We start from the raw sequence: 57,538 nt of genomic DNA, 5'->3' as shown, positions 1-57,538 counted from the left end.
CCGTGCTGGCCGAGCTCGTGGAGGGCGCCACGAGCCGCTCCAGGGCCGCGGAGGACGGGCTGCCCGCGCCGCCCAGCAGGGCGCCGGCCAGCGACAGCGCGGTCATCAGGACCGCGCCGGAGCGCATGGCAGGGACGCGCTTGATCGGGGAGGGCACGGAGCCAGGGTAGGTGGGTCGGCCGCATCGCGCGGCCGCTTCACCCGATCGTCACTGCCCGGCACCAGGAGGAAACCACCACGGCTCAGTGCCTGCTCCCGGTCCACGGCAACGGCAACGTCGACGTCGACGACCACGCCTTCCACGCGACGCGGGCCGACCTCTGTGGCGGGATGTCACGACGCGCCGACTCCGCAGGGCCGTGGCAGGGTGGGCGCGTGACGACGACGACCCTCGCCCTTCCTGCCGCCGCCGACGCCCTCGCCTGGGTGCAGACTCGCGCGAGCGAGGGGATGGACACCGCCCGCCGCCTCGTCGACGCCTTGCGTGCCGCGCCGCCGACCGACACCCTCGACGCGCTGCGGCAGTGGGACGAGATCAGCCTCCAGCTGTCCAACGTCGCGGCGATGGGCTCGCTGCTCAGCAACGTCCACCCCGCCGAGGACGTGCGCGACGCGGCCGAGAAGGCCGAGCAGGACGTGATGAAGCTGATCACCGAGCTGAGCCTCGACCGCGCGCTCTTCGACGTCTTCGCTCCCCTCGATCCGTCCGGGCTGGACGACCAGGCCAGCCGGCTCCTGACCAAGGTGCTCGACGACTTCCGCCGCTCGGGCGTCGACCAGGACGACGGGACCCGCGCCCGCATCACCGCCATCCAGGAGCGCATCACCGAGCTGGACCAGGAGTTCGGCAAGGTGATCCGCGACGACGTGCGCTCGATCCGGGTCGCACCGGAGCGGCTCGACGGGCTGCCGGCCGACTGGCTCGAGGCGCACCCGGCCGGTGAGGCCGGGTTGGTGACGGTCACGACCGACTACCCCGACGTCGTACCGGTCCGGATGTTCGCCCACGACGCCGGCGTGCGACGCGACATCACGATGGCCTTCCTCGACCGCGGCTGGCCGACCAACGACGCGCTGCTGAGGGAGATGTTCGCGCTGCGCCACGAGCTGGCGACGCTGGTCGGCTACGCCGACTGGGCCTCTTATGACGCCGACGTGAAGATGATCGGCACCGGCCCGGCGATCCCCGAGTTCATCGACAAGATCACCGAGGCCGCCGAGGTGCCGATGCGGCGCGACCTGGCGATCCTGATGGCGCGCTTCCGCCAGGACAACCCCGACGCCGAGCACATCACCGGCGCCGACGCGTCCTACTACGAGGAGCTGGTCCGCAAGGAGCAGCTCCAGGTCGACGCGCAGCAGGTGCGCACCTACTTCGACTTCGTCAAGGTGCGCCAGGGTCTCCTCGACGTCACCGGCCGGCTCTTCGACCTGCGCTACGAGCCGGTGCCCGGTGCGGACGTGTGGGCCGACGACGTGACGGCGTACGACGTCTTCGACGCCGGCGTGACCGGCGACAAGCCGATCGGCCGGATCTACCTCGACCTGCACCCGCGCGACGGCAAGTACAAGCACGCCGCCCAGTTCACCCTCACCGACGGCGTGCTCGGCAAGCAGCTGCCCGAGGGTGTCCTGGTCTGCAACTTCGCGCGCGGGCTGATGGAGCATGACCACGTCGTGACGCTCTTCCACGAGTTCGGCCACCTGGTGCACCACGTCCTCGGCGGTCGCGCCGAGTGGACCCGCTTCGCCGGCGTCGCCACCGAGTGGGACTTCGTCGAGGCGCCGAGCCAGATGCTCGAGGAGTGGGCCTGGGACCCAGCGGTCCTCGCGTCCTTCGCGACCGACGCCGCCGGCGAGCCGATCCCGGCCGACCTGGTCGAGCGGATGCGCACCGGCGACGACTTCGGCAAGGCCTACCTCGCGCGCCAGCAGATGTTCTACGCCTCGATGTCCTACTGGTTCCACACCGAGCGGCCCGAGGACCTCACCGCGAAGACCCGGGAGCTCCAGACGCGCTACTCGCCGTTCCCCTACATCGAGAACACCCACATGTTCGCCAGCTTCGGCCACCTCGGTGGCTACAGCTCGGCCTACTACACCTACATGTGGTCGCTGGTCATCGCCAAGGACCTCTTCAGCGCCTTCGACGCCGCTGACCTGTTCGATGTGGGGACGGCCGGGCGCTACCGCGACCTCGTGCTCGCGCCCGGCGGCAGCAAGGACGCGGCCGACCTGGTCGAGGACTTCCTCGGTCGGCCCTACACCTTCGACGCCTACGCCGCCTGGCTCGCCGGCTGATCTGCTTGCTGGTCGACGGGCCGGCGTGACCCTGCGGCTTGCCCGGCGTTGACCGGACATGACGACCGTCCCGGCGTTCCCCAACAGCTCCGCGATCCAGCCGGTCGACCTGCCACGCGCGCTCGCACCGCTGGTGCCCACCTGGCTGTGGCGGCTGACGGTCGTCGCGTCGGCTGCTGGTGGGGTGGGGCTGTCGCTGGCGTCGTACGGCGGCGACGTCCGCACGCTCCCCGTCGCCGCGAGCCTGCTCGTGGCGGTTACCTACACCGGGCTGGCCGTCACGGCCCTGGCTGCACCGCGCGTCGAGGCGACCCTCCTGCGCGGGATGCTCGCGGTGCTGATGGTCGTGGTCGCGGGTGTCCACTCCGTGCTGCTCACCGGTGACTACAGCCCGGGCTGGTCGGTGCTGGTGCACGCGGTGACGCCGGCGCTGGTGGTGGCCGACTACGTGCTGCTGGCCCGCGGGCCGATCCGGCTCTGGCACCCCATCGCCGGACTGGTGCTGCCCGCCGCCTACCTGGTGGCCTACCGGCAGTCCGACCCCGGGTTCTACGGGTTCCTCGAACCGGGTTCTCGCAACGCCGACCTGGTCGTGCCTGGTCTCGCGCTCGTCACCCTCGGCGGCGCGCTGGTCCTGGGCTGGCTCGCCTCGCTGCGCGCCGGTCGGCCCGCCGCTCGCTGATGGCTGCGGCCCGGCGATCGCCGATCGCCGGACGCCGATCGCCGAACGCCGAACGCGGCTGAGCGTGACGCTAGCCCCGACGGTGGCGAGCTGCCGACATCCGGGGGGAGGGAGGTGGACCCGGCCGCTGATGCACGCCCGGCTCGTCGAGCGCCTCCGGCTTGTGTGCGATCGGGTGTCGGCAGATCGCCGAGAAGAGCAAGGACGCCTGGCGTCCGAGCCCCGGATCGGTCTACCCGACCATCCAGCAGCTCGAGGACGAGGGTCTCGTCGAGACCGACGAGGGGCGCGGTCGTCGCGCCCTGCGGCTCACGGCCGAGGGTGCGACGTACGTCGCCGCGCACACCGACGAGCTCGCCGGGGTGTGGGCGCCGTTCGAGCGTCGCGAGAAGGCAGCCGAGGAAAGCGGTGCCGGCGACCTCAAGCCCGAGATCGGCCAGCTCATGGGAGCCGTGTGGCAGATCGTCACCTCCGGCTCCGAGCAGCAGCGCGCGGCCGCCATGGAGGTGCTCGTCGACACCCGCCGCAAGCTCTACGGGATCCTCGCCGACGGCGCCGAGACCGATGTGAGCGACGAGGACGCCGACTGAGCCAGAAGAACTGAGATTGGTTGTCCAGACCAGCGCATGCTCCTCTTCCCCTCCATTGGGGATGCGCCTACGGTCAAGGCGTCAGGCAGGACATGGGGATGTCGACACGCTGGGGGGCGTGAATCTCGGATTCGACAACGGGGGACATTCTCATGAAAAAGCAAACGCGCCTCGGCCTGTTGGCCACCGCGCTCGTCACAATGATGGCCCCGGTCATCGTCATGGGGATGTCAGCGTCCGCCCAGGCGAGCGACTCGCCTCCCTGGAACACCAAGGCGCCCTATCTGAGCATCGGCGCCACCCCGGTCACGTCAGCCAACGAAACCGATCAACTCACCTGCAACAGGGGTGAGTGGCAGGCCGGTGATGGCGACGCGGTCACGCAGTTCGAGTACCGCTACTACCGCGACAGCAGCCTGTTGCTTGGCAGTAGCCAGTACTACACGGTGACGGCGGCCGACAAGGGCCACTCCCTGACCTGCCGCGTGCGCGCGGCCACGGCCGACAGCGACTTCTCGTCGGAGCACACGACCGCTCCGGTCACCGTGGCTGGCAGCACTCCGCCGCCCTCAGGTGATGCGGGTCCGTCCCTGGCTTCCTGGAGCGCGGTCACCGTTACCAAGCCCGGCGGCTTCCTCACCGGCTACGACTCGCTGACCTGTAACACCGGGTGGTGGGACAATGCCGACGACGCGGACGTCTACTACGCCTGGACGCGCGACGGGTCGCCGATCGAAGGGGCCGACGAGGACACCTACCTGACGACGGCGCTCGACAGCCGGGCAAAGATCGCGTGCCTCGTTGCGATGGACAACGGATACGCGACCAGCGGGTTCGCCCAGAGCGCGCCGGTGATGCTGCCGAAGTACAAGGGCACCCCGGTGAACCGTACGGCTCCCACCGTCGGCGGAACCGCAAAGGTCGGCAAGGTGCTCACCTGCAACCCGGGCACCTGGTTCAACGCCAAGACCTACGCCTACCAGTGGTACTACAGCACCAACTCGGCATCGCCGGGCGTTGCCGGGACTGTCTACGCCGGCAAGACCGCCAAGACGCTGACGTTGGTCAGTGGCGACCAGAACTACTACTACTACTGCGCTGTTGCCGCTACGCGGCCTGCAGGGTGGGGGGCTGCCACCTCGTCGTACGTGACAAGCAGCAGCCGCTCCGGTCTGGTTGCGCCCTAGTCATAGCGATCCCGTTCGCTTGACCACAACCTGGTCGGTCGGCACCTTCTGGTGCCGGCCGGCCAGGTTTCGGCTTTTCCGGAGCTAGGGTCGGCTCGTGACGACACCCTCCTTCGAGCTCGGCCCCGACCACCTCGAGCTGAAGTCCTGGCTCCACGAGTTCGCCGCGGAGGTGATCCGACCGGCGGCCCACGAGTGGGACGAGCGCGAGGAATTCCCCTGGCCGGTGCTCGAGGAGGCCGCCAAGGTCGGCATCTACTCCCTCGACTTCTTCGCCACGCAGAGCTTCGACACCACCGGCCTGGGCATCCCGGTCGCGATGGAGGAGCTCTTCTGGGGTGACGCGGGCATCGGCCTGGCCATCGTCGGCACGGCGCTCGCCGCTGCCGGCGTCTCCTCCAACGGCACGCCCGAGCAGGTCGGTGAGTGGGTGCCGCAGATGTTCGGCGAGCCCGGCGACCTCAAGCTCGGGGCGTTCTGCTCCTCCGAGCCCGACGCGGGCAGCGACGTGGGTGCGATGCGCACCCGCGCCCGCTACGACGAGGCGAGCGACGAGTGGGTCATCAACGGCACGAAGACCTGGGCCACCAACGGCGGGCTGGCCGACGTGCACGTCGTCACCGCCGTGGTCGACCCCGACCTGCGCACCCGCGGCCAGGCCAGCTTCGTCGTACCTCCCAACACCTTGGGGCTCTCCCAGGGCCAGAAGTTCGCCAAGCACGGCATCCGCGCCTCCCACACCGCCGAGGTCGTCCTCGACAACGTGCGCGTGCCTGGCCGCTGCCTGCTCGGCGGCAAGGAGAAGCTCGACGCGCGCATGGCGCGGGCCCGTGAGGGCGCGAGCTCGAGCGGCAACGCCTCGATGGCGACCTTCGAGCGCACTCGTCCGGCGGTCGGCGCCCAGGCGATCGGCATCGCGCGTGCGGCCTACGAGGTGGCCCTCGACTACGCGAAGACCCGCGAGCAGTTCGGCAAGCCGATCATCGAGAACCAGGCGATCGCCTTCGCGCTGGCCGACATGGCGACGCAGATCGAGGCGGCACGGCTGATGGTGTGGCGCGCCGCGTGGATGGCCAGCCAGGGCAAGCGTTTCGACAAGGCCGAGGGCTCCATGTCCAAGCTCTTCGCCGGTGAGACCGCCGTGCGCGTCACCGAGAAGGCGATGCAGATCCTCGGCGGCAACGGCTTCACGCGTGAATACCCCGTCGAGCGGATGGCCCGCGACGCCAAGATCTACACGATCTTCGAGGGCACCTCGGAGATCCAACGCCTCGTCATCGCCCGGACGATCTCGGGCGCTCCCATCCGCTGACCCGCCGATGACCCGCCGGTTAGCGAGCGTACGGCGCCTCCTCGGACGCGATGATCGAGCGGCCGATGGCCACCGGGGAGACGGGGGGAGCCGCAGGTCGCGGACCCGGATCGCGGGCTGGTCGGGGCTGGTCGTCGTGTCCAGGACGTCACGCTCCCGCGTCGCCGCCCGCCGCCGCAGCGCTCAGCCTAGCGCCGGCGCCACGACCTCGCTGATCAGCCGCAGGCTCTCCCAGGACGGCTCGGGAGGCAGCCCGCCGCACAGCGGATGACACGTGATCAGCCGGATCTCACGGCTGCGGCAACGGCTGACGAGCACGTCGGGGGTGAGCACGACGTAGACCCCGGCCGCGCGCATCTCCGCCACGCTCGACGAGTCGTCGCGCACGAACGACGTCACCTGGCCACCACCGGAGCCGTTCGACGAGCGCCACGCCTGGTAGCCCTGCGCATCGGCCAGCAGGTGGTGGCCGAAGCGCGCCCAGAACGCGTCGGGGTCCTCGGCGCAGAACACGTTGGCCGGGCCGCGCGGGGGCATCATCGCCATGCCCGGCTCCCGCCCGAGCGCCCGGCACTCCTCGACATAGAGATCCTTCAAGGCACGGTCGGCGTCCTGCGGCTGGAAGTGCAGCCCGAGCCGCGCGGCCCGCTTCGCCGCGGCCGGTGAGCCGCCTCCGTAGAACAGCACCGGGTGCGGCTGGCTGTAGGGCGTGGGGGTCACGCGCACCGTCCGCCCGTCGTGCTCGAAGGGCTCACCGGTCCAGGCCTGCTGCAGCACGCGGACGGCGGTCTCGATGTCGCGACCACGCGTGGCCCACGGGCGCCCGAACGCGTCGTACTCCTCCCGGCGATAGCCCAGCCCGATCGTGTAGGTCACGCGTCCACCGCTGAGGTGGTCGAGCACCGCGATCTCCTCGGCGACGCGCACCGGGTCGTAGAGGTTGAGCAGCAGCGCCGACACCGCGATCGAGATCGTGCTGGTGCGCGCCGCCATCGCGGCGGCGACCGGGATCGGGCTGGGCAGGTAGCCGTCGTCGGAGCCGTGGTGCTCGGAGAGCATGAGGGCCGCGTGGCCGTGCTCCTCGGCGTACGCCGCCTGGTCGAGGGCGCGCGCGAACAGCTCGCGCCTGGTGGCGGGATCGGCGCCCGGGGCGCGGAAGTCGAAGCGGGTGACGACAGCGGTCATGTCGTGAGCCAACCAGAAAACTGGAACAGGTTCTAGGTGGCCGACGTGGCGATCGCGCGGTTGACCCAGGTGGAGGTGACGACCATGCCGACCGACTCGTAGAGCCCGAGCGCGCCCGTGCGTGAGTCGGTCGAGAGCGTCGAGCGCAGGGCGCCCCGCTCGCGGCCGGCGTCGAAGGCGTCGACGAGCAGCGCCTGGGCGAGCCCACGACCGCGCTGGTCGGCGCGGGTGGCGAGCCGGTCGACGAACGCCTCGCCCTCCTCGGTCAGCAGCACCAGCGCCAGGGCGACGACGTCGCCAGCCGGGTCGGTGACGACGCGGAGGTTCCACGGCGCGAAGCCGGGCCGCTGGGTCACGGAGGCCTGCCAGTCGGCGAAGTCCTGACGCTCGCGCTCGGACCACTCGAGGAACGCGTCCTCGTTGAGCGTCCAGACTGCCTCGTGGTCGGACCCGGTCGCCTCCCGCAGCGCGTAGCCCTGTGGCAGCGGTCGCTCGGGGATGCTGGCCCCGACCGGGAGCGAGAGCACCCAGCTGGTCCAGCGCACCCGATAGCCCAGCGCCTCCAGCAGCCGGTCGCCCGCGGACCCCTGGGGCACGGGCATGCCGATGAGGGGTGTGCCCCGCTCGCCAGCCCGCTCGCGCATCCACCGCGCCAGCGCCGTGCCGATCCCGCGGCCGCGGTGGTCGGGGTGCACCGCCGCGTCGCCCCGGTCGCCGCCGCTGACCTCGGCGTAGCCCACGAGGACGTCGCCGTCGAAGACGCCCACCGAGCCCTGCGTGACGTCGTACGACGGCCGCTGCCAGTCGGCCACGATGTCGGCCTCCTCGATGACGACCTCCCCGACGTCGTGGAGCTCCTGGGCCGCCATGACAGCGGTGACGGCGGAGGCGTCGCCCAGGGTCAGCGCGCGGTGCGTGAGGCCGGACGGCAGGTCGAGAGCTGCAGGCATGGCGCCATCGAAGCAGGAAATGCACCGCGGGGCCGCCGGTTTTCCCGGTGGCCCCGCAGGGTCGATCGTCGGCGGCTCCCTGGGGGGAGCGGGCGATCAGGCGTTCTGGATGGCCGAGATGTCGAAGTCGAGCTTGATCTTCTCCGAGACGAGGACGCCACCGGTCTCGAGGGCAGCGTTCCAGGAGAGGTCCCAGTCCTTGCGGTTGATGGTGGTCTCGCCCTCGAAGCCGACGCGCAGGTTGCCGAAGGGGTCGCGCGCGGAGCCGGTCTGGTCGAAGACGATGGTGACGGGCTTCGAGGTGCCCTTGATCACGAGGTCACCGGTGATGGACCAGTCGTCGCCGTCGCGGGAGACGTGGGTGGAGGTGAAGGTGATCTCGGGGTTCTCGTCGGCGCCGAAGAAGTCACCGGAGGTGAGGTGGCCGTCGCGGTCGGGGCTGCCGGTGCTGACGCTGGCGGTCTGGATGACCAGCGAGACGGTGGAGGAGGCCGGGGTGGTGGCATCGATGTGCGCGGTGCCGGAGAAGTCGGCGAAGTGCCCGCGGACCTTGCTCACCATCGCGTGGCGCGCGGTGAAACCGAGGCGCGAGTGGCTCGGGTCGATCGTGTAGTCGCCGGTGATGTCGGTGATCGCGGTGGTGGCGGCGTCGAAGTCGGTGGTCATGGGGGCTCCTCGGTTGTCAGGGGGTGTTGGTTGAACTGTCAACCACTGTAACCGGACCCCCGTCCGGTTTCATTCCCGTGGAGCCGAACTTTTCCCGGACCGACCTCAGCGGAAGGCCGACGCGCCCGTGACGGCCTGCCCGATGACGAGCTGGTGGACCTCCGAGGTGCCCTCGTAGGTGAGCACCGACTCGAGGTTGTTGGCGTGGCGCATCAGCGGGTAGTCGAGGGTGATGCCGGCCGCGCCCAGGACCGTGCGGCACTCCCGCGCGATGGCCAGCGCCTCGCGGGTGTTGTTGAGCTTGCCGATGCTGATCGCGGCGGGCTCGACGTGCCCGGCGTCCTTGAGCCGCCCCAGGTGCAGTGCGAGCAGCATCCCCTTGCCGAGCTCGACGGTCATGTCGGCGAGCTTGGCCTGGGTGAGCTGGTAGGCCGCGAGCTGCTTGTCGAAGATCTCCCGCTCCCGCGCGTAGGCGATCGTGGTCTCCAGGCAGTCGCGGGCGGCGCCGATCGAGCCGAAGATGATGCCGAAGCGGGCCTCCGTGAGGCACGACAGCGGACCCGCCAGCCCGCGGGCGTGGGGGAGCACGGCATCGGCCGGCAGGCGCACGTCGTCCATCGCCAGCTCGGAGGTGACCGACGCGCGCAGCGACATCTTGTGCTTGATCGTGGTCGCGCTGAAACCGGCCGTGTCGGTGGGCACGACGAAGCCGCGGACCTTGTCCTCGGTCTGGGCCCACACGACCGCGACGTCGGCGACCGAGCCGTTGGTGATCCACATCTTGTTGCCGGTCAGGACCCAGTCGCCGCCGGCGTCCTGGCGCGCCCGGGTGCGCATGCCGCCGGGGTTGGAGCCGAAGTCGGGCTCGGTCAGGCCGAAGCAGCCGATCGCCTCGCCCGTGGCCATGCGTGGCAGCCAGGCGTCCTTCTGCTCCTCCGAGCCGTGGGCGTAGATCGCCTGCATCGCCAGCGAGCTCTGCACCGAGGCGATGGAGCGCAGGCCGGAGTCGCCGGCCTCCAGCTCCATGCAGGCCAGGCCGTACGCCGTGGCGCTGGTGCCCGCGCAGCCGTAGCCCTCGAGCTTCATCCCGAGCAGGCCGAGCTTGCCGAACTCCAGGGCGAGCTCGCGCACGGGGACCTCGCCGGTCTCGTACCAGTCGGCGATCTCGGGCCGGAGCCGGTCGTCCACGAAGGAGCGGACGGTGTCGCGGATCGCGCGGTCCTCGGCGCTGATCAGCGAGTCGGTGTCGAGCAGGGCGAGGGGGGCAAGAGGAGCGCTCACCATCCCATCATGACCCAGCCGTGATCAGCCAGGGTTCAGCCAGGGGTTCAGGCGGCGTGGTGGATCTGGACGGACGTGGCGGCGGTGGCGACCGCGACGTCGCTGGCGCGAAGCCAGCAGGACTCCATCACGGTGCGACCGGTTGGGGTGCGGACCGGGATCCAGCGCATGACGAGCGGCTGGCGGGGCTGGACGGTCATCTGGGATTCGTACATGAGACACCTCGTGTTCATCTTGTGTTCACCCAGAATAACATTTCCCCACAACGCCACCTGGTGATCGGGAGAATTCGGTTCAGACGCACCACCTGGAGGCCTGAGGAGGCCTCAGATCGGGTCAGTTGCTCCACTGGCCATCCGCACCCGGACCAGCCGGGCCGCCTCGCGTGCCTCGTCGGCAAACAACCGCACCTCGTGCACCTCGCGCACCATGCCACGCCCGGTCCCGCTCCGGGCAGGCGGATGATGATTGCCCATCATCTGCCCGATTGCGGGCAGGAAGTTGCGATATACAGCAGATTGGACGCACGATCCTCCTCGTGACGACCGATCCGGACCTCGTGGCCCACGTGGCGGCGAGCACCGGTCTCACGCCCGCCGAAGCCGCGCGGGTGGTCGAGGACGTGCTGGCGTTCCACGCCGAGCCGGTCGAGGACTACGTGCGACGTCGGCACACCGAGCTCAAGACCTATGGAGCGAGGAACCCCGAGATCTTCACCCGCATCGCCGAGGAGCTGGCCGACCGCGTGGTCGCCGCTCCCCGACTCACCGAGCGGCAGCTGCGCCGCGTCATCTACGGATAGAAGGAGCCAGCACATGTGCGGCATCGTCGGCTACATCGGCACCCAGCAGGCAGCACCCCTGCTGCTGGAGGGCCTGGCCCGGCTGGAGCACCGCGGCTACGACTCGGCGGGCCTGGCGGTCCTCGGCTCCGGGCTGCGGGTGGCCAAGAAGGCGGGACGCGTCCGTGACCTCGGCGCCGACCTGCCCAAGCGCTTCACCGGCAAGGCCGGCATCGGGCACACCCGGTGGGCGACCCACGGCGCGGCCAACGACCTCAACGCCCACCCCCACGTCGACGCCAAGGGCGACGTGGCGGTCGTGCACAACGGCATCATCGACAACGCCGCGACCGTGCGCCAGCAGCTCACCGACGACGGCGTCGACCTGGCGAGCGACACCGACTCCGAGGTACTGGCCCACCTGATCGCGCGCTCCTCCGCCGACACCCTGGAGGAGCGGGTCGCCGAGGCGCTCGCCGCGATCGAGGGGACCTACGGCATCGCGGTGCTGCACGCCGACTTCCCCGACCGCATCGTGGTGGCCCGCAACGGCAGCCCGCTGATCATCGGCGTGGGCGACAAGGAGATGCACGTCGCCTCGGACCTGGGGGCCCTGGTCCGCTACACGACCACCGTCGCCCACCTCGACGACGGCGAGATGGCGACCCTGACCGCGACCGGCTTCACGACCTACCGCCACGACCTCACCCGCATCGCCCGCGAGGCCGAGCACGTCGACGTCGACCCCGCGGCGTACGACGCAGGCGAGCACGACTCGTTCATGCGCAAGGAGATGCTCGAGCAGCCCTCCGCGGCCGAGCGGGTGCTGCGCGGTCGCCTCGACGAGCGCTTCGGCACCGGGCACCTGGGCGGCCTCGACATGGACGCCCGGGAGACCCGCGCGATCAAGCGGGTCAAGATCCTCGGTTGCGGGTCCGCCTACTACGTGGGCCAGATGGGCGCCTCGCTCGTCGAGGAGCTCGCGCGCATCCCCGCGGACGCGGAGGCGGCCAGCGAGTTCCGCTACCGCAACCCGGTCATCGAGCCCGACACGCTCTACGTGGCGGTGAGCCAGTCGGGGGAGACCATCGACACCCTGCTGGCCGTGCAGGAGATCCGCCGCAAGGGCGGGCGGGTCATCGGCCTGGTCAACGTCGTGGGCAGCGCGATCGCGCGTGAGTGCGATGGCGGCATCTACCTCCACGCCGGGCCCGAGGTCGCGGTCGCGAGCACCAAGGCGCTGACCAACATGTTCCTCGGCTTCGCGCTGCTCGCGCTCCAGCTCGGTCGCGTGCGCGACCTCTCGATCGCCGACGGGAAGCGGCTCATCGCCGGGCTGTCCCGCCTGCCCGAGCAGATCCAGGAGATCCTCGACGGTGAGGAGGCCCTCGCCGCGCTGGCCACCGACCTCGCTGGTGCCGAGTCGCTCTTCTTCGTCGGCCGCGTCCGCGGCTTCCCGGTGGCCCGGGAGGGCGCCCAGAAGTTCAAGGAGATCAGCTACCGCCACGCCGAGGCCTACCAGACCTCAGAGCTCAAGCACGGGCCGCTGGCGCTGATCTCGCCCGAGGTCCCGACCATCGCGATCGTGCCGGCCGACGAGCTGACCGACCGCAACGTGGCCGCCCTGCACGAGATCGCCGCGCGCGGGGGCCCGCTGGTGGTCCTCACCCACGCCGACGTCGACCTGGGCGAGGTGCCCTGTCGGCGGATCGACGTGCCGCGAAGCGAGCGCGAGCTGGACCCGATCCTGCTCACGATCCCGCTCCAGCTCCTGGCCTTCCACGCCGCCCAGGTCCTCGGCCACGACATCGACAAGCCCCGCAACCTCGCCAAGAGCGTCACGGTGGAGTGATCCCCCGGTGGGTGGGTAGGACTCGCCGCATGAGTCGCTCCGTCCGAGGGCTCGAGGCCGCCGAGGACGGCGTACGGCCGAAGTGACCAACGCCTCCGCGCCAAGGAAATGGGTGCGGAGTCACACAACCACTACCGTCGTACCGTGAGCACCGAAGAGACCGAAGCCGTCCACACGCCTACCTTTGCTGAGCTCGGCCTCGGCGAATCGGTCCTGAAGGCACTCAAGGACGTCGGATACGAGAGCCCCTCGGCCATCCAGGCCGCCACCATCCCGCCGCTGCTGGCAGGCAAGGACATGGTCGGACTGGCCCAGACGGGCACCGGCAAGACGGCCGCGTTCGCGCTGCCGATCCTCGACCGGCTCGACGTCAAGCAGAAGAAGCCGCAGGCCCTCGTGCTCGCCCCGACCCGTGAGCTCGCACTCCAGGTCTGCGAGGCGTTCGAGAAGTACGCCGCCCACACCCGCGGCGTCCACGTCCTGCCGGTCTACGGCGGCCAGGCCTACGGCGTCCAGCTCAGCGCTCTGCGTCGCGGCGTGCACATCGTCGTCGGCACCCCCGGCCGGATCATGGACCACCTCGAGAAGGGCACGCTCGACCTGAGCGAGCTGCGCTTCCTGGTGCTCGACGAGGCCGACGAGATGCTCAACATGGGCTTCGCCGACGACGTCGAGACGATCCTCGCCGACACCCCCGACACCAAGCAGGTCGCGCTGTTCTCCGCGACCATGCCGCCGCAGATCCGCCGTCTGTCGAAGAAGTACCTCAACGAACCGGTCGAGATCACGGTCAAGAACAAGACCACCACGTCGGCCAACACCACGCAGCGCTACCTCGTCTGCAGCTACCCGCAGAAGGTCGACGCCCTCACCCGCATCCTCGAGGTCGAGAACTTCGAGGGCATGATCGTCTTCGTCCGCACGAAGAACGAGACCGAGACGCTGGCCGAGAAGCTCCGGGCCCGTGGCTTCTCCGCCACCGCCATCAACGGCGACATCGCCCAGGTGCAGCGCGAGCGCACGGTCAACCAGCTCAAGTCCGGCAAGCTCGACATCCTCGTCGCGACCGACGTCGCCGCACGCGGGCTCGACGTCGACCGGATCAGCCACGTCGTCAACTACGACATCCCCACCGACACCGAGTCCTACGTCCACCGCATCGGTCGCACCGGTCGCGCGGGGCGCAAGGGCGACGCCATCTCGTTCGTGACGCCACGCGAGCAGTACCTCCTCAAGCACATCGAGCGGGCCACGCGCCAGCCGCTCACCAAGATGTCGCTGCCGACCGCGGAGGACGTCAACGTCACGCGCCTCGCGCGCTTCGACGACCAGATCACCACGGCGCTGAGCTCGGAGTCGGTCCCGTTCTTCCGTGACGTCGTCACGCACTACATGCGCGAGCACGACGTGCCCGAGGTGGACGTCGCCGCTGCGCTGGCGATCGTGCTGCAGGGGGACACCCCGCTGTTGCTCGACCCCGCCGTCGAGCGTCGCGCCGCCCAGAAGGAGCGCGAGAAGAGCACCCGCCCGGACCGCCCCGAGCGTGGCGACCGGCCCCAGCGGGGAGAGCGCCCCGAGCGGCGCCCCCGCGGCAACCCGGACGTGCCGATGGCGACCTACCGGATCAACGTCGGCAAGCGCCACAAGATCGAGCCCCGCCAGATCGTGGGCGCCATCGCCAACGAGGGCGGCCTGAGCCGTGGCGACTTCGGCCACATCCAGATCCGGCCCGACTTCTCGCTCGTCGAGCTGCCGGCCGACCTGCCCACCGAGGTCTGGAAGAAGCTCGAGTCCACCCGGATCAGCGGCAAGCTCATCGAGCTCAGCGAGGACGGCGGCCCGACGCGTTCGACGCGCCCCGCCGCTGCCGACGCCGGCGGTGGCGCCGGTGACGGCGACAGTGACGCTGATGGCGACCGCCCGTTCAAGAAGCCGCGGCACAAGAAGGCCTGATCTCCGGCCTGCCGGTCGCGGCCCGGTCGTCACTCGGCGCCGTTCACGCCGGCGCCGGGTGCCCGATCACCAGCAGGTCGCCGCCGCAGGAGCACGATGACGTCGTACTCGTGCTGCTTCATCTGTGCATCTCCTCGTCGTCAGACTTGTCTCTGGGATGAGGAGGTGGCTTCATGTTGACATGAAGTCAAGCCGCGACGTCGATCTCTCCGTCGGGGAGCTGGCGGCCCGCTTCCAGATGGCCACGCACGTGCTTCGCCACTGGGAGGACGTGGGGCTCCTGACACCGCGTCGGGACGGCTCCGGTCGGCGCCGCTACGGGCGGGGCGACGTTTTCCGGGTGGCGACCATCGTGCGCAGCAAGGCCGCCGGGATGACCCTGGAGCAGATCCAGGTGCTGCTCGACGCGGAGGCCCACGATCGGCACCAGGTGCTGACGGCCCACGTCGAGGAGCTCGACCGGCGCATGGCCGAGATGGAGCGCTCGCGGGAGATGACCCTGCACGCCTTGGCGTGTCGGGCCCACGACGTCGCGGCGTGCCCACACTTCCGCTCGTTCGTCGACGACCTGGTCGACGGCACGGTCGAGGGGTTTCCCGTCTATGCGACGTCGCATCCACCGCGCAGGATGTGACTGCGCCACAGCGGTGACGCCCGTCACGCTCCCGGAGGTCTCACGTGTCCCCACGTCCCGTCACCCGCCTGCTCGCCGTGTTGTCCGCGCTCGCCGCGGCCGCAACCGTCGGCGTCGTCGTCGGCCCGGCCCCGGCCGCCCGCGCTGCGGGTCCGTCGTACGTCGCCCTCGGTGACTCCTACTCCTCGGGGACGGGCACCCGCTCGTACGCCGACGACGGGACCTCCTGCCAGCGCTCGGCCTACGCGTTCCCGAGCCTGGTCGCGGCACAGAAGGGCTATGCGCTCAGCCTGAGCGCGTGTGCTGGCGCGACGACCGCGACGGTGACCAACAGCCAGCTGGGTGCCCTGAGCGGGACGACGCGCTTCGTCACGATCTCGGTGGGGGGCAACGACGCCGGCTTCGCTGACGTGCTGACCGAGTGCGCGACGCCGTGGTGGGCAGGCAACTGCGACGCCGCGGTCGACACGGCCCAGGCGTTCGTCAGGAACACGTTGCCCGGGCGCCTCGCGACGCTCTACGCAGCGATCCGCAGTCGGGCGAGCGTCGCGAAGGTCGTCGTGGTCGGCTATCCGCGGGTCTTCATGGGCGAGGACTGCAACGCCGGCACGTGGTTCGCCCCCGCCGAGCAGACGCGGCTCAATCAGACCGCCGACCAGCTCAACGCCGCGCTCGCCGCGGCCGCCCAGGCCCGTGGCTTCTCCTTCGCCAACCCCACCGGTCGGTTCGTCGGCCACGCCGTGTGCGACAGCCCCGAGTGGCTCAACGGGCTGTCCAGCCCGGTCGGCGAGAGCTACCACCCCAACCGGGTCGGCCACGCCTCCGGCTACGTGCCGCTCGTCAGCGCGCTGCTGGGCTGAAGCCGACCTCCGCAACGGCGTCGGCGACCGACGTCAACGACCGGCGTCGGCGCCGGCTGATAGAAGGGACCCATGCGCTCCCGACTGGCTTGCCTGACCGTGCTCGTGCTGCTCACGGCCGGCTGCACCTCCTCCGGTGACCCCGACGACGGCGACGGAGGTGGCCCCGCACCCGACGAGGCCGCGGTCGCCCTGGCCTCGGCGCTGGTCTCGGGCGAGCTCGCGGACGTGCCCTTCTTCGAGCAGACGTCGCAGCAGGTGAGTGCCGACTACACCGAGGTCGTCGAGGGCATGGGCGACCTCCAGCCCACCGTCGAGGCCGGTGAGGTCGACATCGTGAGCGAGGGTGGCGGCGACCGGGCCGTGGCCACGCTCACCTGGTCGTGGCCGGTCCTCGAGGGGACCGAGTGGACCTACGACAGCGAGGCCGGCCTCGCGCTGGTCGGTCAGGAGTGGCAGGTCCTGTGGGCGCGCACCGTGGTGGAGCCCTCCATCGCGGGCGCGACGACGCTCGACCTCACCCCGATCCGGGCCGCCCGAGGCGACATCACCGGCGCCCGCGGCCTCGCGCTGGTGACGCCGCGCCCCGTCCTGCGACTCGGCATCGACCGCTCGATGGTGCCGGCGGCCCGGGCCGGGCAGTCCGCCCAGCGGCTGGCGCGCCTGATCGGCATCGACGTGGCGGCGTTCGTGGAGCGGGTGGAGGCCGCGGGGGAGCTCGCCTTCGTCGAGGCGATCGTCTACCGCGCCGACGAGGTGCCGGCCGACGTCGGTCAGCTCTTCGACCAGATCAGGGGGGCACGGGCGATCGGTGACGAGGTCCCGCTCGCCCCGACGCGCGAGTTCGCAGCACCGATCCTGGGCACCGTCGGCGAGGTCACCGCCGAGATGGTCGAGCAGGACCCCGAGCGCTTCCAGCCGGGCGACCAGGCCGGGTTGTCCGGGCTCCAGGCCCGCTACGACGAGCAGCTGCAGGGGACGCCCGGCGCGGTCGTCAACGCCGTGTCCTCCGACGGCGTGGAGCGCGAGGTGTTCCGGGTCGACGGCGAGGTCGGCACCCCCCTCGAGCTGACCCTCGACCTCGACCTCCAGGTGGAGGCCGAGCGCCTGCTGGCCGACGTCGGGCCGTCCAGCGCGGTCGTGGCGATCCGGCCCAGCTCCGGAGCGATCGTGGCGGCCGCCAACGGGCCCGGCACCGAGGGGCTCAACATCGCGACCTTCGGACAGTTCGCCCCCGGCTCGACGTTCAAGAGCGTCAGCACCCTGGCGCTGCTGCGCGCCGGTCTGACGCCCGACACGGTGGTGCCCTGCACGCCGACGATCACCGTCGACGGCAAGTCCTTCAAGAACTACTCCGACTACCCGTCGAGCGCGCTGGGTCGGGTGACTTTCCGCACGGCGCTGGCCAACTCGTGCAACACCGCCCTCATCTCCCAACGCGGCAAGCTGGGCGAGCTCGACCTGTTCGACGCGGCCGCAGCGCTGGGGATGGGCATCGACCACGACCTCGGCTTCCCGGCCTACCTCGGCCAGGTCGAGCCCGCGGCTTCCGAGACCGAGAAGGGCGCCAACCTCATCGGCCAGGGCCGCGTCCTCGCCTCACCGATGAGCATGGCCACCGTCATCGCCTCGGTCCAGCGGGGTGACCTGGTCATCCCAAGCCTGCTGCCGTCCGTGGAGGTGACCCCGCCCGACGTCGAGCCGATCACCGGCACGCAGGCCGGCCAGCTGCGCAGCATGCTGCGCAGCGTCGTGACCAGCGGCAGCGGTGCCGGTCTCCTCGACGTGCCCGGACCCGAGGTGATCGCCAAGACCGGCACGGCGGAGTTCGAACGAGGCGGGCGTCTCGAGACCCACGCCTGGATGATCGCCGCCCAGGGTGATCTGGCGGTCGCCGTCTTCGTCGAGGTCGGGGCCTCGGGCTCGCGGACGGCCGGTCCGATCCTGGAAGCCTTCCTGCGCGCCGCCCGCTGAACCCCTGATTTCACGGTCTCGTGACCTCTCCGCCCTGTTCCCGCCGGCCCCGGCCCCCGTATCCTGGCGGTGGTGTCTCGGGTCCACGGCCGTCTCGCCCTGCTCACGGAGATACTCGGTCTCCTCGAGCGGGGTGATTCCGTTGCCCTCCATGGCCCTTCAGGGGTCGGCAAGAGCGCGCTGCTCGACCTGATCGAGGACCGCTTCCGCGGCGAGCGTGGCGCGGTCTCGCTGCGAGCCGGCGGCGCCGTCGACGAGCACGCCCTGCCCTTCGCCGCGCTGCGCGACCTGATGGCCCAGCTGCCCCCCGAGCTGGTCGAGACCCTCCCCGACCGCGTGCGGGGGTGCGTCGCGGCGGGGCTGGTCGGACTCGATGTCACCGACGAGCTGCGCTCCGACCTCGCGGCGGGCCTCCACGCGGTCCTCGACACCTGGTCGCACGACCACCCGGTGCTGCTGCTCCTCGACGACGTCCAGTGGCTCGACGCCGAGTCCTCGCGGGTCGTTGGCTACGCCCGACGGCGTCTGCGGGGCCGGGTGAGCGTGGCCGTCACGACGGGCGTCGGCGACAACGCCGAGATCGACGTCTCCGGCCTCTGCCACGTCGAGGTCGCACCGCTGGGCGCCGATGACATGGTCGACCTGCTGTGCGCCCACGGGCTGCGCGCCGAGGTGGCGCACAAGATCTACGTCGAGTCGGGCGGCATCCCGGCCCTGGCCCTGGCGCTCGCGGGTGCCCTCGGCACGACACCGACATTGCTCGGGCGCCCCACACCCCTGCCGACCAGCCTCGAGCGGGTGCTGCGTGAGCGCTTCCTCGCTCAGCCCGCCGACGTGCGCGACACACTCCGGGTGGCGGCCCTCCTGCACCGACCGACCTTGCGACACCTCGAGCGGGCCGGTCGCCTCGAGGGCGGGGAGCACCTGCGCCGCGCGCAGCTGGCCGGGCTGGTGACCCGGGCCGACGACACGGTCCGCTTCGCCCCGACGATGCTCCGGGGCGTGGTCGTCGAGACGATCCCGGCGGCGGAGCGCACCGCCCTGCACCTCGACCTCGCGCGGGTCGCGGTCACGCCGGGCGAGCAGCTGCGGCACCGGGCGCTGGCCGACCCCCGCCCCGACGCCGACCTCGCCCGGGCGCTGGGCGCGGCGGCCCTCGAGGCGGCCATGGGCGGCGCCCGCGAGCTGGCGGCCGAGCTCTACCTGCTGGCGGCCGACCGGGCACCGTGCGCTCTCGCGGGGGAGCGCACCGAGTGGTTGGTCAGTGCGGTCGAGACCGCGGCCCCCGGCAACCACGTCGACCTGCTCCACCGGGGGCTCACCGAGGTCCTTGAGCGCCCCGGCAGCCGGGCCCAGGCCGTGCGGGTGCGGCTCGCGATCCCCGAGCTCGCGGGCAGCGGGCCGGCCGTCCTCGACGAGGTGCTGACCGCCGCTCTGGCCGACGCTCGAGACGACGACCGGTTGGTCGCGATGGTGCTGCTCCAGCGAGCCCGGATGGCGCTGATGGAGTCCCGTCCGGCCGAGTCCGCCCGCGCGGCCGAGCGGGCGGTCGCGCTGCTCGAGGCCTCCGGCGACACCGACGACCTGGCCGTCGGGCTCACGCTGCTCGCGGTCTCGCGGCGCTGGCTGGGCCTGCCGCACGCCCGCCACCTCGCCCGCGCGGTCGCCCTCGGTGTGCCCACACCGACCGGCTACGTCCACACCTCGCCCGACTACATGGCGGCGCGCTTCGCGTTCTACGACGACCGGCTCGACGAGGCCTGGGACGGCTTCCAGGCACTGCTCGCCCAGGTCGAGCGCGCGCCGGGCATGGACCAGGTCCACGTCCTTCGCTGCCTGGTGGAAGTCGGCGCGCGCGCCGGACGCTGCCGCCAGACCACGGCGTACGCCGAGAGGGCGGTGCGCGTGGGCGAGGAGCTCGGGTTGAGCGCCCACACCGGCTGGTTCATCGCCGCCCAGGCCGAGATCGTCGGGGGAGACCTCATCCGGGCGCGCACCCTGGCCGCGCGTGGCGCGGACGCCGCCGACGAGGGCCGCGACAACCGCTACCTCCAGCGGCACCTGGTGCTGCTCGGGCAGGCGCTGCTCCGCTCCGGGGACGCCGGCGGTGCCCGTGACGCGTTCACCCGGATCCGCGACCTCGAGCAGGAGCACGGCATCACCGACCCGACCATCAACCGCTGGCAGGCCGACCTGGTGAGTGCCCTGGTGCTGCTGGGCCGGCTGGACGATGCCGAGGAGACGCTGGGGGCCGCGCGACGTGTCCTCGATGCCCGCCCCGGCACCGACGGGGTGGCTGCGACGCTCGACCGGGCCGAGACCGAGCTCCTCATCGCCAGGGGCGACCTGCCCGGGGCGGAGGTCGTGCTCGACCGGTCGGCCAAGGTGTGCGCAGACCTCGGCATGCGCGTCGACGTCGGGCGCAGCCTGGTCACCCGCGCCCACCTGGAGCGTCGGCGCCGGCGCGTGGCCGCCGCTCGCTCCGCGCTCGAGCGTGCCGACGCGGTCTTCAGCGCCCTGCACGCCCGGTCCTGGGTCGCGCAGGTGCGTGCCGAGACCACCCCCGACCGCGCCGCCGTGCCCCAGAACCTCCTCGACCAGCTCACGCCGTCCGAGGCCCGCGTGGCGCGCGAGGTCGCGGCCGGCGCCAGCAACCGCGAGATCGCCGAGCGGACCTATGTCAGCGTCAAGACCGTCGAGGCGGCGCTCACGCGCGTCTACCGCAAGCTCGGCGTGCGATCGCGCACGCAGCTGGCCACCCTGCTCGGCCCGGTCGCCGGCTGAGCGAAATGAAGAGAACCCCTCGCCGCATGGGGTCGGCAAGGGGTTCTCGGCGTCTACTTCTAGGTGCTCCCTCCGAAGTCGACAAGAATGATATTACGCCCTGACCCAAGGCGCGTCACCCGTTTCGCCGAGTTACAGGAGATGGCAGGCTGGTGGGCATGACTGGACTGGACCTGTTGCCCCCCGACCGTCGTCGGCTGCTCATCGCCGGGAGTTGGCAGGAGGCTGCCGGAGGAGAGCGCTTCGATGTCGTCGACCCGGCCGACGGATCGGTGCTGACCACGGTCGCGGATGCCTCGGCGGGTGACGCGATGGATGCCCTCGACGCCGCGGTCGCGGCCCAGGCCGACTGGGCCCGCACGCCGCCGCGTGAGCGCAGCGAGATCCTGCGGCGTGCCTTCGAGCGGCTGACCGCGCAGGCCGGCGACTTCGCCGAGCTGATGAGCCTCGAGATGGGCAAGACCGTTGCGGAGGCCAAGGGCGAGCTGACCTACGGTGCGGAGTTCTTCCGGTGGTACGCCGAGGAGGCGGTCCGCATCCACGGCCGTTGGATGCAGGCGCCGGCCGGAGGCAGCCGGCTGCTGACGATCAAGAAGCCGGTCGGTCCGTGCTTCTTCGTCACCCCGTGGAACTTCCCGCTGGCGATGGGCACCCGCAAGATCGCCCCGGCGATCGCCGCGGGCTGCACGATGGTGATCAAGCCGGCCGCCCAGACGCCCCTGACGATGCTGGCCCTCGCGGGGCTCCTCGCCGACGTCGGTCTCCCCGACGGGGTCCTCAACATCGTCACGACCACCTCTGCCGGTGAGATCGGCGAGGCCGTCATGTCCGACGACCGCCTGCGCAAGGTCAGCTTCACCGGCTCCACCGGCGTCGGCAAGGTGCTGGTGCGCCAGTCGGCCGACCAGCTGCTGCGCGTGAGCATGGAGCTCGGCGGCAACGCACCGTTCGTGGTCTTCGAGGACGCCGACGTCGATGCGGCCGTCGACGGCGCGATGATCGCCAAGATGCGCAACATGGGCGAGGCCTGCACCTCGGCCAACCGGTTCCTCGTGCACAGCAGCGTCGCGACCGAGTTCGCCGACAAGCTCGGCAAGCGGATGGGGGCGCTCACCGTCGGGCGCGGCCAGGACGAGGGGGTCGACGTCGGCCCCCTCATCGACGAGAAGGCGGTCGAGTCGGTCTCCCAGCTCGTCACCGACGCGATCCATGACGGCGCCACGGTCGTCACCGGCGGCACGGTGCCCGAGGGCCCGGGCTACTTCTACCCGCCGACCGTGCTGGTCGACGTGGCGGCCGAGTCGGCGATCAACGTCGAGGAGATCTTCGGTCCGGTCGCGGCGATCACGACGTTCGAGACCGAGGAGGAGGCGATCCGCCGGGCCAACGACACCGACTACGGCCTGGCGTCCTACGTCTACACCCGCGACCTGACCCGCACCATCCGCGTCGCGGAGTCGCTCGACTTCGGCATGGTCGGCATCAACACGGGACTGATCTCCAACCCGGCGGCGCCCTTCGGCGGGATGAAGGCCAGTGGTTTCGGGCGCGAGGGTGGCTTCGAGGGCATCGAGGAGTACCTCGAGACGACGTACGTCGCCCTGCCCGCCGGCTGAGCCGGCAGCGACCTCAGGACGGGTCGCCGGCCAACGCCCGGCCGGCGACCGTGCTGAGCCACACGTCCCAGCCCCGGTGCAGCGGGTCGCGACCGCGGACCGTGGGCCGCGCCGAGCTCCACCAGCCGACCACGTCGCCATCGGAGTCGTCGGAGCCGTCGGAGTCGGGGGAGATGAGCCGGACGACGAGGTCGCGGCCGGGCACGTCGAGGGCGTCCACGGCCGCCTCCACGAGCGGCCGCACCGGTCGGGCGAAGGCGCGCAGCGTGAAGCCTTCGGGGTCGACGGCGTCGGTCAGGGCCACGGGCAGGTCGAGCAGGACCTGGGTGTCGTGGGTCTCGAGCCGCCAGCCGGGAGCGCCGAGGGGCAGGGTGGGGGAGGCGACCGTGCGTTGCACCCGCTGGACGAGCCGCACGTCGCGAGGACCGATCCGTCCGTCGTCGACGTACGTCGATCCACCGTCGGCGAAGCGCCAGGTCGTGGCCGCGGTGCCGTAGCCGATCCGGGCCGACTCGACCACGTCGTGGAGCAGGCCGCCGGGGGTCGTCACCACGATCGTCTCCGCGCCGGGCTGGTGGGTGTGGTCGACGGTGCCGACGAGGGCGCTCTGCAGGCGCCGCCACCCGGTGACGACCGCGTCGGCCCGGGGGCCCCGGGCGACATCGCCGTCGACGACGAGGGTCGTCCGGTCAGCTCCCCGGCCGCCCTCCTCGCGCAGCGTGAGTCGGTAATCGGCGTAGTCCTCGGCTTCGGCTGCCCGGGCGACCGAGGCGACGACCGTGAGGACCTCGGCGACCGACAACCCCTCCTCGAGGTCGACCGACACCGCGCCGGCCAGGGCGGCCGACGGCGCGGAGACTCGCGAGGCGGCGACGCCGTGAATCCGGCCGATCCGGGTCTGGACGCTCTGGGCCTGGTCGATGCCGCGGCTGCACGAGACGAGCGCCGGCGCGAGGGCGGTCGCCAGGGCGAGCGCGAGCACGCACCGACTCGCGCGACCGCCCCCCGGCATCACCATCCTCCAAGTGTGGCACGCGTCGGGCTCACGGGCCTTGACTTCAAGCAACCTTGAGGTGGTCCACTCGAGGTGGCCCCGGCATCCGGTCCGGGGCCGATGAAATCGGTCGAGACTGTCGGTCTCTTCCGTCAGACTCGACGTCGAGGAGCGTGAGATGACCGACCAGGTCTGCGAGATCGGACAGACCCAGCCCGAGCCCGAGCAGCCCGAGCAGCCCCAGCGGCGGCTGCCGCGCGCCCTGACGCCGTTTCGTCACGCGGCCTACCGACGCCTCGCGGTCGCGCTGGTCCTGCAGATGTTCGCGGGCGGGGTGTGGATCGTCGCGCTCGTCTGGGAGGTCATCCGGATCGGTGGCGGGCCCGGGGAGCTCTCGCTGGTCACCACCGCCGGAGCAGTCGGGGTGCTGTTCCCGGCGCTGCTGGCCGGTGTCGTGGCCGACCGGGTGCCGCAGAAGACGATCCTGCTCTTCGTCGGCGCACTGGAGGCCGCAGGCATGACGGCCGTGGCCGTGCTCTCCTTCGCCGACCACACCGAGCTGTGGCACCTGGGGGTCGTGACGTTCGTCCTCGGGATGGCGATGGCGTTCTACTACCCGGCCTATTCCGCGTGGCTGCCCGCACTGGTGCCCAAGTCGGACCTGATGGCGGTCAACGGCTTCGAGGGCATGGTCCGACCGACCCTCGCGCAGGCGGTCGGGCCCGGGGTCGCCGGCGCGATCGTCGGCGTCGCCAGCTCCAGCGCGGCCGTCACCGTCGCCGCGGTCGGCACCGCCCTCGGCCTGCTGGCGCTGACCGCTGTGCCCAAGACCGCCGTACGCCGCGCCCCGGTCGCGGACGGCGAGGTGGGCGAGGGAGGTGCGCCGGCGCCGGGTCCGACGTCGGCGCTGGCCGACATGCGCGAGGGCTTCCTCTACATGGTGCGGACCCCGTGGCTGCTGGCGACGCTGCTGTTCGCCTCGATCATGATCCTGGCCATCATGGGGCCGCTCGAGGTGCTGATGCCGTTCCTGATCAAGGACCGGCTGGGCGGTGGCCCCGGCGACCACGCGCTCGTGCTCGCGGCCTTCGGCATCGGCGGGGCGCTCGGCTCGCTGGCGATGGCGTCGTTCCCGATGCCGCGCCGCTACCTCACGGTCATGAACGTCATGTGGGGCGTCGGGTGCCTGCCCTTCCTGGTCATGGGCATCGCGACCGCTGTGTGGCAGGTCGTCGCGGCCGCCTTCATCCTCGGCGCGATGTTCTCCGCGCCGATGGTCATCTGGGGGACGCTGCTCCAGCGCCGGGTGCCGGCGCACATGCTCGGTCGGGTCGCCTCGCTCGACTTCTTCGTCTCGATCAGCCTGATGCCGGTGTCGATGGCCCTGGCCGGCCCGGTGTCCGAGCTGATCGGGATCCGCTCCACGTTCCTCATCGCCGCGGTGGTCCCGGGCATCGCGGCGGTCGTGGCGACCGTCTGGGCCAAGCTGCCGGCCGACGAGATCGCGCACCCGCTGCGCGACTGACACGGGTGGAGCGAGCGGTCAGGCCGGGATGCCGAAGATCGGCGTCAGGCCGGAGCGCGAGGAGATGCCGAGCTTGCGGTAGGTGCGCGAGAGGTGCCACTCCACGGCCTTGATCGAGACCAGCAGCTCCTCGGCGATCTGCCGGTTCGTCAGCCCCGTGGCGGCCAGGCCGGCCACGCGGCGCTCGGTGACGGTCAGCAGCGCCAACGCCTCGGAGGTGACGCGCAACGGTGCCTCGCCCAGCCGGTCCAGCATCCGTCGTACGCGACCCTGGAGCGGCCACAGCTCCTGCTGCCCGGCGTAGATCTCGGTGCGGCGCAGCAGCTGGACGGCCTCCGCGACCGCCTCGGGGGTGGGTGTGAGCATCAGCAGACCCGCGAGGTCGGCGTCGATCTGGGCGGCCAGCCGCTCGGCGTGGACGGGCTCGAGGAGGGCGCGCGCCTCGCGGAGGAGGTCGACCCGTTGGGCGCCGGCCTGGGTGGCGGCGAGGACGCGCAGGGCATGGGCGACGACGTACGGCGACCCGTCGCGCACCGCGGCGGCGTGGTGCTCGGTCGCGCGGACCGACGCCTCTCGTGCCCGGTTGGCGCGCACGAGCACGAGGGCCTTGCCGGCCCGCCACGGCGGCTGGATCGACTCGGCCGACCCGGGCCCGTCCTGGATCGCGCGGCCGGCGGCGAGGTAGTGGGTGGCGGCGAGCTCGGGGTCGCCGAGGGCGGCCGCGATCTCTCCCTGGGCGTAGTGGGCCAGGGCGACGGACAGGACGCTCTGGTCCGGCTCCGCGCGCAGGGCGCTGAGCTCGTCGCCGAGGTCCATCGCCTCGCTCATGTCCCCCCGCGCGAGGCGGCACTCGACGAGCAGCGCGAGCATCCGGACCTCGTCGGTCCGATCGAGCTGGGCGCGGGCGTCGGGGTCGGCGGCGAGGCGGTCGAGGGCACCGAGACCGAGGGTGATGGCGCCTTCGAGCACCTGTGTCTCTGCGGCTGCCAGGCGGGTGGCCGGCGCGTTGACGGGCGCCGGGGACGCGGCGGGGGACGGCATGCGGGCAAGGCTAGGAAGCGATCTGGGGCCCCGCACCGGGTTTGACATTTTCTTGTCCGGGTGGACCAGTCATTCGCCGCCCGAGGTGCCCCAGGAGTAGTGCGGAGGCGCTACACGAAAGGTCGGGAAGCGTCGGGGCCGCGAAGCGCGTGCCCCGGTCGGAGGGGGTCACCAGGGTCCGCGCGACCGGCAGCAGTCGGTCGGCGAGCGCGTCGGGCACGGGGTGGTCGAGGCCCACCGACCACGCCACGTCCCAGCCGTGGACGGTGATCTCCAGCGCCGCGGTGAGCGCGAGCACGGAGGTGTCCAGGGCTCGGCCGCCGACCGTGACCGACGGGGGCACCTCGTGGCTCCAGGCGCCCACGAGGGCGCACGCCTTCTGCTGCAGCGTCCGCACCCGCCCGGCGGCAGGCGTCGTGGTCGTCAACCGCACCGTGCCCGTGGCTCCCTCGCCGAACGCGTCGAGCGCGTCCTCCATGTGGGCGAGCAACCGGGCCAGGTCCCACCTCTCGCAGGGCGTCCGGGCGCTGAGCCGGTCGTCGGTGACGGCCGCCAGGGCGACTCGTGTGTAGGCCAGGGACCTGTCCAGCAGCTCGACGGCTCCGTCATGTCCAGGGAGCCGGGCGAGCCGCCCGGTCATGACCCGGTCATGTCGGGGTCGGGACCGCGGACGTCGGCACGAAGTCGGCCGGCAGGTGCGTGGGCAGGCCGAACGTCTCGAAGAGCGACACGTCGAAGAACGCACCGACGCGGCGGACCTGGTCACCGACCAGCTCGAGGACCTGGAGGTGGAACGGCACGAAGGTGCCGTCGGGGGTGCGCATGTAGAGCCCGAACGCGGGCTGGCCGTTGGCGACCGTCTGGATCATCGGCATGTCGTAGGAGCCACCGGGGCACTTGCCGCCGATGAGCTGGGCGATCTGCTCGCGACCGAGGTACCACCCGACGAACGGCGGCATCTCCCACACTGCCTCGGCGGTGAGCATGCTGACGATCGTGTCGACGTCCTTGCGCCAGAACGCGTCGACGTAACGCTCCAGCAACGACAGCTGCGCCGCCGACAGGTCGGGCTCGACGGTGTCCTCGGTGAGGCCGCGTTCGGTCATCTGCGCGTGGGCGCGCTGGAGGGCGGAGTTGACGGCGGCAGGTGTGGTGTCGAGGGCCTCGGCGACCTCGGCCGCGCTCCAGCGCAGCACGTCGCGCAGGATCAGCACCGCGCGCTGGCGGGCCGGCAGGTGCTGCAGCGCCGCGACGAAGGCGAGGCGGATCGAGTCGCGTTCGGCGACGACCACGGCCGCGTCGGGGATCGGCTCGAGCCAGGCGATCTCGTGGTTCTCCTCGAGTGCGTCGCCGGCCAGCGAGTCGCTGGTGCCGAGCCCGGTCGGCAGCGGGCGGCGTGGGCGGCCCTCGAGGTTGGTCAGGCACACGTTGGTCGCGATCCGGTAGAGCCAGGTGCGCACCGACGAGCGCCCCTGGAACGCTGCGCTGGCCTTCCAGGCCCGCAGGAACGTCTCCTGGACGAGGTCCTCGGCCTCGTGGACCGACCCGCTCATCCGGTAGCAGTGCGCCAGCAGCTCACGCTGGTAGCGCTCGGTCAACCCGTCGAAGTCAGCCAGCTCGGCCTGCTTCCCCTCGACGTCCATCTGGCCGGTCGTGCCGCCCATCGCTCCGGTCCTCACTGCTGTGCCGCCCATGCCCGCTCCCTCGTGACCGCTCATTCGCGCCAGTCTGCCTTTACACACAGACCGGCGTCGACCTCGAGATTCATCGGTCAGCTGCGGCGACCAGGCGCAGGGCCCGCTCGGCCGCGGGCACGGCGAGGACGCGGTCCTCGGGCACCAGGCCGACCCGCGTGCGTCGGTCCAGCAGGTCGGCGACGTCGGCGGCGCCCTCGTGGGTCACCCCGAAGAGCAGCTCGGCGAGCGTGACCGGGATGCGCTCGGAGACGGGCGCGAGCAGCTCGTCGTCGTCGAGCCCGCTGACCTCGCGGGCGGAGGCGAGGACCAGGTCGGCGTCGGTGCCGTAGCGGCGTACCAGCCGGGCCGGCGCCTCGAGCGCGGCGAGCACCGGCCGCGGGGCCGCGCCGAGCAGGGGTAGCGTCCTCGTGCGGCAGGCCCGGGCGACCAGGCCGGACCCGGCGACCGCGGCGTCGACGGCGTCCTCGGCCATCTGCCGGTAGGTCGTGAGCTTGCCGCCGACGATCGTGACGACACCGGTGGAGCTGGTGAGCACGGCGTGCCGGCGCGACAGGTCGGCGGTGCTCCCGGCCCCGTCCTGGGAGGAGGTGTCGAGCAGCGGACGCAGCCCGGCATAGGCCCCGACCACGTCGGAGCGGTGGAGCGGCCGGGCGAAGGCGGCGGAGACGACGTCGAGCAGGAAGCCGATCTCCGGCTCGGAGGGCTCGGGCACGTCAGGGATGTCGCCCTCGACGGGCACATCGGTGAGACCGACGTAGATCGTGCCGTCGGCCTGGGGGAGCACCAGCACGAAGCGGTTGCGTTCCCCGGGGATCGGCGCGAACACCGACACGGTCAGCCCCGGCAGCGACTCCTGCCGCAGCACCAGGTGGGTGCCGCGGCTCGGTCGCAGCGTCACCTCCTCGACCAGGTCGCCGGCCCAGACCCCGGTCGCGTTGACCACGGCCCTGGCGGTGATCGTGGAGACGGCGCCGGTGAGCTCGTCGCGCAGCTCCACGGACGTCCCGGTCGCCGAGAGCACGCGGGCGTGCGTGCGGACGTGGGCGCCGTACGACGTGGCGGTGCGGGCGATGGTCGTCACCAGCCGGGCGTCGTCCTCGAGCTGGCCGTCCCAGGAGAGCAACCCGCCGCGCAGGCCGGCCGAGCGCAGCGCCGGGGCCATCGCCAGCACCTCGGTGGCCGAGAGCCGACGGGGGGAGGGCAGCGTCTCGGCGTCGGTGCGCGCGGCTCGACGCAGCAGGTCGCCGGCGACGAGCCCGGCGCGGGTGAGCGCGGCCTGGGCCCGGGTCATCGAGGAGCCGAGCGGCACCAGCATCGGCATGGCGCGGGTGAGGTGGGGCGCGGTGACCTCCATCAGGATCCCGCGCTCCACGGCGCTCTCGTGGGCGACGCCGATCTGGCCGTTGGCGAGGTAGCGCAGGCCGCCGTGCACCAGCTTGGACGACCAGCGCGACGTGCCGAAGGCGAGGTCGTGGGCGTCGACGGCGAGCACGCTCAGGCCACGGGTGACCGCGTCGAGCGCGACCCCCGCGCCGGTGACGCCGAGCCCGATGACGACCAGGTCGACCTGGGTGGGCGCGTCGACGAGGCCCGGGGTGATGACGGGCCTGGTCGGGACGAGGAGGCTCACGGGCGCAGGACCCGGGTGAGGAGGAGCGAGAGCTCGGCGTCGATCTCGTCGGCGGTGACGTCGTCGTCGACCATCGTGTGGGCCGAGAGCACGAAGCCGTGGGCGGCGAGCAGGAGGCCCCGGGCGATCGCGACCGGGTTGCCCGGCCGGACCTCGCCGGCGGCCTGCGAGGTGGCGATCGCGTCACAGGTGATCGAGAGGATCAGGTCCTGCGAGCGGCCGCGGCGGGAGAAGACGTAGGGGAGGATCAGCTCGGGGTCGAGCTCGATGATCCGCAGGAAGAGCTCGTTGTCACGCAGCACGCGCACCGTGCCGACGATGCCCTCGACCATCCGCTCGACGGCCGGCTGGGCCGGGTCCTCCGCGGCGACGGCCGACTGGACGACACCGGTCCACTCGCGCGTCATCAGGTCGCCGAGCAGCTGGGGCATGTCGGACCAGGTGCGGTAGATCGTCATCCGCGACACTCCCGCGCGGCGCGCGACCTCGGTGAGCGTCGTACGCCGCCAGCCCACGTCGAGGATGCAGGCCCGGGCCGCGTCGAGGTAGCCGTCGCGCGGCTGGTCGCCGCCCGTCGGGGGGTTGTTACGAAGTGACGTCATGTGTCACACTGTAACACATGACCCGATTCGTGCAGTCCGAGATGCACCCCCACCGCTGGGGCAGCCCCGACGCCGCGACCGCCCTCCCGGAGGCCGCCCGAGGCCTCATCGAGATGGCCTTCGGCATCGACGAGCGGCCCGCCACGCCCGCCGCCGCGCCGCCGGTCGGCGCCCTCGCGAGCGACCTGCTCGACGCGCTGCGTTCGGTCGTCGGCCCCGAGCACGTGCTCGTCGACGACGAGACCCGTCGCCTGCGCACCCGCGGCAAGTCGACACCCGACCTGCTGCGCGCCCGCAGCGGTGACCTCAGCGACGCCCCCGACGCCGTCTGCCGCCCTGCGACGCACGAGGAGGTCGCCGCCGTGCTCGCACTCGCCGTCGAGCACCACCTCGCGGTCGTCCCCTTCGGAGGCGGTACGTCGGTCACGGGTGGGCTGGTCGCCCGTCGTGAGGGCTATGCCGGGCTGGTGTCGCTCGACCTGGTGCGGATGAAGCGGCTCCTCGCCGTCGACCACGTCTCGATGACCGCCACGCTCGAGCCCGGGCTTCGCGGACCCGAGGCGGAGTCGTTGCTGGCCGAGGAGGGGCTCACGCTCGGCCACTATCCCCAGTCCTTCGAGTACGCCACGATCGGCGGCTTCGCCGCGACCCGCTCCAGCGGCCAGTCCAGCGCCGGCTACGGCCGCTTCGACGCGATGGTGGTGGGCCTGCGGGTCGCCACCCCCCGCGGCGAGCTCGCGCTCGGCAGCTCCCCCGCCAACGCCGCCGGTCCCGACCTGCGTCAGGTGGTCCTCGGCTCCGAGGGCGCCTTCGGTGTCATCACCGCGGTCACCGTGCGCGTGCGCCCGCTGCCGGTCGAGAAGGTCTACGAGGCCTGGAGCTGGCCGTCGTTCGAGGCCGGTGCCGACGCGATGCGCGCCCTCGCGCAGGGCCTGCTGCTCCCGACCGTGCTGCGGCTCTCGGACGAGCACGAGACCGCGATCAACCTTGCCAGGCCCGACGAGATCGGCGGCGACGTCGATGGTGGCGTCGATGGCGACGCGGCCGGCGGTTGCGTGATGATCACCGGCTACGAGGGCGAGCCCGCGGCCAACGCCGCCAAGCGTGCGGCCGTCACCGCCGTGCTCGACGCCCTGGGCGGCACCTGCCTCGGCGAGACGCCCGGCCAGGCGTGGGCCCACGGTCGGTTCAACGCTCCCTACCTGCGCGACTCGCTGCTCGACGTCGGCGTGCTCGTCGAGACGATGGAGACCGCGACCTTCTGGTCCAACCGCGACCGGCTCTACACCGCGGTGAAGCAGGCTCTCGAGACCGAGCTGGGTGAGGGCACGCTGGTGCTCTGCCACATCTCCCACGTCTACGAGACCGGCTGCTCGCTCTACTTCACCGTCGCCACCAAGGAGGCTGCCGACCCGCTGCGGCAGTGGCTCGCCGCCAAGGCCGCCGCTAGCGACGCGATGATGGCCGTCGGTGCGACGATCACCCACCACCACGCCGTCGGCAGCGACCACCGGCCCTGGCTGACCCAGGAGATAGGTGAGCTGGGCGGCTCGATCCTGCGGGCGATCAAGGCCGACCTCGACCCGACCGGCATCCTCAACCCGGGGGTGCTCATCCCGTGAACGCCCTCCACCTGCGCAACTTCACGCTCCTGGTCAACCCCGCGTCCGGTGGCGGCGCCGCACCCGACGCGGTCGTCCCGGTCGCCCAGCAGCTGCGCGAGGCCGGCTGCCGCGTCGACGTCACCTACTCTCCTGGGCCCAAGGCGATGGACGCGCTCGTCGGTGCCGCGGTCGACCGCGGCGACGTCGTCGTGTCGGTCGGTGGCGACGGCATGCTGTCCTCGCTCGCCGGCGCCGTGTCCCTGCGCGGTGGCACCCTCGGCCTGCTCCCGGCCGGCCGCGGCAACGACTTCGCCCGGATGCTCGGCGTGCCCGACGACCCGCGCGACCAGGCACGGCTGCTCCTCGAGGGCGTCGTACGACGGGTGGACCTGCTCTCCCTCACCCTCGGCGACGCAGGTCCCCGCCGGGTGGCCGGCTCGGTCTACTCCGGCGTCGACGCGCGCGCCGGAGAGATCGTCGACACCGCGCACTGGCTGCCCAAGCAGCTCCAGTACCCCTACGCCGCGCTGCGCGCCCTCGCGACCTACACCCCGGCCCGCTACCGCGTCTCGGTCGACGGCGAGGTGCGCCACTACGACGCCGCCAACGTGGTCGTGGCCAACTCCTCGTTCTACGGCAAGGGGATGAAGATCGCTCCTCACGCCACCCTCGACGACGGCCTGCTCGACATCATCGTCATCGAGGCCGCCGGCAAGCTCGACCTGATGCGGTCGCTGCCGAAGGTCTACGACGGCCGCCACGTCGAGCTCGACCAGGTCACGGTCCTCACCGGCCGCCGCGTCGAGATCTCGGCCGATGCCCGGGTGCCCGTCCCGGTCGGCGGCGACGGCGAGCCGCTCGGCGTGCTGCCCGCTCTGTCCGCTGCTCCTGCTGTCGTCGAGATCCTGCCCGGCGCGCTGGCGGTCATCGCCTGAGCCCCATGTAACACGCAGTTACCCCATCTACCCGCCCGCTGCAACGGGCGGGTAGATGGGGTAACTGCGTGTCACAACATCGCCCGCGCCCACCGCGACCGCCGACCTCTACAGCCGCAGGTCGAACGTGAAGGCCGAGCACTCGTGGTCGAGGCGGGCCAGGATGACGCGGGCGGCGGTCTGGAGCTCGGGCAGGCCGGGCGCCTGCGCCCACGACTCGCCCCAGATGACGATCGCCTCGAAGAGGTCGCGGCCGAGGCCCAGCCGCGCGTAGAGGTAGTCGTAGTCCGCCGGAAGCGCACCTTCGGCATCGTGCAGCGCGAAGGACCCGGCGCCGGACCCGGTCAGGCGAAGCTCGGTGCCGACGATCTCGCGCTCGTCGCCGGCGTCAGGACCGCCTGCCTCGAGGGCACGGGTCGAGCCCGACTCGCCGGTGCGCGAGTCGCGCAGGCCGGCGAAGGTCCAGACCAGCAGCTCGGTCGGGAGCGCGGCGGTGACCGAGACGCCGACCGCGTCGCGGATCAGGAAGGCGTCGCCCTGCGAGAGCGGCTCTGCCATCGACGAGCGGGTCAGCGCGCCGGTGGCGACGAAGACGTGCACGCCGTCGGCGTCGGGCAGGTCGAGGGTCACGCCGGCGTCGAGCCGGGCCACGAGGAACGTCGCGCTCGCAGAGTCGATCCGGACCGGGGCGTCGACCTCGCCGGAGGCGACCACGACCAGCTCGTTGGGGACCAGCGGCACCGCCCCCACGTCGTACGACGGGTCCCCGCCGGAGTGGTCGGGCGTCAGCCAGACCTGGACGAAGCGGGTCGGGCCGTCGGCGTGGGAGTGCTCGGCGTGGTCGACGCCCGCCCCGGCCGAGAGACGCGCGACCGTGCCGGTCCCGACGCGCACCGGCTCCGCGCTGGAGGGTTCGCGGTGCTCGAGCGCCCCCGACACCATCCAGCTCACGATCTCGAGGTCGGCGTGGCGGTGGGTGTCGAAGCCCTGCGACGAGCCGAGCAGGTGGTCGTCGTGGCAGACCATCGGGCCGAAGCCGAGGTGGTCGGGGTCGTAGTGCTGGCCGAACGCGAAGGCGTGGTGGGTGATCCGTCCCGGAGCCTTGTCGACGAAGCGTGCGGAAGCCCTGCGGATCTCGACGGTCACGGACATGATTGTGCCGTGCCCGACCAGCCGCCCGCATTCCCCCAGCTCCCGCCGGGGTTCCGCTTCGGCACCAGCACGGCCGCTTACCAGATCGAGGGCGCCGCGACCGAGGACGGCAAGGGCCCCAGCATCTGGGACACCTTCGCCCACACGCCGGGTCGCATCAACGACGGCTCGACCGGTGACGTGGCGTGCGACCATTACCACCGCTACGAGGGTGATGTCGCGCTGATGCAGCAGCTCGGCGCCGGTGGCTACCGCTTCTCGATCTCGTGGCCGCGCATCCAGCCGACCGGGTCCGGCCCGGCCAACCTCAAGGGTCTCGACTTCTACGACCGGCTCGTCGACTCGCTGCTCGCGCACGGCGTGCAGCCGATGGCGACGCTCTATCACTGGGACCTGCCCCAGGCGCTCGAGGACGACGGCGGCTGGCTCAACCGCGCGACGATCGACCGGTTCGCCGACTACGCGGCGATCGTCGGGGAGCGGCTCGCTGACCGGGTGGAGCACTGGATCCCCGTCAACGAGCCGAACGTGGCCTCGATGATGGGCTACAGCATCGGGATGCACGCCCCCGGCCGAGCGCTGATGTTCGACGGCCTCCCGGTCGCTCACCACCTGCTCGTGGCCCACGGCCGCGCGGTCCAGGTCCTGCGCGCGGCGGGCGCGACGAGCGTCGGCTGCGCCAACAACCACGCCCCGATGTGGCCCGCGAGCGACCTGCCCGAGGACGTCGGCGCGACCAAGCTCTTCGACGCGCTGTGGAACGGCATGTTCCTGGAGCCGATGCTGCTCGGCCGCTATCCCGTCGACCTGGCCCCGCTGCTGGTCGATGAGATCCACGACGGCGACATGGCCACGATCCGCCAGCCCCTCGACTTCTACGGCGTCAACTACTACAACCCGATGCGGATCGCCGCTGCCGACGAGGAGGCCGAGATGCCCTTCGAGATGCGCGAGCTCGTGGGCTACCCCACGACCGACTTCGGCTGGCCCGTCGTGCCCGACGCGCTGCGCGAGTGGCTGATCACGTTCCGAGCCCGCTTCCGCGCCGCCCTTCCGCCGATCATGATCACCGAGTCGGGCTGTGCCTACGACATTGGCCCCGACGAGCACGGCGTCGTCGACGACCAGCCCCGCATCGACTACCTCGACGCCCACCTGCGCGCCGTCGCGACGGCCATCGAGCGCGGCGTTGATGTGCGCGGCTACTACACGTGGTCGCTCCTGGACAACTTCGAGTGGACCGAGGGCTACACCCAGCGCTTCGGCCTCGTGCACGTCGACTACGAGACGCAGGCGCGCACCCCCAAGCGCAGCTTCGAGTGGTACGCCGACATGATCCGGGCCCAGCCGCCGGGTTGACGTTGCTGGCATCGAGTGACGCAAAGAGCATGTCCCTGGGCCCTCAGGACATGCATTCCGCGTCACTCGACGCACCCGGCCAGCCTCAGGACGAGTGCTTCACCGCGAACGTCTCGCGCACGACCGCCTCGTCGAAGTCCTCGCCGAGCCAGTCGAAGAGGCCGCGCAGCACGGTCGGGTCGGAGACGTAGTCGTCGTAGTGGATCCGGTACGCCGCGTCGCCGAGGTCGTCCGCGATCGCCAGGAGGCGGGACTCGATGTCGGCGAGGGCCGCGGCGGTCTGCTCCGGGTCGCCCTTGGCCCACCACTTGCTGCGTGCCACGTCGGCGTGGTCGCGGGTGTTGACCACGAACCGCGCCCCGGGGAAGACCTCGCGCAACCACGCGACGTACTCCGCGACGTCGGGGTGGTACCACCGGATCTCCTTGAAGCCGGTCACCCGCGTGTCGGGGCGCGGGCGCAGGACGGTGTCGAGCGCGAGCCGGCGGATCCCGTCGAGCGACTGCTGCGGCGGGAAGTCGCCGATCCCGAAGAACGAGCTCGTCGTCTGCCGCAGCTCGCCCCTGGACGCACGGTGCTTCTCGGCCAGGAGCGTGGTGTGGAAGAGGAAGAGGTGGTGCAGCGCGTCGCGGTTCTCGCCGCGGATGACGTAGCCCGGGATGGTGTTGAGCAACCCGGTCACCAGCGTCGAGCCGGAGCGGCCGTAGGTGACGACGAAGAGGTAGCCCAGCTCCTGGCGGTCACGACCGCGCAGGCGGCGCACCTGCCGGCGCAGCGCCTCGACCTCGCGATCCGTTCCGGCATCGTCCACGCCGTGATCCTAGGGCGAGGCCGAGCCGTAGCATGTCGCCCATGTCGAGCCCCGCCGAGTCGTTGCCCGCCAAACGCCGGGTGGTCTTCGTCGTCGGCTCCGGCCGCAGCGGCACCAGCACGATGAGTGGCACCCTGCAGACCCTCGGCATGCACGTGCCTCAGCCGGAGGTCAGCGCCGACGAGACCAACCCCAAGGGCTTCGGCGAGCCGCAGTGGGTCGTCGACTTCCACGACGAGCTGCTCAAGCGCTGCAACGTGCAGGTCTCCGACTCGCGCCCGCAGGCGTGGTTCGAGGCCGGCAAGCTCAGCAATCTCGAGCCCTTGCGCGGCCGGCTGCGTGACTGGCTGGAGACGCAGTTCGTCGAGGGCGGTCCTGAGCTGGTCGTCAAGGACCCGCGGCTCGCCTGGTTCATGGGGCTGTGGCGCTCGGCGGCCATGCGCTGCGATGCGACGCCGGCCTACGTCACGATGCTGCGCCCGGTGACCGAGGTCGTGGGCAGCAAGCAGAAGTACTACGCCTCGAAGTTCGGCGAGGTCGACCGCACCGCCGCCTGGGTCAACATGATGCTCCACACCGAGCGTGCGACCCGCGGCTCGGCACGCGCCTTCGTGCGCTACCACGACCTGCTCACCGACTGGACCGTCCCGGTCTTCGACATCGGCCAGAAGTTCGACCTCGACGCGGTCAAGTCGGCCAGCGCCAACGACATCCGCTCGGTCCACGCCTTCATCGACCCCAACCTGCGCCGCGTCCAGCTCACCTGGGACGACGTCGACGTGCCGCCGCGGTTGCGCGAGATCGCCGAGGAGTCGTGGCAGGGCCTCAACACCCTCGCCGAGCCCGACGGCGACACCGCCGACGTGCACGCCACGCTCGACCAGCTCCGCGCCGCCTACGCCGACCTCTACGACGAGGCCGAGGCGATCGCCCGGTCGACCGCGCTCGCCGCCCACCGCGACGGCCTTGCCCAGCAACCGATGCCGCTCCAGGTCATCCGCCGCGGGGTCGACCGCCTGCCCCACGGCGTGCGCGCGATGGTGCCGGCGAGCGCCCGTCGCGGGCTGCGCAGGGCCCTCGGCCGCGAGCGATGAGCGCTCCGGACGCGGCGTTCCGCCCGCCAGACATCGCCTGCCTCGAGGGCGAGGACGACTACGACGTCCGCTGGGCCTGGCAGGACCGCAAGCTGCCCTCCGGCCTCACCTGTGTCTTCCGCGTCAAGAACGAGGCACGCAACCTGCCGTGGGTGCTGCCGCCGATGCTCCAGGCCGTGCAGCACGTGGTGCTGGTCGACAACCAGTCGGACGACGGCACCCCCGAGGTCGCTGCCCGCGTCGCCGCGGACGTCGGGGCGGCTGACCGCCTCACCGTCACGTCGTACCCCTGGAAGGTGAGCCGCGCCGGGGCCGAGCACCTGGCGACCCCACCCGACTCGGTGCACTCCCTGACGCACTTCTACAACTGGTCGTTCTCGCACGTGCGCACCTGCTACTCGATGAAGTGGGACGGCGACATGGTCCTCACTCCCGAGGGTGTGGGGATGCTGGCGGACCTGTCCTGGCAGCTCGAGGACTCCAACGCGGTCGTCGCGATCCCGCGGCACCCGCTGTCGATCGTGAGCGATTCGGTGGCCTGGATCGACCTGGGCTTCCGGTTCCTGGAGCCGTGGGTCTATCCGATGGGTCCGGAGTTCACGTTCGTGAAGGCCTTCGAGTGGGAGGTCCGCGAGTTCCCCACCAGCTCCGAGCGGATCGTCGCGCCCGAGGGGATGTGCGTGGAGCTGAAGTGGCTCGACTCCGACGAGTTCTCCCACTGGAGCAGCCACGACGACTTCGGTGCCTCGAGGGCGCCGCGCAAGCTGCGCGAGCTCGAGGTCTACCGCGCGCTGATGGAGGGTCGCGGCGACGAGGTCCACGGACTCCAGCGCATCGAGGCCCCGCCGGGCGTGCACATCGTCGACCACGTGACCCGCACGTGGCTGCCGCAGCAGCCGCGACCACTTGTGCGCCGGCCCGGCCGGATCGACGTCTGAGCGCGATGCCCGACCCCGCCGACCCCGCCGACCCCGCCGACCCCGCCGACCCCGCCGACCCCGCCGATCTCGGCCCCGCGGTGCAGAAGTTCCTGGAGCAGTCGGAGTCGTCGCTGCTCCTGCCCGCTCCCGCCGGCGAGCTCGTCGAGCCGGGGCGCCGCGACCGGGTGCTGGTCTCCTGCTCGGACCGGGGGGCGCTGCGCGCGTTCGTCGCCCCGGCTGGCGTGCGCTCCGCGGTCGTCGGTCTCCACCTCGCCGGCGGTCCTGCTCCGGTGAGCCTGGTGCCCAAGCCCGCCTGGCCTGCACTGCAAGGCATCCACGCCCGCCCGGCCGGTGACGGCTGGCTCACCGTGCTCCGCTTCGAGCGCCCGGTCGAGGTCACCGAGATCGTCGCCGAAGCCGGTCGTCAGGCCGTCTGGGGCGACACCGTCGGCAACCGCGGCCTGTGGGTCGGCGGCGTCGACGCCGTCTCCGAGAAGGTGCCCGCCGACGTCCTCCCCGGCGCCATGGCGGCCATGGTGGTCTCCGAGGTCACCGGCCGTACGCCGGCCGCCCTGGGCTCTCCGGTCGGTCCACTGTCGCTCGGGCCGCTCGACGAGCGGGTGCTCAACCCGATCGGCTTCGTCGCCGCGACCTCGGCCGACGTCGTGGCGCTCTCGTCGCTCGACCTGCAGGGCGGACCGACCGAGGTCCTGGTCGCGTCGTTGCGCGCGGCTGCGGGGGTGCGCGTCGATGCTGATGACGCGCGCCTGCTGGCCGGCCTCGCGATGGCGGGCGTGCCGCTCGTCCCGGATTCCTCCGGTGGAGTTTCCCCAGCCCTGGTTGACCTCCTGGGCTCCGCCGTGGTCGACGCGATCACCGCGCCGGTCGACCTGTCCGACCCCCTGGCGCGCGAGGAGCACAGCGTGGTGCTCCGCCGAGCCGCGCTCGACACGTTCTCCACCCGCGCGTGGCGGACGGCCGTGGCGGCGTCGGTGGGAGTCCGGGTGGCGGCCCGGCCGACCGTGTCCGTCGTGCTGGCGACCAAGCGCGCGGACATGCTCGACTTCGCGCTGCGCCAGGTCGCCAAGCAGCGCGGGGTGGGCCCGCTCGAGCTGGTGCTCGCCCCCCACGGCTTCGACGTCGACGCGGTCTGGGTGCGGGACCAGCTGCCCGCGAGCGTCGCGCTGCAGGTCCGGCCCCAGCCTGAGGCGACCACCTTCGGGGACGTGCTGGCCGCAGCTGCGGGGGCGGTCTCGGGAGACGTCGTGCTCAAGATGGACGACGACGACTGGTATTCACCCGACGTCGTCGCCGACCTGCTCCGCGCCCGTGACTACAGCGGCGCCGAGATGGTCGGGATGCCGGCGGAGATGCACTACCTGGCCCCGAAGGACCTGACCGTCAAGCGCGGTCACCCGAGCGAGCTCTACGCCCGCTTCATCGCCGGCGGCACGATGCTCGTCGACCGTGGGCTGCTGCGTGAGGTCGGCAGCTTCCGCTCGGTGCGCAAGTACGTCGACGCGCAGCTGATCGCGGCCGTCACCGCCGCGGGTGCCGCGATCTACCGCACCCACGGGCTGGGCTACGTGCTGCGCCGCAACGCGAGCGGGCACACGTGGGAGGTCGACCTGGACTACCTCCTCGACCCGGTGCGTGTCGAGCACAGGTGGGAGGGCTTCCGCCCCTCGCGGCTGCTCGAGCACGACCCCGCCGACCGTCCCTGACCCTCTCGCAGGCACTTCCAGCACGTCAGCACCTCCTGGGCCGCCGCCGCATGGGGGCGCCTGGCATCGTGGCGGGCATGACCGACTCCCCAGCCAATCCGTCCCCCGTCGTCGTGGTCACCGGCGCCAACGGCCTCGTCGGCGCCCGGGTGTGCGCGGCGCTCGTCGAGCGCGGCGCCCTCGTGCGCGCCGTCGTACGACGACCCGGCACCGCGCCGACGCTCCCCGGCGTCCAGGAGCGGGTCGGTGACTTCCCGGACCCGGACTTCGCCGCCGACGTCGTGGTCGGTGCCAGCGCTGTCGTGACGACCGTGCACCCGATGGGCAGCCCGCTCGAGCACCAGCGCGAGATCGGCGTCGAGGGCACCCCGGTCATCGCCCGGGCAGCGGCCGCGGCCGGGGTCGGCCGCTTCGTCCACGTCTCGACCGCCGCCGTCTACGACCGGTCGCCGGACGTCGGTGACGTCGACGAGTCCTCCTCGCTCGTGGGCGACGAGGCCGGCGACTACCCCGTCACCAAGCGTGACACGGACGCTGCCCTCGCCGAGGTCGACGGCATCACCCGCGTCCTGGTGCGCCCACCGGCGATCCTCGGCCCGGGCGCGAGCTCGCTGTGGAACACGCTGCGCCCGGCCGCCGTCCGCGACGACGAGCGCGCCCGCCACACGTTGCCGCACCAGACCTTCTCCTGGGTGCACGTCGACGACCTCGCGGCCCTCATCGCCGACGTCGCGACGGGCCGCATCGCGACCTCGACGGACCCGGGCGCCGGACCGGTCGCCGGCGGCTGCACCCCGGTCAACGCGGCGGCAGGCCCCGCCACGAACCGCGACTACCACGGCGCCGTCACAGCCGCGGTCGGCGTGGAGCCGGTCTGGGACGACGGCCCGGCGTGGACCGGGAAGATCGGGTCGGCGCGGGCGCACGCCTGGGGCTGGAGGCCCCAGGTCGACCTCGAGCAGGCGCTGGCAGAGCTCGATGCCGGCCTGCGCGGCCCGGAATGACAGCCGGCGTCAAACCGTTGAGCCGTCAACCACTACCGCGAGAGGCACTCTCATGCACGTAGGCGTCGACAGCTTCGTCTCGACCGTCACCGACCCGACCACCGGCCACGTGATCGGCGCCGCGGAGCGGATGGAGCACCTGCTCGAGGAGATCTCCCTCGCCGACCAGGTCGGGCTCTACTCCTTCGGCATCGGCGAGCACCACCGCTGCGAGTACTACGACTCCGCGCCTCCGGTCATCCTCGCCGCGGCCGCCGCCCGCACCGAGCGGATCCGGCTCGGCAGCGCGGTGACGGTGCTCAGCGCGGCCGACCCGGTGCGCGTCTTCCAACAGTTCGCGACCCTCGACCTCATCTCGAAGGGCCGCATCGACCTCGTCGTGGGCCGCGGTTCCTTCACCGAGGCGTTCCCGCTCTTCGGGCTGGACCTCGCCGACTACGACTCGCTGTTCAGCGAGAAGCTCGAGCTGCTGCTGCAGATCCGCGACAACACCGAGGTCACCTGGTCCGGGCGGCACCGCCCGCCGATGGTGCGCCAGAACGTCTACCCGCGCCCGCTCCAGGACCCGCTGCCGATCTGGGTCGGCGTCGGTGGCACGCCCCAGTCCTTCGTCCGCGCGGGGCTCCTCGGCCTGCCGCTGATGATCGCGATCATCGGCGGGGAGCCGCGCCAGTTCGCCCCGATGGTCGACCTCTACCGCCGCGCCGGTGCCGAGGCCGGCCATGCCCCCGAGAAGCTCCAGGTCGGCCTGCACGTCTTCGGCTTCGTCGGGGAGTCCACGAAGGCCGCGGCCGACACGATCTACCCGGGCTGGGAGGAGATGTTCACCAAGGTCTCCCGCGAGCGCGGCTTCCCGCCGCCGACCCGGGCCCGCTTCGACGCGACCGCGGGGGAGAACGGGGCGTTCTTCATGGGAGACCCGCAGACGGTGGCCGACAAGATCCGCCGGGTCTCCGAGCAGCTCGGCGGCGTCGACCGGCTCTCGCTCCAGATGACCAACCCGCGCCTCGCGCACGCCGACCTGCTGCGCGGCATCGAGCTCCTCGGCACCGAGGTCGCGCCCCTGGTGGCGTCGGTCTGAGGAGTCAGAGGCGGGCGCGAGCCTGCTGCGCGGCGAGCAGGGCACACACGACGGCGAGGCCGGCCAGGAGCGCCGCCACGTCGACGTACGCCGAGAAGAACGCGAGCAGCAGCGGCATCGCGAAGCCGAGGTAGGCGAAGCCGTAGTAGGCCGCCGACACCGTGCCGAGGCGCCCCTCGGCAGCGACGCCCGGGAGCCGCGAGAGCCCGCTCGCCAGTGCCAGCCCGCCACCGGCTCCGAGCAGGCACGCGGCGGGCACCGCGAGCAGCAGCAGCGGAGGTACGGCGGCCGCGGTCGCCGTCGCGGCGTAGCCCACGGCGCCACAGGTCGCGGCCACCGGCGCGGTCCGGGCGCCGAGGCGGCCCTGCAACGGCGCGGCCAGGGCGCCCATGCCCAAGGTCATCCCGGCGAGCAGCCCGGTGAGCGCCACGGGTGCGACCGGGAAGCCGATCAGCACCGGGATGCCACCCACCGCGCTGGCGGGGAAGGCGTAGACGCAGACCGCCAACGGTGCGACGACGAGGAGCGCCGTGCGCGCCGTGCCCGGACGCAGCGGCCCTCGGCCGGTGTCCGGGTGCCGCGCCCGCGGCGACGTCAACGTCTCCGGGACCGACCAGGCGACGGCCACCGTGACCAGCAGGAACGTCGCGTGCAGCAGGTAGGGCAGCACCAGGGGGAGGGGTCCCCACTCGCCGATCAGGCCCGCCATCACCGGCCCGATCGCGAAACCGCCGGTCATCGTCACCGCCGCGGTCCGGGCGCCCGACGTGCGGCCCGCCCGGTGCGCCGACTCGACCAGCCAGGCGCTGCCGATGCTGAAGACGGCGCCGGCCCCAGCGCCCTGGAGGAAGCGCACCAGGAACAGCAGTGGCTCACTCGCGGTCGCGGTCACGAAGAGCAACGAGGCGGCTGCGGACACGAGGGCGGTCGGGATCACGACCAGCCTGCGGCCCCAGCGGTCGGCGGCGGGGCCGGCGAGGCTGAGCGCCGGCACCAGCCCCAGCGCGTAGACCCCGAAGAGCGCCGTCAGCGAGGTGGACGACATGTCCAGCTCGTCGCGGTAGATCAGCAGCAGCGGTGTCGGGATGTTGGTCCCGGCGGCGACCCCGAGGAGCAGGATCCCGAGACGACGATCCGGGGGCAGCAGCACCCGGGGCAGCCTAGGGTGCGACGAGCTCGGGTGTGATCAGGGCGTCGAGCTCGGTGAGCAGGTCGGCGAGCAGCAGCTCGACGTCCGGGACCAGGTCGGCGTCGACGCACAGCCCGATCGTGACCGTGCCCGCATAGCTGAACATCGCGACGCCCAGGGCGAGGTCGCCCGAGGTCGGGCCCCAGCCGATGGTGCCGACCAGCCGGGTGCCGACCAGCGTCACCGGGCGGCGGGGTCCGGGGACGTTGGTCATGACGCCGGTGCCCTTGGAGGCGAACACGTCGATCGCGAGGTCCTCCACGAACTGAGGTGCCAGACCGACGAGCTCGAGGATGCCGAACGCGACCAGCCCCTGGGCCGAGTCCTTCACCCGCCGGGTCCGCCGGGCCATCTCCCGCAACCGCTCGTGCCGGTGCGCGGTGGTCAGGGGCAGCGGGATGTAGACCAGGCCGAACTTGTTGCCGAGCTCGGCGGGCAACGGCTGGTCCAGCGGCCGGAGGTTGAACGGGACGATCGCGCGCACGTCGTGGACCGGGCTGCGTCGTCGGACCAGGTGGGCGCGCAGTGCTCCGGACACCGCGGAGAGGAGGACGTCGTTGACCGTGGTGCCGGTCAGGTGGGCGGCACCACGCAGGCTGTCGAGCGGCACCGGTGGTGACCACGTGACGCTCTTGCGCACACCGGCAACCCCCCGCAGAGCGGTCTGCCGGTCGGCCGGCATGACGGTGAGCTGGGCCAGGGCCTCCGTGTCGGCGACCGCGGTGCGCGCGAGGTCCAGGATCCGCCCGGGCCGGGCGACCAGGGCCGCGAGTCGCCGCGGGTGCACGAGCGCCTCGAACAGCTCGTGTGCGACCACGCCGGCGAGCGGGCCGCGGGAGCCGTCAGCGGCGGCCTCGGGCTCGGTCACCGCGACCGGCTCGACCTCGGGGTCGTCGGTCAGCGACATCAGCATCCGGGCCAGCGCGATCCCGTCGGCGATGGCGTAGTGCATCCGGAAGACCGCGGCGCACCCGGAGCCGTAGTTCTCGACCAGGTAGAGGTCCCACAGTGGGCGGGCGTGGTCCAGCGGCACACTGACCAGGCCGCTGGTGAACTCCTGGAGCTGCTCGCGTCCGGCCGGTTCGGCCAGGTGGACCGGGTGGAGGTGCTCCTCGAGGTCGAACCCCTCGACGTCCTCCCAGCAGTAGTGGCCGTGCTCCTCGACGACACGCTGCCGGAAGCGCGGGAAACGATCGACCATCCGGTGCTGGATCAGCGCTCGCAACGCCGTCCAGTCCAGTGCCTCGTCGAACCACATCACCGAGGTGACGACCATCAGGTTGGTGGGACGGTCCATCCGGAGCCAGGCGGCATCGGCGGGTGCCATCGGGAAGCGCTTCACCGGGACTCCTTGCGTGGGCGACGAGAGCTCGCGACCGCGAGCAGGTCGGCGAAACCGGACTGGAGCCCGTCGACCAGGACATCGGCGTCGGGTGTGGAGTCCCGGTCCGTGGTGACGCCGAAGAAGAGGTGCTCGCCGTACGACGTGACCGCGACCCCGATCCTCAGCCGGTCCGCGATCGGCACGTAGGGGTAGGTGGCGATCATCCGTCGCCCGGCGAGGTAGAGCGTCGTGCGCGGACCGGGGACGTTCGTGACGACGGTGGTCAGGTTGCGGTGCGGCACCCGGAACGCGAGGTGCAGGAACCCCGCCACTGCCGGCGGGGGCAGTGCGTCGGCGACCGACAGCGCCCACTGACCCGCCTGGGCCTCGTGCGACTCCTTGAGCGCCAGGGTCCGGGTGGCGACCTCGTAGAACCGGTCACGCGGGTCCTCGAGCTCGACCGGCAGCGTGAGCAACAGGGCAGAGACCTCGTTGTCGAGCGTGCCCGAGGAGTCTCGGCGCACCGAGACCGGCACGAGGCAGCGAACGCTGTTCGGATCCGCACCCAGCCCGCGGGCCTGCTCGAGGTCACGGAATCCCTTCGTGACGGCCGCCAGGACGACATCGTTGACGGTGCCGCCGAGACGTTCGCGGACCAGGAGGGCGTCGGCGAGGCTGATCCGGGTCCAGCGGAACTCGCGGTCCCGGCCGAGGGGGCCCACGAGGGAGGACGGCGTGGTGGGCACCACCGCGCGGGCGAAGCCGAGCACGCCCTGTCCGATGGTGCTGGCGGAGCGGGCGGCCGCGACCGGGTGGCGCAGCGTGGCGCCGACAGCCCGAGGCAGGCCCCGCAGCTCCCGGGAGCGCAGCAGCGCCTGCTCCCACACCGCGTCGGCGACCAGGCGTCCTGGTGTCGGCGGTCGGGCCGGTGCCCAGTCCTCGTCCTCGCCACTGCCCTGGTCCGGGTCCTGTTCTAGGTGCTGGTCGGGCGCCCGGTCGAGGATCGTGGCCAACAGGTCCGTGCCGGCGATCCCGTCGGCCATCGTGTGGTGCACCTTGGTCAACAGCGCCCAACGGTCCTCCGCCAGCCCCTCGAGGACGACGTCCTGCCACAACGGACGGTCGCGGGGGAGCGCCTCGGAGAGCACGGCTCCCGCAACCTCCCGCAGCTCCGCCTCGCCTCCCGGGGCGGGCACGCGCATGCGGCTGAGGTGGCGCTCGATGTGGAAGTCGGGATCGTCGGCCCACACGGGCCGACCCGCTGCCAACGGGACCGTCCGCAGCCGCTGGCGCAGCCGAGGGACGGCCGGCAGCTTGCGCTCGATCGCCGCCACGACCTCAGCCTGGGTCGGCGCCGGTCCTTCGAAGATGCCGAGGCTCGCGATGTGCAGGGACGAGTGCGAGTCCTCCACGTGCAGAAATGCCGAGTCCAGTGCGCTGGTGCGGTCCATGCCTCATGGAACCGCCGGGCACGGCGTCGCGTCAGGAGCCCAAGGTCCCGTGGGCGTCGCCGTTGGTCCCGCCAATCACCGGCCCGCGCGGAGGCCGGGACCTACGGTGGGTCCATGTACCTGGAGAACCTCGTCATCGACGCCGTCGAGCCCCAACGGCTCGGCCGGTTCTGGGAGGCGGTGGTCGGCGGCGAGACCCTGACCGACGCACCGGGCATCTACGAGACGCGGCTGAGCATCAAGGGTGGGCCCGTGCTCGACCTGTGCTTCCAGCCCGTCCCCGGGCCACCGTCCGAGCCGCCTCGGCTGCACCCCGACCTGCTCGGCGGACCGCGCCAGGCCGAGGTGGTCGAGCGGTTGCTGGGGCTGGGCGCACGCCACCTCGACATCGGTCAGCGCGACGTGCCCCGGGTGGTGCTCGCCGACCCCGAGGGCAATGCGCTGTGCGTGATGGAGGAGCGGGCGTCGTACGACGGCACGGGACCGATCGCCGCACTCCCGCTCGACTCGGCCGACCCGGACCGGGACGCGGAGTTCTGGTCCTGGCTGACCGGGTGGACCGATGTGGCCGGCGCCGCACCCCGCTCGCTGCGCCACCCGTCGCTGGTGGGTCCGCTCCTCGAGCTGTGCGCTGAGCAGGCACCCAAGGGCGCCGCCAAGAACCGCCTGCACCTCGACGTCCGGCTGGAGTCCGGTGACGACCCCGACCAGGTCGCGGCCACCATCGCGGAGCGCGGGGGCCGCGAGCTCCCGGCGCAGTGGGGCGAGCTGCCCTGGCGGTCCTTCGCGGACCCGTCCGGCAACGAGTTCTGCGTTCTCCCGGCTCCGGCTCCGGCTCCTGCGGGCTAGCTGGACGCCGGGTCGGCCAGCACGTCGCGCCATGAGTGGGTCGGGGTCCAGCCGAGCAGGTCGCGCGCCTTGTCGATGGCATAGAACGTCTCGTCGCGCCCCATCTCGCGACGCACCTCGACCCCGTCGTAGAACCGGTCCAGGATCTCGGGGGTCGTCGCCGCGACGGACAGGTCGGCGTTGGCGACGTTGAAGACCTCATAGCCCAGCCCGTCGGTCTCCAGGCAGCGCTGCACCATCGTCCCCAGGTCGCGCACGTCGATGTAGGCGAAGACGTTGCGCCGCCGCAGCGCCGGGTCGGCGAGGTAGGCCGGGAACTGCTCGGCGTACTCGTGCGGCTCGATGACATTGTTGATCCGCAGGCCGTAGACGTCTGCGCCGGTGCGCGCGTGGAACGACCTCGCGGTCACTTCGTTGGCAACCTTGGACATCGCATAGGAGTCCTCGGGGACGGTCGGGTGCTCCTCGTCGACCGGGACGTAGAGCGGGCGCCGCTCGCCCTGCGCGAAGCAGATGCCGTAGGTCGTCTCCGACGAGGCGAACACGACCTTGCGCACGCCCAGCCGGGTCGCCGCCTCGAGCACGTTGTAGGTGCTGAGGACGTTGGTCGCATAGGTCGCGGCGTCGGACCTGATCAGGATCGCGGGCACGGCGGCGAAGTGCACGACCGCGTCGTACGACGGCTTCTCGGGCAGGTCGAGCTCGGCCGCGGTCGCGAGCCCGGCGAGCGCCGAGTAGGTCTCACCGGCGTCGGTGAGGTCGACGCGGAGGTCGGCGACGTCCGGGTGGCCCAGCGGGGCGAGGTCGGCGTTGGTGACGTGGTGGCCCTGCGAGGCGAGGTAGGGCGCCACGTGCTGACCGGCCTTGCCGCTGCCGCCGGTGAAGAAGATGCGCATGACTGGACCGTACCCAGGTGCTGAGCCTGGCGTGTTGGCCAGAGGTCTCGGGCGCCCCGGGTGGCCAAACGACTGACCACCCGGCGAAGGACCAGTCATCCGCCGGGCGGAACCATCCCGGCTGGAGCGCGACAGCCCGAAGGTAACGCTGACCTCGGCTGGCCTCTCCACCCGGACCACGACGACGTCATACGGAGTGAGGACCCGTCTCCACCATCCGCATGACGTTGCGCCCGATGACGCAGTGCGACCGACCGGCCTAGCGCCGCCCGAGCCCCCGCGCGGTCCACCCGGCGGCCCGCCACGCGTCGAGGTCGAGCAGGTTGCGCCCGTCGAGCACCTGCTTGCGCCTCACGACGTCCCCGACGGCTGCGATGTCGACCGTGCGGAACTCGGGCCACTCGGTGAGGTGCAGGAGCAGGTCGGCGTCCTGAGCGGCCTCGACGGCCGAGCCTGCATAGGAGAGCGTCGGGAACATGGCGCGCGCTGTCTCGTTGGCCCGCGGGTCGTAGACGGTCACGTGCGCGCCGCGCAGGTGCAGCTTGCCGGCGATGGAGAGGGCGGGGGAGTCGCGCACGTCGTCGCTGTCGGGCTTGAAGGCCGCGCCCCACACGCCGATCCGGGCGCGGGTGACGCTGCCGCCGAGCAGGGAGGTCGCGATCTGTGCGACGCGGGAGCGTTGACGCTGGTTGATGTCGTCGACCTGGCGCAGGAACGTCATCGCGTCCTCGACCCCGAGCTCGCCGGCGCGGTGGACGAAGGCGCGGATGTCCTTGGGCAGGCAGCCGCCGCCGAAGCCGATGCCGGCGTTGAGGAAGCGGCGCCCGATCCGCGCGTCGTGGCCGATCGCGTCGGCGAGGTCGACCACGTCGGCCCCGGCCGCCTCACACACCTCGGAGACGGCGTTGATGAAGGAGATCTTGGTGGCGAGGAAGGCGTTGGCCGACACCTTCACCAGCTCGGCCGTGGCGTAGTCGGTCACGATCAGCGGCGTCCCGGTCGCGAGGATGGGTGCGTAGAAGTCGCGCATCGCCTGCTCGGAGCGCTCCGAGGCCACGCCGAGCACGATCCGGTCCGGCTCGAGGGTGTCCTTGACGGCGAAGCCTTCGCGGAGGAACTCCGGGTTCCACACCAGCTCGGCCTCGGCCCCGACGGGGGCGAGGTCAGCGAGAGCGGCAGCCATGCGGCGGGCGGTGCCGACGGGCACGGTCGACTTCCCGATGATCGTGGCTGGGCGGGTCAGGTGGGGTGCGAGCCCGGTGACCGCGGCCTCGACGAAAGAGACGTCGGCGCCCATCGAGGAGGGCAGCTGCGGCGTGCCGACGCAGAGGAAGTGCAGGTCGGCGAAGGCCGCAGCCTCCTCCATCGAGTCGGTGAACCTCAGCCGTCCCGCGGCGACGTGCTTGGCCAGCAGGTCCTCGAGGCCAGGCTCCCAGAACGGCACGCGGCCGGCGGTCAGGAGGTCGCGCTTGCGCTGGTCGACCTCGACGCCGAGCACGTCGTGGCCGAGCTCGGCCATGCAGGCGGCGTGCGTCGCGCCGAGGTAGCCACAACCGATGACGGTGATCTTCACGCGCTCACCCTAGGAGTTGCTGGTGGTGCCGGGCGTCAGGGCGGTGGCCAGGCGGTGAACGATCTCGGTCAGGCGCTCGGGCGAGGTCGCGATGTTGAGCCGGACGTGCCCGGTCAGCCCGGGCTGGTAGTCGTGCCCGGCGGCCAGCTGCACCCGGCCCCGCTCCAGCGCCACGGCGGCCGGATCGTCGTGGCCGTAGGCGCGCAGGTCGATCCAGGCGAGGTACGTCGCCTCGAGGGGCCGCATCCGGGCCTCGGGCAGGTGCTGCGCCAGCAGGCGCGCGAGCAGGTCTCGCTGCGAGCTGAGTCGCACGCGCAGGGCGTCGAGCCAGGCGTCGCCGTCGGTGTAGGCCGCGACCGCGGCGATCACACCGAGAGGTGACCACGAGTCGTTGCGGACCATCGGCACGTCGGTCAGGCGCCGGTGCGTCGCGGTGTCGGCGCTCACGATCTGCGCGCACCGCAGCCCTGCGGTGTTGAACGCCTTGGATGCGGCGACGACCGCGACCGCGTGGTCGGCCGTGCCCTCGATCGAGAGGTAGGGGACGTGCTCCGCCCCGGCCAGCACCAGCGGGGCGTGGATCTCGTCGGAGATCACCCGGGCGCCGTGGCGGACCACCACGTCACGGATGCCCTCGAGCTCGGTTCGGGTGAACACGCGTCCCCACGGGTTGTGCGGCTGGGTGAGCAGCAGCGTGCGGGCCCCGTCGGCGAAGGCCTGGTCGAGGCTGTCGAGGTCGATCTCCGCGCGCGGAGCGTCGGGGTCGAGGAGAAGATCGACCCGTTCGCGGCCGGTGACCTGGGCGACGTCGAGCTGGGGGCTGTAGGCCGGCCCGGGCATCACCATCGGCCCCGGCTCGGAGAGCACGTCGAGCGCCACGCGCACGCCCGCAGTCACGTCCACCACCGGCACCACCTGCTCCGGGTCGACCCGGTGGCCGAACTGCCTGCTCGCCCACCCGGCGTACGCCTCACCGAGGACGCCGCCCTCGGTCTCGAAGCGGGGATAGCCCGTGATGCCCGCCTCGATCGCGTCGTGCAGCGCCGCCGCCACCGGTGGCGCCAGCGCGTAGTCCATCTCGGCCACCCAAGCCGGGATCACGTCGGGGTCGGTCGTGCCCCACTTGAGCACCAGGCCACGGCGGGCTTCGTCGTCGGTGAGATCGCGGATCATGCGGCCGACGCTAGCCGTCAGAGCCCCGCGGCTACGCGGGTGCCCTGCTCGATCGCGCGCTTGGCGTCCAGCTCGACGGCGACGTCGGCGCCGCCGATCAGGTGCACGGAGGCGCCCGCGAGCACGAGGTCGTCGTAGAGCGACCGCACCGACTCCTGACCGGCGCACAGCACCACGTGGTCGACGTCCAGCACCTGGGAGACCCCGTCGACGGTGACGTGCAGGCCGGCGTCGTCGACCAGGTCGTAGGAGGCCCCGCTCACCTGCACCACGCCCGACTGCTTCAGCACGGCGCGGTGCGCCCAGCCGGAGGTCTTGCCCAGGCCGACGCCGATCGGCGTGGTCTTCCGCTGGATCAGCGTCACCTCGCGCAGCGGCGTGCGCGGCTTCTTCTCGGTCAGCCCGCCGGCGTGCAGCGACGGGTCGCCGACACCCCAGTGCGACATCCAGTCGTCCAGGTCCTCGGCGGGGTCGTGGGTCAGCCACACGCTGACGTCGACCCCGATCCCACCGGCACCGATGACAGCGACGCGACGCCCGGGGACGACCGCGCCGGAGAGCACCTCGGCGTAGGACACGACCTTCGGGTGCTCGACCCCGGGGAAGTCCGGCACGCGCGGCGTCACGCCGGTCGCCACCACCACCTCGTCGTACGACGACAGGGCGGCCGCCGACGCCGCCTCGCCGAGGCGGACGGTCACGCCGAGGACCTCGAGCCGGCGTGCGTAGTAGCGCAGCGTGTCGGCGAAGTCCTCCTTGCCGGGCACGGCCATGGCCAGGCGGAACTGCCCGCCGAGCGTCGCGGACTTCTCGAAGAGCGTCACCGCGAAGCCGCGCTCGGCCGCGGACACCGCCGCCGACAGACCGGCCGGGCCGGCACCCACGACCGCGATCGTGGCCGCGCGCTTGGTCGGCCCGAGCACCAGCGTGGTCTCGCGGCAGGCGCGCGGGTTAACCAGGCAGCTGGCCTTGCGGTTCGCGAACACGTGGTCCAGGCAGGCCTGGTTGCAGCCGATGCAGGTGTTGATCTCGTCGGCGCGCCCCTCGGCGGCCTTGGTCACGAAGAACGCGTCGGCCAGCAGCGGGCGCGCCATCGAGACCAGGTCGGCCTCTCCCGCGGCGAGGATCGACTCGGCCAGCTCGGGGGTGTTGATGCGGTTGGACGCGCAGACCGGCACCGAGACCTCGGCCTTGAGGCGGGCGGTGGCGGAGCGCCAGGCGCCGCGCGGGACCTGGGTGATGATCGTGGGGACGCGGGCCTCGTGCCAGCCGATGCCGGTGTTGAGCACGGTGACCCCGGCCTCCTCAAGCCCGTGCGCGAGCTCGACGACCTCGTCCCAGGTCTGGCCGCCCTCGACCAGGTCGAGCAGCGAGATGCGATACATGATCGGGAAGTCGGCACCGACCAGCTCGCGCGAGCGCCGCACGATCTCCAGCGGGAAGCGCATCCGCTTCTCGGCGCTGCCGCCCCAGGCGTCGCTGCGCTGGTTGGTGCGCTCGGCGAGGAACTGGTTGATCAGGTAGCCCTCGGACCCCATGATCTCGACCGCGTCGTAGCCCGCCTTCACCGCCAGCGCCACGGACCTCGCGAAGTCGGTCGCCGTGCGGTCCACGGCCCTAGTCGACAGCGCGCTCGGCTTGAAGGGTGTGATCGGGCTCTTGGTCGCCGACGCCGAGACGCTGAACGGGTGGTAGCCGTAGCGTCCTGCGTGCAGCACCTGCAGCGCGATCGCACCGCCCTCGTCGTGCACCGCGCCGGTCACGTCGCGGTGCCGCATCGCCTGGAGACGCGTGGTCATCTCGGAGGCGAAGGGCTTGAGCCAACCACGCTTGTTGGGCGCGTAGCCGCCGGTGACGATCAGGCCGACGCCGCCGCGGGCCCGCTCGGCGAAGTAGGCCGCCAGGGCCGGCAGGTCGCGCCGGCTGTCCTCGAGCCCGGTGTGCATGGAGCCCATGACGACCCGGTTGCGCAGCTCCAGGGTCCCGAGCGTGATCGGGCTGAGCAGGTGCGGATAGTCGGTCATGCGTGTGCCTCCAGGTATTCGGTGAGCCACTCGATCCAGAACTCCTCGACGCGGATGCCGCCGCGCAGCACGAGGTACTGGTCGAGCTCGAGGCCTGCCAGGTCGACGGGCCCGTCGGTGTAGTCGCGTTTCATCAGCTGCCGGTAGTGATCCAGCCGGACGTGGTGGTCGGCGAGGTTCGCGCGCACGACGTCCAGCACCGCCGCGCGGTCGCCGAAGGAGGCGCCCCGCAGCTTCACCGCCAGCTCGCTGCGCATGGTGTGCGTGTCCGTCGGCTCGGCGAGCCACGCGGCCAGCACGTCGGCTCCGGCCGGTGTCACGTCGTAGACCTTCTTGGCGGGCTTGCCGGTCTGCGCCACCTCGCTCACCGACACCCAGCCCTCGGTCTCCATCCGGCCCAGCACCTTGTAGATCTGCTGGTGGGTCGCCGGCCAGAAGTAGCCGATCGACCGCGAGAATCGCTTGGCCAGCTCCAGACCGCTGCCGGGCTGCTCGCGCAACGCGACGAGGAGGGCGTGGTCGAGGGCCATGGAGTGATCGTGGCAGGCCTATGCAACTAGTTGCAAGCCCTCGCTGGCCCTACGATTCCTGCATGCGCCTGCGTCGGACCGTCATTGCAACCCTGCCCCTCCTGGCCTTCGCCGCCGTCGCGTGCGCGCCGGTCGACGACGAGGAGACGGTCGCCGACCCGGCGCCGAGCAGCGAGTCCGACCGGGCGGGCACCGAGACCGAGGACGTCGACGCCTGCGCGACCGAGTCGCTGCCGACGCTCGAGGCGGGCACCCTGACGATCGGCACGGACTCGCCTGCCTACGAGCCCTGGTTCACCGACAACGACCCGACCAACGGCAAGGGCTACGAGTCGGCGGTCGCCTATGCCGTCGCCGAGCAGCTGGGCTTCGCAGCAGACCAGGTCACCTGGGTGACGGTCCCGTTCAACACCTCCTACGCGCCGGGTCCGAAGAAGTTCGACTTCGACGTCAACCAGATCTCGATCACCCCGGCCCGGGCCGAGGTCGTCGACTTCTCCGAGGGCTACTACTCCGCGGCCCAGGCCGTCATCGCCCTCAAGGGCTCACCGGTCTCCGAGGTCACGAGCATCGCCGACCTCGCCGACTACAACCTCGGCGCCCAGACCGGCACCACGTCGCTGACCGCGATCCGCGAGGTCATCAACCCGGCCAACGACCCGGCCGTCTTCGAGGACACCAACGCTGCCAAGCAGGCGCTGCTCAACGGTCAGGTCGACGGCATCCTCGCCGACCTCCCCACCGCGTTCTACATCTCGGCGGTGGAGATCCCCGACAGTGCGATCATCGGCCAGTTCCAGGTCGAGGACGGCGACGAGGAGGAGTTCGGGATGCTCTTCGAGAAGGGCAGCCCCCTCGTCGACTGTGTCGACGGCGCACTGGAGGCACTCGACGAGGACGGCACGCTCGACGCGCTCGAGCAGCAGTGGCTCTCCGACGTCGTGAGCGTCCCCGAGCTCCAGTGACCCTCCCGGGGAATCGCTCGTGAGCACGGTCTGGGCCCCGAGCGAACGCGAGCAGGAGCGGCGTCGGATCCGGAGGCGCCAGCGCGCCCGCTCGGTGCTGATCGCCACCCTGGTGACCGTCGGCGTGTTCGTCGGCCTCGGTGTCGCCGTCACGGGCTCGCCGGGCTGGCCCAGCGTCCAGGAGCTCTTCTTCAACGGCTTCCACGCCCGCGAGTCCTTCGACGCGGTCCTCGAGGGCTTCTGGATCAACGTCAAGCTCTTCCTGATCTGCCAGCCGGTGATCCTGGTGCTCGCGCTCGGCGTCGCCCTGGCCCGGACGGCGCGCTCCGCCTGGCTGGTGCCCGTCCGGCTGCTCGCCGCGCTCTACACCGACGTCTTCCGCGGCATCCCCACGATCCTGCTGGTGATCCTGCTGGCCTTCGGCGTGCCGGCCCTGCGGCTGGAGGGGCTGCCGACCGACCGCCTGTTCTGGGCCGGCGTCGCCCTGGTCCTCTCCTACGGCGCCTACGTCGCCGAGGTCTTCCGCTCGGGCATCGACTCGATCCATCCTTCGCAGATCGCCAGTGCCGAGGCGCTGGCGCTGAGTCGCGCGCAGACGATGCGCCACGTCGTCGTGCCGCAGGCCGTGCGCCGCGTCGTACCTCCCCTGCTCAACGACTTCGTCTCCCTGCAGAAGGACACCGCGCTCGTGGCGGCTGCCGGTGTCTTCGACGCCGTCTTCGCCGCGCGCGACTACGGCAACTTCAACTTCAACTACACCCCGCTCGTCGTCGTGGCCGGCTTCTTCGTCGTGATGACCGTGCCGCTGGCGCGCCTCACCGACTGGCTGCAGCGCCGCTACGCCGAGCGCGAGAGGGCCGGTGCCCGATGAGTGCCCTGCTGGAGGTGCGCGGCGTCCGCAAGTCGTACGGCGACCGCGTGGTCCTCGACGACGTCTCGCTCGACGTCGCGGCTCACGACGTCATCTGCCTGATCGGCTCGTCCGGCTCGGGCAAGTCGACCCTGCTGCGCTGCATCGACCTGCTCGAGGACATCGACGACGGCGTGATCCGCTTCGACGGCAGCGAGATCTCCGACCCGCGGGTCGACCCGCGTGAGGTGCGCCGCCAGATCGGGATGGTCTTCCAGGCCTACAACCTCTTCCCGCACCTGAGCGTGCTCGACAACTGCACGCTCTCCCCGCGCCGGGTCCACGGGCTCTCCAAGCGTGAGGCCGAGGACCGCGCCCGCGACCTGCTGGCGACGTTCGGCCTGTCCGACCACGTCGACAAGCACCCCGACCGGCTTTCCGGTGGCCAGCAGCAGCGCGTCGCCCTGGTCCGCGCGCTGTGCACACGTCCCGCCCTGCTGCTCCTCGACGAGATCACCGCGGCACTCGACCCCGAGCTGATCGGCGAGGTGCTCACGATCGTGCGGCAGCTGGCCGAGCGCGGCACGACGATGGTCCTCGCGACCCACGAGATGAGCTTCGCCCGCGAGGTCGCCACGTCGGTCTGCTTCCTGTCCGAGGGCCGGATCCTCGAGCAGGGGCCACCCGCCGAGATCTTCAGCAACCCCCGCGAGGAGCGCACCCGCCAGTTCCTGCGCCGGGTGCTGCCGAGCTGACGCTCGAGCCAGGTCGCGGACGAGCCGGTGACGTTGACAGTGGTTCTGTCATCATCGGCGCCATGAGCATTGAGCTGGGCAAGGGAACCGGGCCGCTGAGCGGCGTGAAGGTCGTCGAGATCGCCGGGATCGGCCCCGGGCCGCACGCGTGCATGATCCTCGCGGACCTCGGCGCCGACGTGATCCGCATCGAGCGGCCAGGAGGGCAGATGCTCGCCGGCGGCGCCACCATGCTGCTCAACCGCGGCCGCCCGAGCGTTGCGCTCAACCTCAAGGACCCGGAGGCGGTCGCCACCGTCCTGGCGCTGGTGAAGGACGCCGACGTCGTCGTGGAGGGCATGCGCCCGGGCGTCACCGAGCGCCTCGGCCTCGGCCCCGACGACTGCCTGGCGGTCAACGAGCGCATCGTCTACGGACGGATGACGGGCTGGGGGCAGACCGGTCCGCTGGCCACCGCGGCCGGCCACGACATGAACTACATCGCCATCACCGGTGCCCTGTTCGGGCTCGGGCAGGACCCGGCACGCCCGCACTTCCCGACCAACCTCGTGGGCGACTTCGGCGGCGGGTCGACGTACCTCGTCATCGGCATCCTGGCCGCGCTCCTGGAGTCGAAGCTCTCGGGCAAGGGCCAGGTCATCGACGCGGCCATCGTCGACGGCACCGCCCACCTCAACGCGATGACCTCGGCCTTCCTCGCCAGTGGCGGCTACACCGAGGAGCGCGGGGCCAACCTGCTCGACGGTGGTGTCCCGTTCTACGACATCTACGAGACCTCGGATGCCAAGCACCTGTCTGTGGGCGCGCTCGAGCCGCAGTTCTTCGACGCGCTGGTCACCATCCTCGGGATCAAGGACACCTGCCCCGGCCAGCACGAGCCCGACCGGTACGACGAGATGCGGGCCGTCCTCACCGAGACCTTCGCGTCCCGGACGCAGGCGGAGTGGGTGGAGACCTTCGAGGGCACCGACGCGTGCGTCGCGGGGATCATCCCGATCAGCGAGGCCGCCGAGCACCCGCACCTCAAGGCACGCGGCACCTTCGTCGAGAAGGACGGGATGGTCCAGCCGGTCCCCGCGCCCCGCTTCTCCCGCACCGAGCCGACGCTCACCCTGCCGCCGTCGCGCGAGGCCGGCGAGCACACCCGCGACGCGCTCACCGCCTGGGGCATCGGCGACGTCGACGGGCTGATCGAGCGAGGAGTCGCGGTCCAGGTCTGAGGTCGGCTGGCTCCACGGTCTAGCCGTTGAGCTCCTTGCGCAGGGCGATGACCTCGGCGAGCGCCTGCTCGGCGGTCTGCGTCGCGATCGTCAGCGCGCGAAGCAGCGTCGCGACGTCGACCTTCTGACGCACGGCCGGGCTCCGGCCCGCCTCGTCGAGGTCGAGACCGAGGTCGCCGATCAGGCGCAGCTGCTCCTGGAGCTCGGCCAGGCTCTGGTGGCCGGTCCGCGACGCGATCCGGGTGTCCCGGTCTGCCTGGGCCGCCGGCGTCCTGCTGACCTTGAAGAGACCCATGGCGGGCTCCGTCCTGGGATGGTCGTTCCCCCGAGGGTCGGGTGTCCGCAGCCTAGGTGCTGCCGCGCGCGCCTACGCTCGTCGGATGTCCGTCGACAGGTCGATCATCCGCGTCAAGGCCATGCTGCTCGCACCGAACCCCGCCCGCACAGCCCATGCTGTGAGCCTCAACCCGCCGACTGCGGAGAACCCGGACGGCTACCACCGGCTCATCGGTGGTGGCGTCGACCTCGGCGAGACCGCGCGTGCCGCAGTGCTGCGCGAAGTGGATGAAGAGCTCGGTGCTGTGGTCCGGGACCTGAGGTTCGTGGCGGCGGTGGAGAGCATCTTCCGGATCGACGGCGTGCTCGGACATGAGGTGGTGTTCCTCTACTCCGGTCGGCTGGACCCTCAACCCGCCTCGTCGGACGCGACTCTCACGGAGAGCGACGGGAGCATCGTGCCGGTGGTGTGGCGTCCGATCGACGACGCTGAGGAGTCCTTGCCGTTGTATCCCGCAGCCGCGGTTCCGTGGGTGCAACGGCTCGCCGACGAGCACCTCAGGGGTCGGTGAGGTCTCTTGTGCCGGTGGGGGTGACGAGCATCGTTTGGCCGTGGGGTTCGTGCCAGAGGAAGGTGCCGGGGGTGAGTTGTTGGTAGGTCCAGCCGGCGTGGGTCTTGAGC

At 71.8% G+C, this 57,538-nt stretch carries 51 protein-coding genes (1 of these 51 cut by a window edge); 28 read left to right on the top strand and 23 right to left on the bottom strand.

Annotated features, from left to right (window positions below; translation table 11 throughout):
• Positions 1-157, bottom strand: the 5' portion of a protein-coding gene (locus BM204_RS08935) for a glycoside hydrolase family 6 protein (protein WP_091112237.1). It extends 926 nt beyond the left edge of the window; only the first 157 of its 1,083 coding nucleotides appear in the window; it begins with the start codon at positions 155-157; the stop codon falls past the left edge of the window.
• 218 nt (positions 158-375) lie between these two features.
• Here BM204_RS08935 and BM204_RS08930 point away from each other — a divergent pair, with 218 nt between their 5' ends.
• From BM204_RS08930 to BM204_RS08910, 5 genes are all read left to right on the top strand, one after another.
• Positions 376-2,301: a M3 family metallopeptidase gene (locus tag BM204_RS08930; RefSeq protein WP_246166517.1), complete on the top strand. Its 1,926-nt coding sequence runs from the start codon at positions 376-378 to the stop codon at positions 2,299-2,301.
• 58 nt (positions 2,302-2,359) lie between these two features.
• Positions 2,360-2,983 carry a hypothetical protein gene (locus BM204_RS08925; RefSeq protein ID WP_091112233.1) on the top strand — a complete coding sequence of 208 codons (624 nt, stop codon included), beginning with the start codon at positions 2,360-2,362 and terminating at the stop codon, positions 2,981-2,983.
• A 161-nt stretch (positions 2,984-3,144) separates the two neighbouring features.
• A complete protein-coding gene (locus BM204_RS08920) occupies positions 3,145-3,573 on the top strand; it encodes a PadR family transcriptional regulator (RefSeq protein ID WP_091112231.1) in 429 nt (142 codons plus the stop codon).
• 152 nt (positions 3,574-3,725) lie between these two features.
• Positions 3,726-4,760 (top strand): hypothetical protein, encoded by a 1,035-nt coding sequence (locus BM204_RS08915; RefSeq protein WP_143099698.1) that lies wholly within the window; start codon positions 3,726-3,728, stop codon positions 4,758-4,760.
• Between the two features lie 97 nt (positions 4,761-4,857).
• Complete coding sequence (locus BM204_RS08910; RefSeq protein ID WP_091112227.1) at positions 4,858-6,072, top strand: acyl-CoA dehydrogenase family protein; 1,215 nt, start codon at positions 4,858-4,860, stop codon at positions 6,070-6,072.
• Between the two features lie 183 nt (positions 6,073-6,255).
• Here the strand turns inward: BM204_RS08910 and BM204_RS08905 are convergent, their stop codons facing one another.
• The 5 genes from BM204_RS08905 to BM204_RS22615 all read right to left on the bottom strand — a co-directional run bounded on the left by BM204_RS08905 (position 6,256) and on the right by BM204_RS22615 (position 10,354).
• Entirely contained in the window at positions 6,256-7,257 is a 1,002-nt protein-coding gene (locus BM204_RS08905; RefSeq protein WP_091112225.1) for an LLM class flavin-dependent oxidoreductase, read from the bottom strand.
• Positions 7,258-7,289: 32 nt separating this feature from the next.
• Positions 7,290-8,207 (bottom strand): GNAT family N-acetyltransferase, encoded by a 918-nt coding sequence (locus tag BM204_RS08900; protein ID WP_091112223.1) that lies wholly within the window; start codon positions 8,205-8,207, stop codon positions 7,290-7,292.
• A 96-nt stretch (positions 8,208-8,303) separates the two neighbouring features.
• A complete protein-coding gene (locus tag BM204_RS08895; protein WP_091112221.1) occupies positions 8,304-8,873 on the bottom strand; it encodes a YceI family protein in 570 nt (189 codons plus the stop codon).
• Between the two features lie 105 nt (positions 8,874-8,978).
• The gene (locus BM204_RS08890) at positions 8,979-10,154 is read right to left on the bottom strand and encodes an acyl-CoA dehydrogenase family protein (RefSeq protein WP_371863266.1); all 1,176 of its coding nucleotides are present in this window, start codon (positions 10,152-10,154) and stop codon (positions 8,979-8,981) included.
• 47 nt (positions 10,155-10,201) lie between these two features.
• Positions 10,202-10,354, bottom strand: a complete 153-nt coding sequence (locus BM204_RS22615; protein WP_170259280.1) for a hypothetical protein — start codon at positions 10,352-10,354, stop codon at positions 10,202-10,204.
• A 338-nt stretch (positions 10,355-10,692) separates the two neighbouring features.
• Between BM204_RS22615 and BM204_RS08885 the strand changes: the two genes are divergently transcribed.
• The 8 genes from BM204_RS08885 to BM204_RS08850 all read left to right on the top strand — a co-directional run bounded on the left by BM204_RS08885 (position 10,693) and on the right by BM204_RS08850 (position 22,608).
• Positions 10,693-10,956, top strand: a complete 264-nt coding sequence (locus BM204_RS08885; protein ID WP_091112215.1) for an HU family DNA-binding protein — start codon at positions 10,693-10,695, stop codon at positions 10,954-10,956.
• A gap of 13 nt (positions 10,957-10,969) precedes the next feature.
• Entirely contained in the window at positions 10,970-12,787 is a 1,818-nt protein-coding gene (glmS, locus tag BM204_RS08880; RefSeq protein ID WP_091112214.1) for a glutamine--fructose-6-phosphate transaminase (isomerizing), read from the top strand.
• Between the two features lie 144 nt (positions 12,788-12,931).
• A complete protein-coding gene (locus BM204_RS08875; RefSeq protein ID WP_246166515.1) occupies positions 12,932-14,740 on the top strand; it encodes a DEAD/DEAH box helicase in 1,809 nt (602 codons plus the stop codon).
• Positions 14,741-14,921: 181 nt separating this feature from the next.
• The gene (locus tag BM204_RS08870) at positions 14,922-15,374 is read left to right on the top strand and encodes a MerR family transcriptional regulator (RefSeq protein ID WP_091112635.1); all 453 of its coding nucleotides are present in this window, start codon (positions 14,922-14,924) and stop codon (positions 15,372-15,374) included.
• A 44-nt stretch (positions 15,375-15,418) separates the two neighbouring features.
• Positions 15,419-16,234, top strand: a complete 816-nt coding sequence (locus BM204_RS08865; protein WP_091112210.1) for an SGNH/GDSL hydrolase family protein — start codon at positions 15,419-15,421, stop codon at positions 16,232-16,234.
• Positions 16,235-16,306: 72 nt separating this feature from the next.
• Positions 16,307-18,208: a penicillin-binding transpeptidase domain-containing protein gene (locus BM204_RS08860; protein WP_091112207.1), complete on the top strand. Its 1,902-nt coding sequence runs from the start codon at positions 16,307-16,309 to the stop codon at positions 18,206-18,208.
• A 72-nt stretch (positions 18,209-18,280) separates the two neighbouring features.
• Positions 18,281-20,992: a helix-turn-helix transcriptional regulator gene (locus BM204_RS08855; RefSeq protein WP_143099697.1), complete on the top strand. Its 2,712-nt coding sequence runs from the start codon at positions 18,281-18,283 to the stop codon at positions 20,990-20,992.
• 158 nt (positions 20,993-21,150) lie between these two features.
• Complete coding sequence (locus BM204_RS08850; protein ID WP_091112632.1) at positions 21,151-22,608, top strand: NAD-dependent succinate-semialdehyde dehydrogenase; 1,458 nt, start codon at positions 21,151-21,153, stop codon at positions 22,606-22,608.
• A 13-nt stretch (positions 22,609-22,621) separates the two neighbouring features.
• Here the strand turns inward: BM204_RS08850 and BM204_RS08845 are convergent, their stop codons facing one another.
• Positions 22,622-23,626 (bottom strand): hypothetical protein, encoded by a 1,005-nt coding sequence (locus BM204_RS08845; RefSeq protein WP_143099696.1) that lies wholly within the window; start codon positions 23,624-23,626, stop codon positions 22,622-22,624.
• Between the two features lie 154 nt (positions 23,627-23,780).
• Here BM204_RS08845 and BM204_RS08840 point away from each other — a divergent pair, with 154 nt between their 5' ends.
• Positions 23,781-25,127, top strand: coding sequence for an MFS transporter (locus BM204_RS08840; RefSeq protein WP_091112200.1), 1,347 nt, complete (start codon positions 23,781-23,783; stop codon positions 25,125-25,127).
• Between the two features lie 18 nt (positions 25,128-25,145).
• Here BM204_RS08840 and BM204_RS08835 read toward each other — a convergent pair whose 3' ends face one another.
• Genes BM204_RS08835 through BM204_RS08815 form a run of 5 tightly spaced genes read right to left on the bottom strand, consistent with a single transcriptional unit; the run spans position 25,146 to position 30,097 of the window.
• Entirely contained in the window at positions 25,146-26,168 is a 1,023-nt protein-coding gene (locus BM204_RS08835) for a LuxR family transcriptional regulator (RefSeq protein ID WP_091112199.1), read from the bottom strand.
• 10 nt (positions 26,169-26,178) lie between these two features.
• Entirely contained in the window at positions 26,179-26,808 is a 630-nt protein-coding gene (locus BM204_RS08830; protein WP_091112194.1) for a maleylpyruvate isomerase family mycothiol-dependent enzyme, read from the bottom strand.
• 7 nt (positions 26,809-26,815) lie between these two features.
• A complete protein-coding gene (locus BM204_RS08825) occupies positions 26,816-27,886 on the bottom strand; it encodes a sigma-70 family RNA polymerase sigma factor (RefSeq protein WP_246166513.1) in 1,071 nt (356 codons plus the stop codon).
• Positions 27,887-27,932: 46 nt separating this feature from the next.
• Positions 27,933-29,495: a glycerol-3-phosphate dehydrogenase/oxidase gene (locus BM204_RS08820; protein ID WP_091112192.1), complete on the bottom strand. Its 1,563-nt coding sequence runs from the start codon at positions 29,493-29,495 to the stop codon at positions 27,933-27,935.
• Positions 29,492-30,097, bottom strand: coding sequence for a TetR/AcrR family transcriptional regulator (locus tag BM204_RS08815; protein ID WP_091112190.1), 606 nt, complete (start codon positions 30,095-30,097; stop codon positions 29,492-29,494). Before BM204_RS08815 ends, BM204_RS08820 begins: the two co-directional genes overlap by 4 nt.
• A gap of 17 nt (positions 30,098-30,114) precedes the next feature.
• Here BM204_RS08815 and BM204_RS08810 point away from each other — a divergent pair, with 17 nt between their 5' ends.
• Positions 30,115-31,719: an FAD-binding oxidoreductase gene (locus BM204_RS08810; RefSeq protein ID WP_246166511.1), complete on the top strand. Its 1,605-nt coding sequence runs from the start codon at positions 30,115-30,117 to the stop codon at positions 31,717-31,719.
• Entirely contained in the window at positions 31,716-32,636 is a 921-nt protein-coding gene (locus BM204_RS08805) for a diacylglycerol/lipid kinase family protein (RefSeq protein ID WP_091112187.1), read from the top strand. The genes BM204_RS08810 and BM204_RS08805 overlap by 4 nt, the downstream gene beginning before the upstream one ends.
• Before the next feature lie 108 nt (positions 32,637-32,744).
• On the opposite strand, the gene BM204_RS08800 is transcribed toward BM204_RS08805, so the two are convergent.
• On the bottom strand, positions 32,745-33,782 hold the full coding sequence (locus BM204_RS08800; protein WP_170259279.1) for a pirin family protein: 1,038 nt from the start codon (positions 33,780-33,782) through the stop codon (positions 32,745-32,747).
• Between the two features lie 15 nt (positions 33,783-33,797).
• Here BM204_RS08800 and BM204_RS08795 point away from each other — a divergent pair, with 15 nt between their 5' ends.
• Entirely contained in the window at positions 33,798-35,147 is a 1,350-nt protein-coding gene (locus BM204_RS08795) for a GH1 family beta-glucosidase (RefSeq protein WP_091112183.1), read from the top strand.
• 85 nt (positions 35,148-35,232) lie between these two features.
• On the opposite strand, the gene BM204_RS08790 is transcribed toward BM204_RS08795, so the two are convergent.
• Entirely contained in the window at positions 35,233-35,958 is a 726-nt protein-coding gene (locus tag BM204_RS08790; RefSeq protein ID WP_091112181.1) for a sulfotransferase, read from the bottom strand.
• A gap of 41 nt (positions 35,959-35,999) precedes the next feature.
• Here BM204_RS08790 and BM204_RS08785 point away from each other — a divergent pair, with 41 nt between their 5' ends.
• The 5 genes from BM204_RS08785 (at position 36,000) to BM204_RS08765 (ending at position 41,781) form a co-directional block, all read left to right on the top strand.
• A complete protein-coding gene (locus BM204_RS08785) occupies positions 36,000-37,052 on the top strand; it encodes a sulfotransferase family protein (protein WP_246166508.1) in 1,053 nt (350 codons plus the stop codon).
• Complete coding sequence (locus tag BM204_RS08780; protein WP_091112177.1) at positions 37,049-37,990, top strand: glycosyltransferase family 2 protein; 942 nt, start codon at positions 37,049-37,051, stop codon at positions 37,988-37,990. Before BM204_RS08785 ends, BM204_RS08780 begins: the two co-directional genes overlap by 4 nt.
• Before the next feature lie 5 nt (positions 37,991-37,995).
• Complete coding sequence (locus BM204_RS08775) at positions 37,996-39,696, top strand: glycosyltransferase family protein (RefSeq protein ID WP_091112175.1); 1,701 nt, start codon at positions 37,996-37,998, stop codon at positions 39,694-39,696.
• Between the two features lie 77 nt (positions 39,697-39,773).
• Positions 39,774-40,700 (top strand): NAD-dependent epimerase/dehydratase family protein, encoded by a 927-nt coding sequence (locus BM204_RS08770; protein WP_091112173.1) that lies wholly within the window; start codon positions 39,774-39,776, stop codon positions 40,698-40,700.
• A 52-nt stretch (positions 40,701-40,752) separates the two neighbouring features.
• Entirely contained in the window at positions 40,753-41,781 is a 1,029-nt protein-coding gene (locus BM204_RS08765; protein WP_091112171.1) for an LLM class flavin-dependent oxidoreductase, read from the top strand.
• 4 nt (positions 41,782-41,785) lie between these two features.
• Here the strand turns inward: BM204_RS08765 and BM204_RS08760 are convergent, their stop codons facing one another.
• From BM204_RS08760 to BM204_RS08750, 3 genes are read right to left on the bottom strand one after another with little or no spacing between them, the layout of a single operon-like run.
• A complete protein-coding gene (locus BM204_RS08760) occupies positions 41,786-42,931 on the bottom strand; it encodes an MFS transporter (RefSeq protein ID WP_177223718.1) in 1,146 nt (381 codons plus the stop codon).
• A gap of 10 nt (positions 42,932-42,941) precedes the next feature.
• Positions 42,942-44,312: a wax ester/triacylglycerol synthase family O-acyltransferase gene (locus BM204_RS08755; protein ID WP_091112168.1), complete on the bottom strand. Its 1,371-nt coding sequence runs from the start codon at positions 44,310-44,312 to the stop codon at positions 42,942-42,944.
• Positions 44,309-45,745 (bottom strand): wax ester/triacylglycerol synthase family O-acyltransferase, encoded by a 1,437-nt coding sequence (locus tag BM204_RS08750; RefSeq protein ID WP_091112165.1) that lies wholly within the window; start codon positions 45,743-45,745, stop codon positions 44,309-44,311. Before BM204_RS08750 ends, BM204_RS08755 begins: the two co-directional genes overlap by 4 nt.
• A gap of 114 nt (positions 45,746-45,859) precedes the next feature.
• On the opposite strand from BM204_RS08750, the gene BM204_RS08745 reads away from it, so the two are divergent.
• Positions 45,860-46,594, top strand: coding sequence for a VOC family protein (locus tag BM204_RS08745; protein ID WP_091112163.1), 735 nt, complete (start codon positions 45,860-45,862; stop codon positions 46,592-46,594).
• Here BM204_RS08745 and BM204_RS08740 read toward each other — a convergent pair.
• The 5 genes from BM204_RS08740 to BM204_RS08720 form a co-directional block, all read right to left on the bottom strand.
• Positions 46,591-47,490, bottom strand: coding sequence for an NAD-dependent epimerase/dehydratase family protein (locus BM204_RS08740; protein ID WP_091112161.1), 900 nt, complete (start codon positions 47,488-47,490; stop codon positions 46,591-46,593). The genes BM204_RS08745 and BM204_RS08740 overlap by 4 nt on opposite strands.
• Before the next feature lie 259 nt (positions 47,491-47,749).
• Positions 47,750-49,063: a UDP-glucose dehydrogenase family protein gene (locus tag BM204_RS08735; RefSeq protein ID WP_091112159.1), complete on the bottom strand. Its 1,314-nt coding sequence runs from the start codon at positions 49,061-49,063 to the stop codon at positions 47,750-47,752.
• A 9-nt stretch (positions 49,064-49,072) separates the two neighbouring features.
• Positions 49,073-50,236 (bottom strand): MalY/PatB family protein, encoded by a 1,164-nt coding sequence (locus tag BM204_RS08730; protein WP_091112156.1) that lies wholly within the window; start codon positions 50,234-50,236, stop codon positions 49,073-49,075.
• 17 nt (positions 50,237-50,253) lie between these two features.
• Positions 50,254-52,260, bottom strand: coding sequence for an NADPH-dependent 2,4-dienoyl-CoA reductase (locus BM204_RS08725; protein WP_091112153.1), 2,007 nt, complete (start codon positions 52,258-52,260; stop codon positions 50,254-50,256).
• The gene (locus BM204_RS08720; protein ID WP_091112150.1) at positions 52,257-52,790 is read right to left on the bottom strand and encodes a PadR family transcriptional regulator; all 534 of its coding nucleotides are present in this window, start codon (positions 52,788-52,790) and stop codon (positions 52,257-52,259) included. Before BM204_RS08720 ends, BM204_RS08725 begins: the two co-directional genes overlap by 4 nt.
• A 62-nt stretch (positions 52,791-52,852) precedes the next feature.
• Here BM204_RS08720 and BM204_RS08715 point away from each other — a divergent pair, with 62 nt between their 5' ends.
• From BM204_RS08715 to BM204_RS08700, 4 genes are all read left to right on the top strand, one after another.
• Entirely contained in the window at positions 52,853-53,755 is a 903-nt protein-coding gene (locus BM204_RS08715) for an ABC transporter substrate-binding protein (protein ID WP_091112148.1), read from the top strand.
• A gap of 19 nt (positions 53,756-53,774) precedes the next feature.
• The gene (locus tag BM204_RS08710) at positions 53,775-54,626 is read left to right on the top strand and encodes an amino acid ABC transporter permease (protein WP_091112146.1); all 852 of its coding nucleotides are present in this window, start codon (positions 53,775-53,777) and stop codon (positions 54,624-54,626) included.
• Complete coding sequence (locus tag BM204_RS08705) at positions 54,623-55,360, top strand: amino acid ABC transporter ATP-binding protein (protein ID WP_091112144.1); 738 nt, start codon at positions 54,623-54,625, stop codon at positions 55,358-55,360. Before BM204_RS08710 ends, BM204_RS08705 begins: the two co-directional genes overlap by 4 nt.
• Before the next feature lie 62 nt (positions 55,361-55,422).
• Complete coding sequence (locus BM204_RS08700; protein ID WP_091112141.1) at positions 55,423-56,580, top strand: CaiB/BaiF CoA transferase family protein; 1,158 nt, start codon at positions 55,423-55,425, stop codon at positions 56,578-56,580.
• Between the two features lie 19 nt (positions 56,581-56,599).
• Here the strand turns inward: BM204_RS08700 and BM204_RS08695 are convergent, their stop codons facing one another.
• A complete protein-coding gene (locus BM204_RS08695; protein ID WP_091112139.1) occupies positions 56,600-56,875 on the bottom strand; it encodes a hypothetical protein in 276 nt (91 codons plus the stop codon).
• An 85-nt stretch (positions 56,876-56,960) separates the two neighbouring features.
• On the opposite strand from BM204_RS08695, the gene BM204_RS08690 reads away from it, so the two are divergent.
• On the top strand, positions 56,961-57,428 hold the full coding sequence (locus BM204_RS08690) for an NUDIX hydrolase (protein WP_177223717.1): 468 nt from the start codon (positions 56,961-56,963) through the stop codon (positions 57,426-57,428).
• Positions 57,429-57,538 lie beyond the last annotated feature (110 nt).

Source organism: Nocardioides psychrotolerans (assembly GCF_900113685.1).
GTDB lineage: Bacteria > Actinomycetota > Actinomycetes > Propionibacteriales > Nocardioidaceae > Nocardioides > Nocardioides psychrotolerans.
The sequence above is the reverse complement of the archived record's forward strand: the minus strand, read 5'-3'. Positions and strand labels throughout refer to the sequence as shown.

Coding starts and splice junctions, on each gene's coding strand:
- BM204_RS08785 (WP_246166508.1), top strand. CDS start 36,000: ATGTCGAGCCCCGCCGAGTCGTTGCCCGCCAAACGCCGGGTGGTCTTC.
- BM204_RS08730 (WP_091112156.1), bottom strand. CDS start 50,236: ATGATCCGCGATCTCACCGACGACGAAGCCCGCCGTGGCCTGGTGCTC.
- BM204_RS08690 (WP_177223717.1), top strand. CDS start 56,961: ATGTCCGTCGACAGGTCGATCATCCGCGTCAAGGCCATGCTGCTCGCA.
- BM204_RS08860 (WP_091112207.1), top strand. CDS start 16,307: ATGCGCTCCCGACTGGCTTGCCTGACCGTGCTCGTGCTGCTCACGGCC.
- BM204_RS22615 (WP_170259280.1), bottom strand. CDS start 10,354: ATGACCGTCCAGCCCCGCCAGCCGCTCGTCATGCGCTGGATCCCGGTC.
- BM204_RS08745 (WP_091112163.1), top strand. CDS start 45,860: ATGTACCTGGAGAACCTCGTCATCGACGCCGTCGAGCCCCAACGGCTC.
- BM204_RS08905 (WP_091112225.1), bottom strand. CDS start 7,257: ATGACCGCTGTCGTCACCCGCTTCGACTTCCGCGCCCCGGGCGCCGAT.
- BM204_RS08895 (WP_091112221.1), bottom strand. CDS start 8,873: ATGACCACCGACTTCGACGCCGCCACCACCGCGATCACCGACATCACC.
- BM204_RS08770 (WP_091112173.1), top strand. CDS start 39,774: ATGACCGACTCCCCAGCCAATCCGTCCCCCGTCGTCGTGGTCACCGGC.
- BM204_RS08750 (WP_091112165.1), bottom strand. CDS start 45,745: ATGGACCGCACCAGCGCACTGGACTCGGCATTTCTGCACGTGGAGGAC.
- BM204_RS08870 (WP_091112635.1), top strand. CDS start 14,922: ATGAAGTCAAGCCGCGACGTCGATCTCTCCGTCGGGGAGCTGGCGGCC.
- BM204_RS08695 (WP_091112139.1), bottom strand. CDS start 56,875: ATGGGTCTCTTCAAGGTCAGCAGGACGCCGGCGGCCCAGGCAGACCGG.
- BM204_RS08815 (WP_091112190.1), bottom strand. CDS start 30,097: ATGACGTCACTTCGTAACAACCCCCCGACGGGCGGCGACCAGCCGCGC.
- BM204_RS08765 (WP_091112171.1), top strand. CDS start 40,753: ATGCACGTAGGCGTCGACAGCTTCGTCTCGACCGTCACCGACCCGACC.
- BM204_RS08925 (WP_091112233.1), top strand. CDS start 2,360: ATGACGACCGTCCCGGCGTTCCCCAACAGCTCCGCGATCCAGCCGGTC.
- BM204_RS08835 (WP_091112199.1), bottom strand. CDS start 26,168: ATGCCGTCCCCCGCCGCGTCCCCGGCGCCCGTCAACGCGCCGGCCACC.
- BM204_RS08845 (WP_143099696.1), bottom strand. CDS start 23,626: ATGGTGATGCCGGGGGGCGGTCGCGCGAGTCGGTGCGTGCTCGCGCTC.
- BM204_RS08900 (WP_091112223.1), bottom strand. CDS start 8,207: ATGCCTGCAGCTCTCGACCTGCCGTCCGGCCTCACGCACCGCGCGCTG.
- BM204_RS08780 (WP_091112177.1), top strand. CDS start 37,049: ATGAGCGCTCCGGACGCGGCGTTCCGCCCGCCAGACATCGCCTGCCTC.
- BM204_RS08715 (WP_091112148.1), top strand. CDS start 52,853: ATGCGCCTGCGTCGGACCGTCATTGCAACCCTGCCCCTCCTGGCCTTC.
- BM204_RS08705 (WP_091112144.1), top strand. CDS start 54,623: ATGAGTGCCCTGCTGGAGGTGCGCGGCGTCCGCAAGTCGTACGGCGAC.
- BM204_RS08825 (WP_246166513.1), bottom strand. CDS start 27,886: ATGAGCGGTCACGAGGGAGCGGGCATGGGCGGCACAGCAGTGAGGACC.
- BM204_RS08720 (WP_091112150.1), bottom strand. CDS start 52,790: ATGGCCCTCGACCACGCCCTCCTCGTCGCGTTGCGCGAGCAGCCCGGC.
- BM204_RS08850 (WP_091112632.1), top strand. CDS start 21,151: ATGACTGGACTGGACCTGTTGCCCCCCGACCGTCGTCGGCTGCTCATC.
- BM204_RS08915 (WP_143099698.1), top strand. CDS start 3,726: ATGAAAAAGCAAACGCGCCTCGGCCTGTTGGCCACCGCGCTCGTCACA.
- BM204_RS08725 (WP_091112153.1), bottom strand. CDS start 52,260: ATGACCGACTATCCGCACCTGCTCAGCCCGATCACGCTCGGGACCCTG.
- BM204_RS08830 (WP_091112194.1), bottom strand. CDS start 26,808: ATGACCGGGCGGCTCGCCCGGCTCCCTGGACATGACGGAGCCGTCGAG.
- glmS (WP_091112214.1), top strand. CDS start 10,970: ATGTGCGGCATCGTCGGCTACATCGGCACCCAGCAGGCAGCACCCCTG.
- BM204_RS08810 (WP_246166511.1), top strand. CDS start 30,115: ATGACCCGATTCGTGCAGTCCGAGATGCACCCCCACCGCTGGGGCAGC.
- BM204_RS08700 (WP_091112141.1), top strand. CDS start 55,423: ATGAGCATTGAGCTGGGCAAGGGAACCGGGCCGCTGAGCGGCGTGAAG.
- BM204_RS08840 (WP_091112200.1), top strand. CDS start 23,781: ATGACCGACCAGGTCTGCGAGATCGGACAGACCCAGCCCGAGCCCGAG.
- BM204_RS08775 (WP_091112175.1), top strand. CDS start 37,996: ATGCCCGACCCCGCCGACCCCGCCGACCCCGCCGACCCCGCCGACCCC.
- BM204_RS08740 (WP_091112161.1), bottom strand. CDS start 47,490: ATGCGCATCTTCTTCACCGGCGGCAGCGGCAAGGCCGGTCAGCACGTG.